At 31.6% G+C, this 57,629-nt stretch carries 63 protein-coding genes, 1 tRNA gene and 2 riboswitches; of the genes, 20 read left to right on the top strand and 44 right to left on the bottom strand.

Annotated features, from left to right (window positions below):
• The 12 genes from QZ357_RS00320 to QZ357_RS00265 all read left to right on the top strand — a co-directional run.
• A partial coding sequence (locus QZ357_RS00320) for a UDP-N-acetylmuramoyl-L-alanyl-D-glutamate--2,6-diaminopimelate ligase (RefSeq protein ID WP_290770589.1) occupies positions 1-1,145 on the top strand: 1,145 nt, incomplete at its 5' end.
• A gap of 12 nt (positions 1,146-1,157) precedes the next feature.
• Positions 1,158-1,712 (top strand): hypothetical protein, encoded by a 555-nt coding sequence (locus QZ357_RS00315; protein ID WP_290770587.1) that lies wholly within the window; start codon positions 1,158-1,160, stop codon positions 1,710-1,712.
• Positions 1,713-1,726: 14 nt separating this feature from the next.
• Positions 1,727-1,966, top strand: coding sequence for a hypothetical protein (locus tag QZ357_RS00310; protein ID WP_290770586.1), 240 nt, complete (start codon positions 1,727-1,729; stop codon positions 1,964-1,966).
• On the top strand, positions 1,956-3,029 hold the full coding sequence (serC, locus tag QZ357_RS00305; RefSeq protein ID WP_290770581.1) for a 3-phosphoserine/phosphohydroxythreonine transaminase: 1,074 nt from the start codon (positions 1,956-1,958) through the stop codon (positions 3,027-3,029). Before QZ357_RS00310 ends, serC begins: the two co-directional genes overlap by 11 nt.
• A 13-nt stretch (positions 3,030-3,042) precedes the next feature.
• Positions 3,043-4,209, top strand: coding sequence for a phosphoglycerate dehydrogenase (locus tag QZ357_RS00300; protein WP_290770578.1), 1,167 nt, complete (start codon positions 3,043-3,045; stop codon positions 4,207-4,209).
• The gene (locus tag QZ357_RS00295) at positions 4,202-5,437 is read left to right on the top strand and encodes an NAD(P)/FAD-dependent oxidoreductase (protein ID WP_290770575.1); all 1,236 of its coding nucleotides are present in this window, start codon (positions 4,202-4,204) and stop codon (positions 5,435-5,437) included. Before QZ357_RS00300 ends, QZ357_RS00295 begins: the two co-directional genes overlap by 8 nt.
• 133 nt (positions 5,438-5,570) lie before the next feature.
• Positions 5,571-6,002: a hypothetical protein gene (locus QZ357_RS00290; protein ID WP_290770573.1), complete on the top strand. Its 432-nt coding sequence runs from the start codon at positions 5,571-5,573 to the stop codon at positions 6,000-6,002.
• A 70-nt stretch (positions 6,003-6,072) separates the two neighbouring features.
• Positions 6,073-6,726, top strand: coding sequence for a (d)CMP kinase (gene cmk / locus QZ357_RS00285; protein ID WP_290770571.1), 654 nt, complete (start codon positions 6,073-6,075; stop codon positions 6,724-6,726).
• 3 nt (positions 6,727-6,729) lie between these two features.
• Positions 6,730-7,323 carry a 1-acyl-sn-glycerol-3-phosphate acyltransferase gene (locus QZ357_RS00280; protein ID WP_290770569.1) on the top strand — a complete coding sequence of 198 codons (594 nt, stop codon included), beginning with the start codon at positions 6,730-6,732 and terminating at the stop codon, positions 7,321-7,323.
• 1 nt (position 7,324) lies between these two features.
• Positions 7,325-9,322, top strand: a complete 1,998-nt coding sequence (locus tag QZ357_RS00275) for a bifunctional 4-hydroxy-3-methylbut-2-enyl diphosphate reductase/30S ribosomal protein S1 (RefSeq protein ID WP_290770567.1) — start codon at positions 7,325-7,327, stop codon at positions 9,320-9,322.
• Positions 9,323-9,404: 82 nt separating this feature from the next.
• The gene (hxlA, locus tag QZ357_RS00270) at positions 9,405-10,034 is read left to right on the top strand and encodes a 3-hexulose-6-phosphate synthase (RefSeq protein ID WP_290770566.1); all 630 of its coding nucleotides are present in this window, start codon (positions 9,405-9,407) and stop codon (positions 10,032-10,034) included.
• Between the two features lie 46 nt (positions 10,035-10,080).
• Positions 10,081-10,965 (top strand): tyrosine-type recombinase/integrase, encoded by an 885-nt coding sequence (locus QZ357_RS00265; protein WP_290770565.1) that lies wholly within the window; start codon positions 10,081-10,083, stop codon positions 10,963-10,965.
• Positions 10,966-11,229: 264 nt separating this feature from the next.
• Here the strand turns inward: QZ357_RS00265 and QZ357_RS00260 are convergent, their stop codons facing one another.
• From QZ357_RS00260 to QZ357_RS00240, 5 genes are all read right to left on the bottom strand, one after another.
• A complete protein-coding gene (locus tag QZ357_RS00260; RefSeq protein ID WP_290770563.1) occupies positions 11,230-12,396 on the bottom strand; it encodes an iron-containing alcohol dehydrogenase in 1,167 nt (388 codons plus the stop codon).
• Between the two features lie 33 nt (positions 12,397-12,429).
• Positions 12,430-12,897 carry a flavodoxin gene (locus tag QZ357_RS00255; protein WP_290770561.1) on the bottom strand — a complete coding sequence of 156 codons (468 nt, stop codon included), beginning with the start codon at positions 12,895-12,897 and terminating at the stop codon, positions 12,430-12,432.
• 139 nt (positions 12,898-13,036) lie between these two features.
• Positions 13,037-15,181 carry a Tex family protein gene (locus QZ357_RS00250; RefSeq protein WP_290770559.1) on the bottom strand — a complete coding sequence of 715 codons (2,145 nt, stop codon included), beginning with the start codon at positions 15,179-15,181 and terminating at the stop codon, positions 13,037-13,039.
• Positions 15,182-15,233: 52 nt separating this feature from the next.
• Complete coding sequence (locus QZ357_RS00245; RefSeq protein WP_290770558.1) at positions 15,234-15,575, bottom strand: branched-chain amino acid transporter permease; 342 nt, start codon at positions 15,573-15,575, stop codon at positions 15,234-15,236.
• Positions 15,568-16,272 (bottom strand): AzlC family ABC transporter permease, encoded by a 705-nt coding sequence (locus tag QZ357_RS00240; RefSeq protein ID WP_290770556.1) that lies wholly within the window; start codon positions 16,270-16,272, stop codon positions 15,568-15,570. Before QZ357_RS00240 ends, QZ357_RS00245 begins: the two co-directional genes overlap by 8 nt.
• A 105-nt stretch (positions 16,273-16,377) precedes the next feature.
• Between QZ357_RS00240 and QZ357_RS00235 the strand changes: the two genes are divergently transcribed.
• Positions 16,378-17,439, top strand: a complete 1,062-nt coding sequence (locus tag QZ357_RS00235; RefSeq protein WP_290770554.1) for a tyrosine-type recombinase/integrase — start codon at positions 16,378-16,380, stop codon at positions 17,437-17,439.
• 175 nt (positions 17,440-17,614) lie between these two features.
• Here the strand turns inward: QZ357_RS00235 and QZ357_RS00230 are convergent, their stop codons facing one another.
• A complete protein-coding gene (locus QZ357_RS00230; protein WP_138268971.1) occupies positions 17,615-17,953 on the bottom strand; it encodes a LysM peptidoglycan-binding domain-containing protein in 339 nt (112 codons plus the stop codon).
• 173 nt (positions 17,954-18,126) lie between these two features.
• Here QZ357_RS00230 and lexA point away from each other — a divergent pair, with 173 nt between their 5' ends.
• Positions 18,127-18,768, top strand: a complete 642-nt coding sequence (lexA, locus tag QZ357_RS00225) for a transcriptional repressor LexA (protein ID WP_290770552.1) — start codon at positions 18,127-18,129, stop codon at positions 18,766-18,768.
• A 27-nt stretch (positions 18,769-18,795) separates the two neighbouring features.
• Here lexA and spoVAE read toward each other — a convergent pair whose 3' ends face one another.
• From spoVAE to QZ357_RS00160, 13 genes are all read right to left on the bottom strand, one after another.
• On the bottom strand, positions 18,796-19,152 hold the full coding sequence (gene spoVAE, locus QZ357_RS00220) for a stage V sporulation protein AE (RefSeq protein ID WP_290770550.1): 357 nt from the start codon (positions 19,150-19,152) through the stop codon (positions 18,796-18,798).
• Between the two features lie 10 nt (positions 19,153-19,162).
• Entirely contained in the window at positions 19,163-20,179 is a 1,017-nt protein-coding gene (spoVAD, locus tag QZ357_RS00215) for a stage V sporulation protein AD (protein ID WP_290770549.1), read from the bottom strand.
• A gap of 2 nt (positions 20,180-20,181) precedes the next feature.
• Complete coding sequence (spoVAC, locus tag QZ357_RS00210) at positions 20,182-20,628, bottom strand: stage V sporulation protein AC (RefSeq protein WP_290770547.1); 447 nt, start codon at positions 20,626-20,628, stop codon at positions 20,182-20,184.
• Between the two features lie 64 nt (positions 20,629-20,692).
• Entirely contained in the window at positions 20,693-21,445 is a 753-nt protein-coding gene (locus tag QZ357_RS00205) for a sigma-70 family RNA polymerase sigma factor (protein ID WP_290770545.1), read from the bottom strand.
• The gene (gene spoIIAB, locus QZ357_RS00200; protein WP_290770543.1) at positions 21,438-21,902 is read right to left on the bottom strand and encodes an anti-sigma F factor; all 465 of its coding nucleotides are present in this window, start codon (positions 21,900-21,902) and stop codon (positions 21,438-21,440) included. The genes QZ357_RS00205 and spoIIAB overlap by 8 nt, the downstream gene beginning before the upstream one ends.
• On the bottom strand, positions 21,889-22,233 hold the full coding sequence (locus tag QZ357_RS00195; protein ID WP_290770541.1) for an anti-sigma factor antagonist: 345 nt from the start codon (positions 22,231-22,233) through the stop codon (positions 21,889-21,891). The genes spoIIAB and QZ357_RS00195 overlap by 14 nt, the downstream gene beginning before the upstream one ends.
• 181 nt (positions 22,234-22,414) lie before the next feature.
• Positions 22,415-22,588, bottom strand: a complete 174-nt coding sequence (locus QZ357_RS00190) for an alpha/beta-type small acid-soluble spore protein (RefSeq protein ID WP_290770539.1) — start codon at positions 22,586-22,588, stop codon at positions 22,415-22,417.
• 79 nt (positions 22,589-22,667) lie between these two features.
• Positions 22,668-23,153 carry a MerR family transcriptional regulator gene (locus QZ357_RS00185; RefSeq protein ID WP_290770538.1) on the bottom strand — a complete coding sequence of 162 codons (486 nt, stop codon included), beginning with the start codon at positions 23,151-23,153 and terminating at the stop codon, positions 22,668-22,670.
• 91 nt (positions 23,154-23,244) lie between these two features.
• Complete coding sequence (gene thiI / locus QZ357_RS00180; protein WP_290770536.1) at positions 23,245-24,399, bottom strand: tRNA uracil 4-sulfurtransferase ThiI; 1,155 nt, start codon at positions 24,397-24,399, stop codon at positions 23,245-23,247.
• 7 nt (positions 24,400-24,406) lie between these two features.
• Positions 24,407-25,576: a cysteine desulfurase family protein gene (locus QZ357_RS00175; RefSeq protein ID WP_290770535.1), complete on the bottom strand. Its 1,170-nt coding sequence runs from the start codon at positions 25,574-25,576 to the stop codon at positions 24,407-24,409.
• The gene (locus QZ357_RS00170) at positions 25,577-26,638 is read right to left on the bottom strand and encodes an alanine/ornithine racemase family PLP-dependent enzyme (RefSeq protein WP_290770533.1); all 1,062 of its coding nucleotides are present in this window, start codon (positions 26,636-26,638) and stop codon (positions 25,577-25,579) included.
• A gap of 14 nt (positions 26,639-26,652) precedes the next feature.
• Entirely contained in the window at positions 26,653-28,008 is a 1,356-nt protein-coding gene (locus tag QZ357_RS00165; protein WP_290770532.1) for a PFL family protein, read from the bottom strand.
• Positions 28,009-28,019: 11 nt separating this feature from the next.
• On the bottom strand, positions 28,020-28,289 hold the full coding sequence (locus tag QZ357_RS00160) for an ACT domain-containing protein (protein ID WP_290770530.1): 270 nt from the start codon (positions 28,287-28,289) through the stop codon (positions 28,020-28,022).
• 114 nt (positions 28,290-28,403) lie between these two features.
• Here QZ357_RS00160 and QZ357_RS00155 point away from each other — a divergent pair, with 114 nt between their 5' ends.
• A complete protein-coding gene (locus tag QZ357_RS00155; protein WP_290770529.1) occupies positions 28,404-29,078 on the top strand; it encodes an MBL fold metallo-hydrolase in 675 nt (224 codons plus the stop codon).
• Between the two features lie 42 nt (positions 29,079-29,120).
• On the opposite strand, the gene QZ357_RS00150 is transcribed toward QZ357_RS00155, so the two are convergent.
• From QZ357_RS00150 to QZ357_RS00135, 4 genes are all read right to left on the bottom strand, one after another.
• Positions 29,121-29,852: a GntR family transcriptional regulator gene (locus QZ357_RS00150; protein WP_290770527.1), complete on the bottom strand. Its 732-nt coding sequence runs from the start codon at positions 29,850-29,852 to the stop codon at positions 29,121-29,123.
• A gap of 90 nt (positions 29,853-29,942) precedes the next feature.
• On the bottom strand, positions 29,943-30,647 hold the full coding sequence (locus tag QZ357_RS00145) for an ion transporter (protein WP_290770525.1): 705 nt from the start codon (positions 30,645-30,647) through the stop codon (positions 29,943-29,945).
• Between the two features lie 234 nt (positions 30,648-30,881).
• Positions 30,882-30,957: transfer RNA gene (locus QZ357_RS00140), tRNA-Asn, on the bottom strand.
• 205 nt (positions 30,958-31,162) lie between these two features.
• On the bottom strand, positions 31,163-32,500 hold the full coding sequence (locus QZ357_RS00135) for an MATE family efflux transporter (protein WP_290770524.1): 1,338 nt from the start codon (positions 32,498-32,500) through the stop codon (positions 31,163-31,165).
• A gap of 108 nt (positions 32,501-32,608) precedes the next feature.
• Between QZ357_RS00135 and QZ357_RS00130 the strand changes: the two genes are divergently transcribed.
• Entirely contained in the window at positions 32,609-33,373 is a 765-nt protein-coding gene (locus QZ357_RS00130; protein WP_290770522.1) for a MerR family transcriptional regulator, read from the top strand.
• Here QZ357_RS00130 and bcp read toward each other — a convergent pair.
• The 8 genes from bcp to QZ357_RS00090 all read right to left on the bottom strand — a co-directional run bounded on the left by bcp (position 33,370) and on the right by QZ357_RS00090 (position 39,208).
• A complete protein-coding gene (bcp, locus tag QZ357_RS00125; protein ID WP_290770520.1) occupies positions 33,370-33,843 on the bottom strand; it encodes a thioredoxin-dependent thiol peroxidase in 474 nt (157 codons plus the stop codon). The two genes, QZ357_RS00130 and bcp, sit on opposite strands and share 4 nt — an antisense overlap.
• Positions 33,844-33,858: 15 nt before the next feature.
• A complete protein-coding gene (gene yaaA / locus QZ357_RS00120) occupies positions 33,859-34,599 on the bottom strand; it encodes a peroxide stress protein YaaA (protein ID WP_290770519.1) in 741 nt (246 codons plus the stop codon).
• A gap of 279 nt (positions 34,600-34,878) precedes the next feature.
• The gene (gene thiD, locus QZ357_RS00115) at positions 34,879-35,658 is read right to left on the bottom strand and encodes a bifunctional hydroxymethylpyrimidine kinase/phosphomethylpyrimidine kinase (protein WP_290770517.1); all 780 of its coding nucleotides are present in this window, start codon (positions 35,656-35,658) and stop codon (positions 34,879-34,881) included.
• Between the two features lies 1 nt (position 35,659).
• Complete coding sequence (gene thiE, locus QZ357_RS00110) at positions 35,660-36,307, bottom strand: thiamine phosphate synthase (protein WP_290770514.1); 648 nt, start codon at positions 36,305-36,307, stop codon at positions 35,660-35,662.
• A complete protein-coding gene (gene thiM, locus QZ357_RS00105) occupies positions 36,294-37,118 on the bottom strand; it encodes a hydroxyethylthiazole kinase (RefSeq protein ID WP_290770512.1) in 825 nt (274 codons plus the stop codon). Before thiM ends, thiE begins: the two co-directional genes overlap by 14 nt.
• 110 nt (positions 37,119-37,228) lie before the next feature.
• Positions 37,229-37,330: riboswitch (TPP riboswitch) on the bottom strand.
• Between the two features lie 78 nt (positions 37,331-37,408).
• A complete protein-coding gene (locus tag QZ357_RS00100) occupies positions 37,409-38,101 on the bottom strand; it encodes a GTP pyrophosphokinase family protein (protein WP_290770511.1) in 693 nt (230 codons plus the stop codon).
• 25 nt (positions 38,102-38,126) lie between these two features.
• The gene (locus tag QZ357_RS00095) at positions 38,127-38,306 is read right to left on the bottom strand and encodes a hypothetical protein (protein WP_290770510.1); all 180 of its coding nucleotides are present in this window, start codon (positions 38,304-38,306) and stop codon (positions 38,127-38,129) included.
• Positions 38,307-38,452: 146 nt separating this feature from the next.
• Positions 38,453-39,208, bottom strand: coding sequence for an SHOCT domain-containing protein (locus tag QZ357_RS00090; RefSeq protein ID WP_290770508.1), 756 nt, complete (start codon positions 39,206-39,208; stop codon positions 38,453-38,455).
• 382 nt (positions 39,209-39,590) lie between these two features.
• Between QZ357_RS00090 and QZ357_RS00085 the strand changes: the two genes are divergently transcribed.
• On the top strand, positions 39,591-40,154 hold the full coding sequence (locus QZ357_RS00085) for a glycerol-3-phosphate responsive antiterminator (RefSeq protein WP_290770506.1): 564 nt from the start codon (positions 39,591-39,593) through the stop codon (positions 40,152-40,154).
• Positions 40,155-40,271: 117 nt separating this feature from the next.
• Positions 40,272-41,801, top strand: coding sequence for a cardiolipin synthase (cls, locus tag QZ357_RS00080; RefSeq protein ID WP_290770505.1), 1,530 nt, complete (start codon positions 40,272-40,274; stop codon positions 41,799-41,801).
• A gap of 51 nt (positions 41,802-41,852) precedes the next feature.
• Here cls and QZ357_RS00075 read toward each other — a convergent pair whose 3' ends face one another.
• The 13 genes from QZ357_RS00075 to QZ357_RS00015 all read right to left on the bottom strand — a co-directional run bounded on the left by QZ357_RS00075 (position 41,853) and on the right by QZ357_RS00015 (position 54,705).
• Positions 41,853-43,196, bottom strand: coding sequence for an NCS2 family permease (locus QZ357_RS00075; RefSeq protein ID WP_290770503.1), 1,344 nt, complete (start codon positions 43,194-43,196; stop codon positions 41,853-41,855).
• Positions 43,197-43,355: 159 nt separating this feature from the next.
• The gene (locus QZ357_RS00070) at positions 43,356-43,919 is read right to left on the bottom strand and encodes a DUF2284 domain-containing protein (RefSeq protein ID WP_290770501.1); all 564 of its coding nucleotides are present in this window, start codon (positions 43,917-43,919) and stop codon (positions 43,356-43,358) included.
• A gap of 22 nt (positions 43,920-43,941) precedes the next feature.
• Positions 43,942-44,661 carry an SDR family oxidoreductase gene (locus QZ357_RS00065; protein ID WP_290770500.1) on the bottom strand — a complete coding sequence of 240 codons (720 nt, stop codon included), beginning with the start codon at positions 44,659-44,661 and terminating at the stop codon, positions 43,942-43,944.
• A gap of 28 nt (positions 44,662-44,689) precedes the next feature.
• Positions 44,690-45,097, bottom strand: a complete 408-nt coding sequence (locus QZ357_RS00060) for a C-GCAxxG-C-C family protein (RefSeq protein WP_290770499.1) — start codon at positions 45,095-45,097, stop codon at positions 44,690-44,692.
• Positions 45,098-45,516: 419 nt separating this feature from the next.
• On the bottom strand, positions 45,517-46,182 hold the full coding sequence (locus QZ357_RS00055; RefSeq protein ID WP_290770498.1) for an HAD family phosphatase: 666 nt from the start codon (positions 46,180-46,182) through the stop codon (positions 45,517-45,519).
• A gap of 108 nt (positions 46,183-46,290) precedes the next feature.
• On the bottom strand, positions 46,291-47,202 hold the full coding sequence (locus tag QZ357_RS00050) for a DMT family transporter (protein ID WP_290770497.1): 912 nt from the start codon (positions 47,200-47,202) through the stop codon (positions 46,291-46,293).
• Between the two features lie 5 nt (positions 47,203-47,207).
• The gene (locus QZ357_RS00045; RefSeq protein WP_290770496.1) at positions 47,208-48,029 is read right to left on the bottom strand and encodes a Nif3-like dinuclear metal center hexameric protein; all 822 of its coding nucleotides are present in this window, start codon (positions 48,027-48,029) and stop codon (positions 47,208-47,210) included.
• Entirely contained in the window at positions 47,998-48,720 is a 723-nt protein-coding gene (locus QZ357_RS00040; protein WP_290770495.1) for a class I SAM-dependent methyltransferase, read from the bottom strand. Before QZ357_RS00040 ends, QZ357_RS00045 begins: the two co-directional genes overlap by 32 nt.
• 124 nt (positions 48,721-48,844) lie before the next feature.
• Positions 48,845-50,215, bottom strand: coding sequence for an MATE family efflux transporter (locus QZ357_RS00035; RefSeq protein ID WP_290770494.1), 1,371 nt, complete (start codon positions 50,213-50,215; stop codon positions 48,845-48,847).
• On the bottom strand, positions 50,208-50,807 hold the full coding sequence (locus QZ357_RS00030; protein ID WP_290770493.1) for an AAA family ATPase: 600 nt from the start codon (positions 50,805-50,807) through the stop codon (positions 50,208-50,210). Before QZ357_RS00030 ends, QZ357_RS00035 begins: the two co-directional genes overlap by 8 nt.
• 149 nt (positions 50,808-50,956) lie before the next feature.
• A complete protein-coding gene (locus QZ357_RS00025) occupies positions 50,957-52,387 on the bottom strand; it encodes a sodium:alanine symporter family protein (RefSeq protein ID WP_290770491.1) in 1,431 nt (476 codons plus the stop codon).
• Positions 52,388-52,481: 94 nt separating this feature from the next.
• A riboswitch (glycine riboswitch) is annotated at positions 52,482-52,570 on the bottom strand.
• 175 nt (positions 52,571-52,745) lie between these two features.
• Positions 52,746-53,747: an asparaginase gene (locus QZ357_RS00020; RefSeq protein ID WP_290770489.1), complete on the bottom strand. Its 1,002-nt coding sequence runs from the start codon at positions 53,745-53,747 to the stop codon at positions 52,746-52,748.
• 22 nt (positions 53,748-53,769) lie between these two features.
• Positions 53,770-54,705 carry a DUF1848 domain-containing protein gene (locus QZ357_RS00015; protein WP_290770487.1) on the bottom strand — a complete coding sequence of 312 codons (936 nt, stop codon included), beginning with the start codon at positions 54,703-54,705 and terminating at the stop codon, positions 53,770-53,772.
• A gap of 220 nt (positions 54,706-54,925) precedes the next feature.
• On the opposite strand from QZ357_RS00015, the gene QZ357_RS00010 reads away from it, so the two are divergent.
• On the top strand, positions 54,926-56,386 hold the full coding sequence (locus QZ357_RS00010) for an aminoacyl-histidine dipeptidase (protein ID WP_290770485.1): 1,461 nt from the start codon (positions 54,926-54,928) through the stop codon (positions 56,384-56,386).
• Positions 56,387-56,480: 94 nt separating this feature from the next.
• A partial coding sequence (locus QZ357_RS00005) for an OPT family oligopeptide transporter (RefSeq protein ID WP_290770483.1) occupies positions 56,481-57,629 on the top strand: 1,149 nt, incomplete at its 3' end.

Genomic DNA, 57,629 nt, shown 5'->3' with positions numbered 1-57,629 from the left:
AAAAAATAAAGTTAATAGGTATAAGTGGAACGAACGGGAAAACGTCTTTTTGTGATATAGCAAATACTCTTTTTTCAAATTTAGGATATAAAACGGATTATATAGGTACTCTAGGGAGAAAGAATACAAAACTTGAGGGTCAAGTTATAAGAACGACTCCAGAAATAACAGAACTTACAAAAGATTTTGACGAAATGGCAAGTAGTAAAACCGATTATTGTTTTCTTGAAGTTTCGTCTCACGGGTTGGTTCTTGACAGAGTAAGTTATCTTAATTTTTATATTGGTGTTTTTTCAAACTTATCAATGGATCATTTGGATTTTCATAAAACTATGGAAGAATATTATCAAGCAAAAAAGAAACTTTATTATATGGTTGATAATTTCAGCATCATTAATACAGATGACGAATACGGAAGCAGACTTTACACAGAACTTAAAAACGATAAAAAAGAAGTTATATCATTCGGAATAAACGATAAATGTGACTATCGTATAGAAGTAAAAGAACTATCACTGGATAAATCTTCTTTTGAGCTTATAAACGGTAAAAGAAAATATTATTTTGAAATAAATTCAATAGGTAAATTTAATATTTATAATGTAGTTCCTGCCATTATCATAGCGCTTAAAGAGGGGATAGATTATAACAAGATAAAAGATGCAATATTAAATTATCACGGTACAAACGGCAGGATAGAAAAAGTCGGTGAAGATATATTTATTGACTATGCTCATACACCGGATGCGATGGAAAATGTGCTTAAACTTATAAGAGAAGTAAGTGATAAGAAAATAACCCTGGTGTTCGGATGCGGAGGAAACCGTGATCATGGAAAAAGACCTATTATGGGTAGTGTTGCTCAAAAATATGCAGACAATATAATTTTAACTATGGATAATCCTAGAAAAGAAAGAAATGAAGATATAATAAAGGATATATTAAATGGTATTGAAGATAAAAGTAAAGTTAAAATTATTTATGACAGAAAAGAAGCTATAGATACGGCAGTTAAAAATAAGTTAAAAAATAAAGAAGAAATACTTTTGATTCTTGGTAAAGGACACGAAACATACCAGGAAATCGGAGACAAGAAATATTACTTTTCGGATAGAGAAGAAATAAAAAAATCATTACAATTTTAAAAGAGTTTTTATATGGAAAATAAGAATATTTATATAGTGCTTACAAGCACAAGGACATTTTTAGCGAGAATAATACGTTTTGTTGTCGGAAAACCTTATAATCATGTATCGATATCTCTTGATATCGGACTGGATGAGATGTATTGTTTCGGAAGAAGGCGACCAAAAAATCCCCTTATTGCAGGGTTTATAAAAGAAGATTGGGAAACAGGTTTTTATGCAACATTTCAAGATATTCCATGTTTGGTATATGAGTGCAGTGTGGACGAAAGAATTTATAATAATATAAAAGAAATTATAGATGAATTTTATAAAGATAGATACAATTATAAATTCAATATTCTCGGGCTTATAGGTAACGGAATAGGTTTTGATATAAAAAGAGAAAAGCATTATTATTGTGCCGAGTTCTTATCTTATTTATTTGAAGAAAGCGGTCTTTATTCATTTAACGATGCCCATACCAGAAGACGCCCTATGGATTTTGAAGGATTCATGAACAGTAAGTTGATATACGAAGGATATATAAATGATTATAAGAAAATAGCAGAACATGTAATAATGTAATTAAGGATTTAAATATGAAATTGATTTTAGCAGTTCTTGCCGGTTTGATTTTTATAGTTTTTGTTTTTCTATATGCAAGAGGATTTTATTTAAAATATATGAAAAGATTTGATAACACCGCGAGGCATTACGGATACAGAAACTTTAAACATCTTGAGCATGAAGGCAAGAAAGAAGAAAAAAGATTACTCAGGGAAATTGAAAGAAAAAATAAATTAAAAAGAGAGGAATGGTTAAGAAGACATGGCAGATAAACTGAACTTTTCCGCATCTTCTCCGGTTATACCCAAAGATGTGATATCCAGAATAACTTCAAATATAAACAATTTTTATTCAAATGGATTTTCTGCTTTGGAACTTAACTATAAAAATCCTGTTTTTATAGATCTTATGAATGATACAGTTTCTTTATTTAAGGAACTCCTTGATTTAAATGATGATATGGAAGTGTTATTCATTAACGGAGGTGCCAGTATACACTTTGCGATGGTTCCCCTTAATTTTGCTTCCAAAAATGAAACTGTAACCATGATAAACAGTGATTTATGGACAAATAATGCTGTTATTGAGGCTGAAAAATATACAAATGTAAATCAGATTAATCTGATGAATAACCACGGACCTCTTCCTAAAATAACAAAAAAAGATATAGACGAAAATTCTAAATATTTGTTCATGTGTACAAATAATACATCTTCCGGATCCAAATTCAATAAAGACAAAATACCGAAGATAGGAGATATACCTCTTATTGCGGATATGACATCGAACCTTTTAAGTGAAAGTTATAATATAAATGAGTTTGCTCTTTCTTTTGCAAGCTGTGCAAAAAATATGGGTACAAGCGGTATGAGTGTAGTTATAATAAAGCGAAATATGCTTGAAAAAGAAACTGATAAAAATATTATGAAAATACTGTCATATAAGGACTATTTTTACTCCGACAATTCCTTTACGACACCGAATACTTTTTCTTTGTATATAATATACGAAATGCTGAAGTATTTAAAAGAGTTCGGCGGTGTAAAGGAAATGGAAAAAGTAAATATAGAAAAATCTAATTTGCTTTATGATTTTATAGATGAGAGTGAATTTTACGGTAATGATATTGTAAAAGAAGACAGATCCGTCACTTCGTTGGTATTTAATGTTAAAAATACTGATGATTTTATAGAATGTGCAAAAAAAAGTGATATAATAAATATCAGTAAATCAATAAAAAATGCCGTACGAGTAGGGTTATACAACGGAGTGACTCTATGTGATGTAAAAAAATTAATTGACTTTATGTATAAATATGAAAAGACAAACAATTAAGGAGAGATAAATTATGTACAAAATTAAAACATTTAACAAAATTGCAAAAGAAGGACTTAATTTACTTGGTGAAAATGTAAAAGTTGAAGACAATGATAATTATGACGGTATTATACTTAGAAGTTATAACTTAAATGATGAAAATATATCTGACAGTTGTAAAGTTATAGCGAGAGCAGGTGCCGGATACAACAATGTTCCTGTAGAGCAGTGTACCGAAAAAGGTGTTGTTGTAATGAACACTCCAGGAGCAAATGCCAATGCCGTAAAAGAACTTGTATTATGTGCATTTTTACTTGCTGCAAGAAATGTTACAAAAGGTGCCAACTGGATTCAAACATTGGATAAAAATGATGATGTGGCAAAAATAGTTGAAAAAGAAAAATCAAACTTTAAAGGTAACGAGCTTTTAGGCAAAAAAGTAGGGGTAATAGGTTTGGGAGCGATTGGAGTATTGGTTGCGAATGCACTGGATGCTCTCGGTATGGAAGTTTACGGTTATGACCCTTATTTATCTGTTGAGCATGCTTGGAGTATAAATAAAAATATAAACAGAAGTTATGATTTAGAAAGAATATTCCAAAGATGTGATTTTGTAACTATCCATGTACCTTTAATGGACTCTACAAAAGATACTGTAAATAAAGAACTTCTTTCAAAAGCAAAAGATAATATCAAAATAATAAACCTTGCCAGGGGTGGACTTGTAAATGACGATGCTATATTGGAAGCTGTTGAAAGTGGAAAAGTAGCCTGTTATGTAACGGATTTCCCTAATGAAAAACTTTTGGGAAATGAAAATATAATTTGTATTCCTCATCTTGGAGCTTCAACACCGGAATCAGAAACAAACTGTGCTGTTATGGCGGCAAGACAGGTAAGAGAATATTTGGAAAACGGTAATATTAAAAACAGTGTAAACTTTCCTGAATGTGATTTGGGACAAATGGCTTCTAAGGCAAGAATATGTATAATCCATAAAAATATCCCTAATATGGTAGGACAATTTTCATCGTTACTTGCCAGCAATGATGTCAATATTGCAAATATGATTAATAAAAGCAAGGGTGAAAATGCTTATACTATGATTGATATTGACAGTGATGTCAGTGAATATACCGAAAATACATTGAAAGAAGTAAAAGGAATAATTTCCGTAAGAGTTTTACATAATGACTAAAAAAGATGTAATAATCATAGGAGGGGGAGCTAGCGGCTTGATGGCAGCTATCTCCTCTTTAGAATGCGGTAAAAAAGTTACGATTATTGAGAAAAACGAAAAAGCCGGTAAAAAGATTTATATTACAGGTAAAGGCAGATGTAATCTTACAAACAATAAAGATATTTATGAATTTTTTGATTACATAGTGAAAAATAAAGAGTTTTTGTACAGTGCTCTTTATACATTTGACAATAAAGCGCTTTTAAATATGCTTAATAAAAACGGGCTTAAAACAAAAACGGAAAGAGGCGACAGGGTTTTCCCCGAAAGTGACAAGGCAAGCGATGTTACCAAAACTTTGCTTAATATAATAAAAGGGTATAAAAATTGTGAGATTTTGTATAATACCGAAGTAAAGGATATGTTGATTGATAATGGCTGTGTAAAAGGTATTGTTATCAAAGGTGGGGAAAAGTTATATGCGGATAATGTTATTCTTGCCACAGGAGGAAAGAGTTATCCGGCGACGGGAAGTGACGGTTATGGGTTTATTATGGCAAAAAAATTGGGACATACCATAGAAAAGCCTGTTCCGGCTTTGGTACAATTGTTGTCTTCTGACAAATGGGTTCATGAGTTGATGGGACTGACATTAAAAAATGTCAATGTAGAATTGATAGAAGGAAAGAAAACAAAAAGAAGTATATTCGGTGAACTTCTTTTTACTCATAAAGGAGTGTCAGGTCCTACGGTACTTTTTTTAAGCAATTTCATAAATATGGATAAAACATATGATACCAAGATAAAAATTGATTTAAAGCCTGCTCTTGAAATTAAGACTTTGGAAAAAAGACTTCTTAAAGATTTTGAGTCAAACAACAATAAAATGGTTAAAAATTCTCTTGATTTGCTGTTGCCTAAATCGTTGGCTTTAAAAGTAATCGAATTGAGCGACATAGATAAAGAAAAACAAATAAATCAGATTACAAAAGAAGAAAGAAAGATTATATTAAAGCTTATCAAAAATCTAGAGATAAATATTACAGGTTTGGGAGACTTTAAAGAAGCGATAATTACAAACGGAGGGGTAAATGTTAAAGAAATAAACCCTTCGACAATGGAATCAAAAATTATCAAAAATTTATTTTTTGCCGGAGAAATCATAGACGTTCATGGAGTAACCGGAGGATATAATTTGCAGATTGCCTTTTCCACCGGGTATTTGGCCGGACAAAATTTACACTAAGAACACATATTATTTGTGTTCTTTTTTTATATATACTTTATATTATCATCAAATAAAAGAAATGGATTGTATACGTAATAAGTATTTTTTTTATATTAAGGCATAGAATATAAGTAGGAAACAGGTGGTAAATATGGTATATAAATTTGAAAAATTTATTGTAAGTGTTATAGTGATTTTAAGTATTGTTTGTATAGGTCTTAATATTATGAACAGAAACGAGATTATATCCACTGTAAGCAATAACACTTCAAACGAAACAAAACTGGTAAATTCAAGCAATTATATAAAAGCAGGCGTAGTAAAAATGTCTTTAAGTTCTCCCAAAAACGTTAAAATTTTAGTAAACGGTGAAGAAAACTTCAATTATACTTTAAAAGATAATATAATGACATTGGCTGTAAAGAATAAAGATGTTGTGGAAATTGATTTAAGAAGGTACAAAGAAGAGGAGCTAAACGTATTGATACTGAAAGTATCTGAGAATATAAAAAATCCTTTAAACGGTAAAAAATATACGTTTACAAAGGGAATCAATAAACTTTTTGATGTTAAAATAGAGTAAAAATGCTTGTTAAAAAGATAAACTTATTATATAATAAATTGTAATATTTATAATTATTTTGAGGTATTGAATGGATAATATAATAAATATAGCTATTGACGGTCCTGCCGGGTCAGGAAAGAGTACTGTAGCAAAAATCATAGCAAAAAAATTAGATATAACGTATCTCGATACAGGGTCTATGTATAGAGCTTTCACATATTATGCTATTGAAAATAATGTAAAGCCGGAAGATGAAGAAGGTATAAATCATCTTTTAAACAATATAGATTTAGTGCTTGATAAAGATGATGTATTTCTTAATGATCAAAATATTACAAAAGAAATAAGATATGAAAATATAGATAAAAACGTATCTTTATATGCCGCTATAAAACAAGTAAGAGAAAAAATGGTATTCATACAGCGTGAAATATCAAAAGGGAAAAGCGTTATAATGGATGGCAGAGACATAGGAAGCGTTGTTTTACCTGATGCAGAATTTAAGTTTTATCTGGATGCGTCTGCTGAAGAAAGAGCAAAAAGAAGATACCTTCAAAATATTGAAAGAGGAAAGGAAGTTCCCTACGAAGATATTTTGGAAGATATCAAGCGAAGAGATGAAAATGACAAAAACAGAGAAGTTGATCCTTTGATAATTTGTGATGATGCTTTGGTTTTGGATACTTCTGATATGAATATTGAAAATGTTGTTGAATTTATTATAAATAAAGTTAGTAGGTAATATATGTTATATGATATTTTAAGACCTGTAATAAAGGTTTTATTAAAAATTGTATATAATGTCAAAGTCACAGGGCTCGAAAATCTTCCCGGTAATGAAGAAGCTTACATAATATCGGGAAATCATATCCATATTTGGGATCCTGTTTTAATGGCTGTGCAAATTAAAGGTAGACATCTCCATTTTATGGCAAAGGATGTCTTATTTAAATCCAAATTTTTAAATTGGTTTCTACATAAAGTATACGCAATACCGGTAAAAAGAGAAGATAATGATATTGTAGCAATAAAAACCGCTATTAAAGTACTTAAAAATAAAGAAGTTTTAGGCCTTTTTCCTGAAGGAACAAGAAATAAAACGGATAAAGATATGCTTGAACCCAAAGGTGGATTGGTTTTACTTGCAACAAGAATGAAGGTTCCTGTTGTTCCCGTAGGAATAAGAGGAGAATATAAATTCAGAAAGCCTCTTGTGATAAATTACGGCAAACCGATTTATTTGGATAAATATTACGGTAAAAAGCTCAGCGGTGAAGATTTCATAGAAATATGCAAAAAAGAAATTTATCCTGAAATTATAAGATTAAAGGAATTATAAAATGAATATAATAAAAGCAAAAAGTGCAGGATATTGCTTTGGCGTTAACAATGCCGTAAATATGGCATATGAGGCAAGCCAAAACAAAAAAAAAGTGTATACGCTGGGACCTTTAATACATAATGCGTTTGTTACGAATGAACTTAAAGAAAAAGGCGTGGATATAATAGATGATTTAGATAAAATTGATGAGGGCACGGTAATTATCCGTTCTCACGGAGTCGGTAAGTATATTTACGATAAAATAAAAGCAAAAAATTTAAAACTGATCGACGCAACCTGTCCTTATGTAAAATCTATTCAAAATAAGGTTGAAAAATATCATAATAAAGGTTATACTATAATAATTGTAGGAGATAAATCTCATCCTGAAGTAATAGGTGTAAACGGCTGGTGTGAAAACGAAGCCCATGTCATTTTTTCAAAGGAAGAAGCCGAGCTTTTTAATACGGACAATAACGTTTGTATTGTTGCTCAGACTACAATAATAGAATCTCTTTTTAATGATATAGTAAATATTATTGAAGAAAATTGCGCAAATGTTGTAGTATTCAATACGATATGCAATGCAACAAGCGTAAGGCAAGAAGAAGCCAGTTTGATAGCATCGGAAGTGGAAGCTATGGTAGTTGTTGGTGATACTCATAGCTCAAATACAAAGAAATTGGTTGAAATAAGTAAATCAAAATGTAAAAATGTTTTCTTTGTTGAAAATGCTTCGGATTTGGACGATGCTATAAAAGAATATAAGAATATTGGACTAACGGCTGGAGCATCTACACCAACCCAGTTAATAGAGGAGGTAATGAATACTATGGATAACAACATGGTGGATAGTTTTGAAAAAAACATCGCAGAATCAATGAAAGAATTTAGAGAAGGGGATATAATAGAAGGTGAAATCGTTGCTGTTGACCATAACGAAGTAACAATGAATATCGGTTACAAATCTGACGGAATTGTAAAAAAAGCTGATTATTTATATGACCTAATGGAAGATTTAACTACAAAAGCTGCTAAAGGTGATAAAGTTAAAGTTATGGTTATGAAAATGAATGACGGAACAGGTAACGTTTCTTTGTCAAAAATAAAAGTTGACGAATTAAGCGCTTTGGATGAAGCAAAAGAAAAATTCGATTCAAAAGAAACTGTTAACGCTAAAATCACAAAAGTGGTTAAAGGCGGATTAATAGTTGACTTAGGATTCGTTAAAGCTTTTATGCCTGCTTCTTATTATGATGTAAGATTCATAAAAGATTTTGACAGTTTACTAGGAAAAGAAGTAGAATGCAGAATTGTGGAATTTGATAAAAACAAAAACAAAATTATTGTTTCTAGAAAAGTTCTATTGGAAGAAGCTTACAAAGAAAGAAAAGCAAAAGAAAAAGAATTAAAAGATGCTGCTATCTCAGCTCTTGAAATAGGTAAAGTTGTTGAAGCTCCTATTAAAAACATAACAAACTTCGGTATGTTTATTGATTTAAACGGAGTTGATGGTTTTATTCATATTTCAGACATAGCTTGGAAAAGAGTAAACAACATCAATGACTTATATAAAGTTGAAGATACTGTAAAAGCAGTAGTAACAGAACTTGATAAAGATAATTACAAAGTTAAATTAAGTCTTAAAGATTTAACAAAGGAACCATGGCAAGAATTTATTGAAAATTATTCAGTAGGTCAAACAGTTCCTGCAAAAATAAAAAATACTACTAATTTTGGTGCATTTGCAGAAATTATTCCTGATGTTGAAGGTTTAATTCATATTTCTCAGTTATCACATGACAGAGTAAATAAAGTTGAAGATGCAGTAAAAACCGGTGATGAAGTAACTGTTAAAATTATTGAAATCAATAAAGACAAAAGAAAAGTTTCTTTAAGTATTAAAGAAACTATGGATCCACCAAAAAGAAAGATTGAAAGAAATAAATTATATCACAAAGAAGACAGCAACGTTACATTAGGTGATATTTTCGGAGATCTTTTAAAATCTGAATAGTATTTAATGTTTCCCCGTATCTTTTTTGATGCGGGGATTTTTATTAAAATTGTCAATTTAATTTAAATAAGGAGATTTGATAATGAAAAAATTACAAATAGCTTTTGACGATAACAAATTGGAAGAATGTATTGAAATAGGCAATATGGTCTATGATTATATAGATATTATTGAATTCGGTACTCCTATGGTGTATAAATATGGTGCGGAGGGTGTGAAAGAATTAAAGAAGCATTTCCCCAATAAGAAAGTTCTTGCAGATTTTAAGATTATGGATGGCGGTGCACTGGAAACTCAAATTGCTTTAAAGGCAGGATCAGATATAGTTACAGTGCTAGCTCTTGCCGATAATATCACCATTGAAGATTCTTTAAAAGAAGTAAAAAAAGAAAATAAAGAATTGCTGGTTGATTTGATAGGAGTAGAAGATTTAGAAGCTAGAGTAAACTATTTAGATAATTTGGGTGTTGATTATATATGTGTGCATACAGGTGTTGATGTGCAAAAAACAGGGGAAAGTCCTTTAGATACACTTAAAAAAGTGAACCAAATGGTAAAGAACACTAAAATCAGTGTTGCCGGGGGGATTAACATTAATACTGCAGAAGATATAAGTAAAGCCGGAGCGGATGTTGTTATTGTCGGTAGCGGTCTTGTAAAAGCAGAAAACCCTCTGTATACTGCAAAACAAATAAGAGAATTAATAAAATAACGAAAGATATATTCACTAAATAAATATTTAGTGAAGTAGTTGTAAAATGGAAAATAAACTTATAAATGAATTTTTGAAAAATAATAATATGTCAACTTCATCAAATAAAGGATATGCTTATGATTTAAATACTTTTCTTTCCTTTATGAAGAAAAGAAATCATATTGATAATTTAGACGTTAAATACGAAAAAGATTTTTATTTAAGTCTTAATAATATTGATATGTATGCTTATGTTGATTACCTTAGAAAAGAACTCAATAATTCTGATAAAACCATTGCAAGAAAAATATCTTCAATTAAGAATTTTTATAAGTTTGTAAATAATAAATTCAGCAGTACAAATGAAATAGTTAGTTTTAAATTCAGATATGATAATTCAAGTTTAAAAAATGAAACGCTAAATAATGAGCAGATAAGAGATTTAATAGATTATGTAAAAAATATTGAACCGGAAAAGAATCAAATAATAATTTTTCTTATGTTATTCAATGGACTTACGGTCAAAGAAGTTCAAAATATAAAAACCGGGGATATTTTTGATAATAATATCATAATAAACAAAAACAGTGAAAATGAGAGAGTTATTAAAATAAATGACGCTCTCAGAGCCATTTTAAGCCGTTTTTTATTTTCGAACGACCAATTATACCTGTTAAACAGTCCTTCAAATCCTGAAAAACCAATATCCACAAGACGTATTCAGGAAATCGTTAAAAACGCTCTTAAGAGAATCGGAATAGAAGAAAAAGGGATAAGCAGTAATATATTAAGAAATACTTCAGTTAAAATGTTGAAAGAATATAACAATGCAGGTTTTAATGAAATAAAATCCTTTCTTGGACTTAAAACAGATAAACAGATTGAAAGATATTTAAAGGATGAAAAAGAAGAAATTGATATGAATAAAAATCCTTTTAGTAAATTTTAATTAATAAAGTTAAAAGGGGTAATTGTAAAATATTTCAGAATGTTATAAATATAATTATATTTATGTCATATAAGACGCCAAAACATTGATAATCAAAGGATTTGAGGAGATGTATAAAAATATGTTAAATATAGTATAAAATACAGTCAATTCTATGTTAAAGTTGTCTTTAGTGGAAAGTTGATTGAAAACTATTTATGTTCCCTTTAAAATATTATTTTTTATATAATAAAAAAAACGATTCAATTAAGAACCGTTTTTTTATTACAAACTTTCTTTAAGTATTTTAACGATTTCGTCATGTTCAAGCTTTTTGTAACCGCCTTCCATAACAAATGTACTTTTTACAATATCTTCAATCATATCTTCTTTAACGCCCAAATCCGTTATATTCATAACAAGACCGATTTCTTTCATCCATTCTTCCATCTTGTCAAGACCTTCTTTTGCAATTTCTTCGTCTGTTTTGTTTTCAGGATTTACTCCCCAAACGTTTATTGCAAATCTTTTAAATTTATCTAAACCGTATGGACAAATATAACGGTAATATGCCATTGAAACTGCAGATAAAGTCATTCCGTGTGTAGCATCGGTATAAGCCCCTACTGCCTGACCTATCATATGAACCATCCAGTCCGTAGTCTTTCCTTTTGCAATAAGAGTATTTAATGCCCATGTAGCAATCCACATTATATTACTTCTTGCCTCGTAATCTTTTGGATTTTTTACGGCAATTCTAGAGCTGTGAATTAAAGATTTAAGAAGACCTTCGCTTATATAATCCGAAGTATTGTCATCATTACCGGAAAAATATTGTTCCGTAATATGGTTCATAATATCGTAAAAACCTGCTATCATTTGATATTGAGGAAGCGTGTATGTAAATTCCGGATTTAAAATTGAGAATTTAGGGAATACATTTTCACCAAATACATGACCTATTTTTAGTTTTTGTTCATGATTTGTAATTACTGCTCCCCCATTCATTTCAGAACCTGTTCCTACCATTGTAAGTACACATCCTACCGGAATAATTTTATTATCTACATCTTCCATTCTTAAATAATATTTATCCCATGGATCTTCATTGCAGTAAGTCGAAACTGAAACAGCTTTTGCATAGTCGCATACAGATCCTCCCCCTACCGCAAGAATTAAATCTACATTGTTTTCTTTTGCTATTTTACATCCTTCATAAAGTTTTTCAACCGTTGGATTTGGCATTACTCCGGGATCTTCAAAAATGTTTTTGTCATTTGCTTTTAAGATTTCGATTACCTTATCATATATGCCGTTTTTCTTTATTGAACCACCGCCATAGCTAAGCATAATATTTTTACCATAATTTTTTAACTCTTCGTTTAAATAATTTAATGAGTCTTTACCAAAGTATAATTTGGTAGGATTAGAGTATGAAAAATTTCCTAACATTTTATTTTATTCTCCTTATTATAAATTTATTTCTTAAATAAAGCTTTCAAAAGCTTCCTTTGTGACATTTCCGTTTAAAAGTTTTCCTTCTTTTATGACAGTTTCGGAAGATACGCTTTTTTCCAAATCTTTTGCAATACCGCTTAAACCGCTTCCTCCTGATGTGGCAAACAATACAATTGTTTTGCCTTTAAAATCATAACTTTCAAGAAATGTATTGATAATTGTAGGTGCGGTATACCACCAAATAGGAAAACCCAAAAATATTACGTCATAATTTTCAATATGAGGATTATTGTCAATAATTTCGGGTCTGTATGATTTGTCATTCATTTCAACAGAACTTCTGGAATTTTTATTTGTCCAGTCCAAGTCCTTATTTGTGTAAATTTCTTTAGGTTCTATTTCATAAATATCGCAATTTAAAGTTTCAGCAAGCATTTCCGCTTTTCTTTTTGTTGTACCCGTTGCAGAAAAATAAGCAACCAATAAATTTTTCATGTTTTTTTGCCTCCTTGTTTTCTTTCTGATTTTAGTCTATCACCTGGAGCTTACTCCATGTCAATACTTTATTTGTATTTTTTTAATAAATTTTTCTAACAAAATAAAAAGACCTAAGTTAATTTAGGTCTTTTTATTACTACATAATCATCGAAAGGGAAATTCTTCCTTTCTTTTTATCTACGTCGGTAACGGTTACTTCAACTATATCCCCTGTTTTAAGTTTATCGCTAGGGTGTTTTATAAATGAATTTGATATTTGAGATATATGAACAAGTCCGTCTTGATGAACTCCTATATCTACAAAGGCTCCAAAATCAACAACATTTCTTACCGTACCCATAAGTTTCATACCTACAATTAAATCTTCCATTTCCATTACATCGCTTCTTAAAATAGGTTTTGGAAGTTCATCCCTTGGGTCTCTTCCGGGTTTGATTAATTCTTTTAGTATGTCTTTAAGTGTTGGTATACCCACTTCACATTCATTTGAAATATTGTTAAGTCCGATTTTTTCGGCTTCTTCCGTTATTGATTTTATGTTTTCTGTGTTAATGTCTTTTAGAGTATGTCCTGTAAGTTCAAGAACTTTCTTTGCCGCTTTGTATGATTCAGGGTGAACTCCTGAGTTATCAAGAGGATTTGAACTTTCCGCAACTCTTAAGAAACCTGCACATTGCTCATATGATTTCTTACCAAGTTTCGGAACTTTTAAAAGCTCGCTTCTTTTTGTATACATTCCGTTTTCTTCTCTGTATGCTACGATATTTTTTGCAACGGCACTGCTTACTCCCGCAACATATTCAAGCAATGATACAGAGGCTGTGTTAAGGTCTACGCCAACGCTGTTTACGGCACTTTCGACAACACCTGTTAATGCTTCATTTAATTTAGCCTTTGGCATATCGTGTTGATACTGTCCAACTCCTATGCTTTTTGGGTCTATTTTTACAAGTTCCGCAAGAGGGTCTTGAAGTCTTCTTGCTATTGAAACGGCACTTCTTAAGGCAACATCATAATCAGGGAATTCTTTTGCCGCAAGTTTTGAAGCTGAATAAACAGACGCTCCGGCTTCACTCACAACAACATATTGAACCTTTGTGCCTTTTATTGTATCGGCAACAAATTTTTCTGATTCTCTTGACGCTGTTCCGTTACCTATTGAAATAACTTCAACGTTATGTTTACTTATTAAATCTTTAATTATCTTTTCGCTTTCTTCGATTTTGTTATGTGGTGGTGTTGGGTAGATTACGGTTGTGTCAAGGACTTTTCCCGTTCCGTCCACTACCGCGATTTTACAGCCTGTTCTGTAAGCAGGGTCAAGCCCGAGAGTTACTTTGTTTTTTACGGGTGGCTGCATTAAAAGCTGTTTTAGGTTTGTAGAAAAAGTCTTTATTGCACTTTCATTTGCGCTTTCCGTCAAATCACTTCTTATTTCTCTTTCAATAGATGGGAAAATTAGTCTGTCGAAAGCATCAATACAAGTTTCTTTTAAATATTCATATGCACTGCTTTTTGTATTTTTTATAACGTATTTATGGATTATACTTAAAGCTTCGTCTTTATTAAGCTCTATATTGACCTTTAAGAATCCTTCTTTTTCTCCTCTGTTTAAAGCTAAAACTTTGTGTCCTTGAAGTCTTTTTATATTTTCGGAAAATTCATAATATGTACTGTATACACTGTCTTCATCTTTAGTGTTTTTGCTTATTATTTTACCTTTGTTTCTGATTAAATTTTTAAGTTCTTTTCTTATGTTTGCATTGTCTGAAATGTTTTCAGCGATTATGTCAAGCGCACCTTTAAGGGCTTCTTCCTCATCCTTTACGCCTTTTTCTTCGCTTATATAAGCTTTTGCTATTTCTTTTATATCCTCTAAATTTACTTCTTGTGAAAGGATAATATCGCTTAATGGCTCAAGACCTTTTTCCTTTGCAATTGATGCTCTTGTTTTCCTTTTTGGCTTATAAGGCCTGTATAAATCTTCAACTTCAGATAATGTATTTGCGTTATTTATTTCTTCTTCAAGTTCTTTTGTAAGTTTATCAAGTTTTTTAATAGAACTAATTACTTCTTCTTTTCTTTCTTTTAAGTTTCTTAAATATCCAAGTCTTTGTGTAACTTCTCTTAAAAGCTGGTCATCCATTGAACCTGTAAGTTCTTTACGGTATCTTGCTATAAAAGGAACAGTATCCCCCTTATCAAGCATTTCAATTACATTTTCAATGTGTTTTGGTTTTCTGTCAAATTCTTTTGATAATATATTTATTATTTCTTGCATGTTTTACCTCTTTTATATAATCTGCTTCACTAAATAATTATTTCGTGAAGTTTTAAACGAATATATATTGTACCATTATCATATATACCACTGTTGAACCGAATATACTTATAAAATTATTTCTTTTCCATACATGTAGCCCTATTGCAAGTATTACACAGAATATTTCAGGTATTCCATAAGGATAAGAAATAAGAGAAGTATCTTTTAAGCAGTATATAAGTAACATTGCCATCATTGCCGGCGGAAGAACTTTACCAAGATATAAAACCGTATCATTTGGTTTTTTGTTTTTTCCTGAAAAAAGTACAAAAGGAACAGCTCTTGTAAAGAACGTAATTCCACTCATTATTGCAATTGCCATCAATCCTTGAAAGAGAGTATATTTATTCATTTATTATCCCCTCCTTTTCAAGTTTTTTCCTATCTCCCATTAAAAGAACCATTATTGCTATGATTGCAGGTATCATCATATTATCAGGTCCAAAAATAAATAAAGTTACTAAAGCACAGATACCTCCTATAAAAATCGGTACTTTTGATTTAAGGTTAAACCATTGTTCTGTGCAAAGAACGCAAAATAGTGCTATCATGGCAAAAGATACACCTTCTGTGTTTATATTTATAAGCGAACCTATGGTTGCACCAAGAATTGAACCTATAATCCAGTAAGAATGGTCTAAGATAGATATGTAAAAATAGTAGTTTTCTACATCGTCTTTTACACTTTCAGGAACGGTTGAAGAAGTTAATAGCGCATATGTTTCATCAGTTAAACCAAAAATCATATATACTTTCTTAAAAAAACTTATATCTTTGAATTTTTCTATTAAAGAAAGTCCATAAACCATATGTCTAAAATGAACAAAAAGTGTCATAAGTGCAACACTTATCATACTCATTCCTGTTTGAAACATCATAACAGCCAAATATTGAAGTGTTCCTGCGTATATAACAAGAGACATTCCCCCTGCCCATATAAAATTAAGCCCGATACTTTGCATCATAAGTCCGAACGCAAGCCCTATTGACAAATATCCAAGAAGTACAGGCATGGTTACTTTAAAAGCTTCCTTAAATGTCTTACTCATTCAATACTCCTTTGTAAACTAAACTTTTATTATTATAGCATACAAAGCTTTGAATTTTCAAAATATTGTAATATAATTGTTTATATAATTATTTTGGAGGCTAAAATGGCTGATTACAGTAAAGAAATGTCAAATAAATTAAACATTAAACTGAGAAAACAAATTGAATGTCTTCCTTCCTTTGTAAATACATTTTTCAGAGGAATTTCCGCAAATACCTCCATAAAAACAAGAATAGCTTATGCGATGGATTTGAAAATATTCTTTGAATATTTAATAGAAAATCATCCTAAATTTACACATTATAAAGATATAAAGGATATAAGTTTAAGGGATCTTGATTATATTAAGGCAGTTGATCTTGAAGATTTCAGCGAATATCTGTCTTATTACACAAAAGGTCATTATAAAAACGATGAAACAAAGGTAAGTTTATCCAATTCAAACAGAGGAAAAATGAGAAAACTTTCCACCCTTCGTTCTTTTTATAAATACTATTTTAAAAAAGAACTTATAAAAACAAACCCTACTGTTCTTGTGGATTTACCAAAAAATTATGAAAAACCGATTGTAAGGTTAGAACCTCATGAGGTTGCCAATTTACTCGATGAGATAGAAAGCGGTAAAAACCTTACTCCTTCACAACTGAAATACCACAATAAAACGAAAGTAAGAGATCTTGCAATTGTTACTTTGCTTGTTGGAACAGGAATTCGTATAAGTGAATGCGTCGGAATGAATATAAACGATGTGGATTTTGACAATAACAGTTTCGTCGTAACGAGAAAAGGCGGAAATAAAACAATATTATATTTACCTGAAGAGGTAAGAAATGCTCTTTTGCGTTACTTAAAAGAGAGAAAAGAGAAAGATGATAACGAAGAAGAAGCTTTGTTTTTATCCCTACAAAACAAAAGAATGACACAAAGCTCCATACAAAAAATGTTAAAGAAATACACTCAAATCGTTGTACCCCTTAAAAACATTTCTCCTCATAAGTTAAGAAGTACTTACGGTACAAACTTATATAAAGAAACCGGAGATATTTACCTGGTAGCAGATGTTCTCGGACATAAAGACGTAAACACAACAAAAAAACATTATGCAGCAATCGAAGAAGAAAGAAGAAAAATTGCAGCTAGAGTTACAAAACTAAGAGAAGATTAATATAATTAATTATAAATATACTAAAAAAAGACTGACAGTCAGTCTTTTTTTAGAGTTTACAATATGTTTATATTATCCCTAAAGAGGGTCGGGAGCTAATATATATCGAGCATATATTCATATTAAAAATCAAATATTAGATAATTTGTTCGATTGCTATGTTAAAAAAATAAAATTAATAAGTTGGAAGTTTAATTGTCTGTCCGACATTTAAAGAATATCCTTTATCAAAATTATTTAATTTCTCAATATTATATATAGTTTCTCTTACATCTGTTTTTTCATCAGTAATGTTTTGTGCTATATCCCATATAGTATCGTCTGCTTGAACGGTATAAACTTTATAATGTACGTCATATAAGTTTTTAGCTTTAATATTATTCATAAAAGAAGGAATCATAGCAATTATAAACATAATCATAACAGTACAAATGATTCTTTTTCTTAATCTTGCTTTTCTTCTTCTTATCATTCTCATTCTTCTTTGTTTGTTTAAATTATTTCTTTGATTCATTTTTTTGTCCCCCTATTAATATAAAAGAACTTTTGTTCGTTTTCTATGGTCGTATTATACCAAACAGTTGTTCTATTTGTCAATATTTTTAGAACAAATTTTTGAAAAATATAGAACATAAGTTTGACAAGGGCATGAATTTATGTATAATATACTTATAGGAGGTTTATGTTATGTACAATGATTTAACAAAAATACAAATAAAAATATTGGATTTTATAAAAGCGGAGTTAAAAGATAAGGGATATCCTCCATCAGTAAGGGAGATAGGCTCAAATGTAGGTTTAACATCAACCTCATCGGTTCATAACCAATTAAACAATCTTGAAAAAAAAGGATACATAAAAAGAGGTATATCAAAACAAAGAGCCATTGAAGTAATAGGGTTTTCACCGTATCAAAACAATGAAGAGAAAATAGACGAAGTCAGTATAGTCGACGATATAATAAATGTACCAATCATAGGCAACGTTGCTGCGGGTACACCGATACTTGCGGAAGAAAATGTTGAGGACACATATCCCCTTCCAAGTGCATTTATAGGAAAAAACGAATGTTTTATGCTGAATGTAAAAGGTGACAGTATGATAAGTGCGGGTATCTTAGACGGTGATATGGTTATAGTAAAGAAACAAGATACCGCAAATGATCATGATTTGGTGGTTGCTTTGATTGAAGATGAAGCAACTGTAAAAACTTTTTTCAAAGAAAAAAACAGAATAAGGCTTCAACCCGAAAATCCGGCTTATGATCCCATATATTCAACGGATTGTAAAATTGTCGGAAAAGTAATAGGAGTTATAAGAATGATGTAATAAAAAAGAGAAGAAATTTTCTTCTCTTTATTTTTTTGTTTTTGGTGAAAATATAACGGCAAATATATATCCGAATACAATAGCCGCCGTAATTCCTCCTGCAGTGGCAGTAAGAGGTCCTGTCAGAACTCCCAACAACCCGTCTTGACTTACGGCATACACGGTACCTTTTACGAGGCTGTAACCAAAACCCGTAAGAGGAACTGTGGCACCTGCCCCTCCAAATCTGACTATTGGCTCATATAATCCAAGTGCCGTCAATATAACTCCGGCAACGATATATATTACCAAAATCTGCCCGGATACAAGCTTTGTGTTATCCATTATAATTTGAGCTATAAGGCACAATATCCCGCCGGTTATAAAAACATATAAGTAATCCATTTTTGTCTCCTTAAATCAAATTTTCTATGGTTACGGCATGTGCTATACATGGAATATTTTCTTTTTGCCCGGTTGATACAGGACTTAACAATGCACCCGTAGCGACAAGTAAAATCTTATTTACTTCTTTTTTCTTTAATTTATCGAATAAATAACTTCCAAATACGCTTGCACTGCATCCGACACCGCTTCCTCCGCACATAACATCCTGATTTACTATGTCGTAAATCAAAAGTCCGCAGTCCTTATATTTATTTTCTATATTTATTCCCTTTTCTTTTAAAAAGTCTTTTGTTATTTTATAACCAACATCACCTAAGTCTCCCGTTACAACCAAATCATAATCATCTATGCTCTGATCGGTATCCTCAAAATGAGTCATTATTGTGTCACATGCCGCTATAGCCATTGCACTTCCCATATCATTTGGGTCACTCTGTCCGAAATCCATCACTTTTCCTACTGTCATATGTGTTACACAAGGACTCTTACAACTCTCCTTTTCCATTAATAAAGCGCAGCTTCCCGTAACTGTTCGTTGTGCACTGGGAGGAGATTGGGTACCAAGTTCCAAAGGAAACCTGTACTGTCTTTCTGCGGTGGAGAAGTGACTTGTAGCACTTATTATTCCTTTATTTATGAAATCACCGTCAAGCATTACAGAGGCTATCTGAATGGCTTCTACAAAGGTAGAACATGCATTGTATATACCCCAGTAAGGAATTTTCAAATCTCTGGCGGTTAAATTTGTTGTGATGATTTGATTTAACAAATCTCCGCCGATATAAAGATCCACCTCTTCCCTTTGAAGATTATTACTGTCTATTAAAGAAAGTATGTTGTTAAGACACATCATGTGTTCCGCTTTTTCAAAAGAATTCTCTCCAAGCAAATCGTCTTTCATTATTTCATGAAAATAGCTTTTTAAAGGACCTTCTCCTTCAACAGGTCCTACAATAACTCTCGTATCAGAAATATTTATGTTTGCATCAAATTTATAAGTTTGTTTTCCTATTTTTTTACTCATGTTTACCTCGTTAAAATAAAATATATTAACCCAACCAATGAACTTGAAGTTATACCGAATACTATGACCGGTCCTGCAATTTTAAACATATTGGCCGCCATACCAAAAATATATCCTTCTTTTTGAAACTCCATGGCACTGGATACTATACTGTTTGCAAATCCCGTTATCGGAACTATAGACCCTGCACCGGCTTTCTTTCCTATATTGTCATATAATCCAAGTCCGGTAAGAAAAGATCCTATAAATACCATAACTATCGATGTCATATTTGATGCTTCCAACATAGAAAACCCCTTGGATGAAAAGAAGTCATTTACAAATTGACCTATCATGCATATTATGCCTCCTACAATAAAGGACATAATCAAATGAGACTTATTTGCCTTTGGTTTATTTTTTTTTACAATCTCTTCATATTGCTTTATATTTTCTTTGTTCGTTTCCATCAATAAACTCCTAAGTAAAAATTTATTATTATTTTTCCCCAAAAATAGAAAAACTTTCAAAAAATTAATTTTCGAAAGTTTTTTTTATATTATTTATTATTTTTTTCTCCAGTCTTGACACTTGTACTTGAGATAACTTAAGTATATCGGCTACCTCTTTTTGTGTTTTGTTTTTAAAATATCTCAAAACGATTATTTGTCTGTCTCTTTTTTCAAGGTTCATAATTGCATTTTTCAAGTCCAATTTTTCAACAATGATTTCATTATTGTCTTTTTCGTCCTTTATTTTGTCCATCAACAAAACGGATGATTTATCGTTTTGGTGTATCTCCTTACTTAACGACTCCGGTTGCTTGCACGCTTCCAAAGCCATAATCAAATCTTCTTTTGATACATCTATTTTTTCACTTAAATAATCAATATCGGGCTCAGCTCCGTTTTTCTTTATATATTCCTCTCTTATACTTTTTGATTTTAAATATATATTTTTTAAATTTCTTCCTACTTTTATTATTCCTTCGTCTCTGAAATACCGCTTGTATTCACCGTTTATAACATATACCGCATAAGTGGAAAATTTAGTATTAAATTCAAAATTAAATCTTTTTATTGATTTTATAAGTCCTATTGCACCTATTTGAAATAAATCATCATAAGGAATATTAAAAGACAAATACCTTTTTAATATAGAATTTATAAGAGGAGTATTGATTATTACCAACTCTTCCAGTGAATTTTTATCTCCGTCTTGAGCTTTGATTATGAGTTCTTTTATTTCATCTGAAAAATAATCAATTTTAGCAGAGGTATTACTCATTATATGTATTACCCTTAGAACTTAAAATTTTTTTTGTCATAACCAGAGTTGTACCTTTTCCTTCTTCTGAACATACATTTAATTCATCCATAAAGCTTTCCATTATAGTAAACCCAAGCCCCGAACGTTCAAGTTCAGGTTTTGATGTAAAAAGAGGTTCTTTGGCTCGTTGAATATCTTTTATTCCAACACCGTCATCAATGATTTTTATGGTCACTTCTCTGTCTCTTATAAATGCTTCCAATGTGATGATATTGTTTTTTTCGTTGTTATATCCGTGTATTATGGAATTTGTAACCCCTTCGGAAACACTGGTCTTTATATCGTTAAGCTCGTCCATTGTCGGGTTTAAAGGGAGTATGAAACTGGAAATTATAAGCCTTGCCAAAGATTCATTTTCCGATATGCTTTTGAATTTTACATTTAAATAATTATCTATGTTGTTACCTGTTTTCATATTTTTCTATTCCTTCCTCCAAAGTGTTAAATAAATCAAAAATCGAGAGTATTCCCGACATTCTTAGAATTTTTATTATTTGCCTGTTTTTTGTCACGATTCCGCATTTTCCCTTGTCATTATGTACTTTTTTATACCTTCCCATAAACAATCCTATGCCCGCAGAATCCATAAAGGATATATTGCTCAAATCAAAAATCAGATTTTTAATTTCTTTTTTACATAATGCATAATCTATATTTTCACGTATTTCCATTGTTCCATGATCATCCAAATCTCCTGAAATATTAACAATTAAGATATTATTGTCTATATTAATTTCAAAATTCATTATTTAACCTCTCTATATTATTTTTGCCTACATTATATTACCAATAACGATATGTAGAATTTTGAAAAAATTAGAGTTATGACAGGTTTAATTTAATCTTGAGAATCATATGTAAAAAAAAAAATAAAAAAAGGAAGCAAAATTTTTTGCTTCCTTTTATATCATACAAATGATATCTTACTTATTTCATAGAATTTTCGTAAGATTCAACCATTCTTTTAACCATTTCACCACCGATTGAACCGGCTTCTTTGCTTGTTAAGTTACCATTATATCCATCTTGAAGATTAATGCTAAGTTCACTAGCAACTTGTTTCTTAAATTGGTCTAAACCTTTTTTAGCTTCTTTATTCATTTGTTTCACCTCCATTTATAAGTGTTATAATTCTATTATGGACGGATTAAACAAAAATACACAGGTACATTTTTCCAATTTATTCGAATCTAAACAAGCTGCGTTTTTTCGCTTGTTTCAGCGCATTGTATTTTTCTTTCAACACTGATACTTCATAAGTTCTCTCTTTTAATTTCATTTTCAGTCTCGCATTTTCTGCAATAAGTTCATCCCTTTGTTTGAAAGTATCCTGTTGCTTTAAACTCTCAATTTCCTCCCTTAAAGAGTTAATTGTTTTAATAAGACAAGTAATATTATTTTCTTCTTTAACAGGATTTTCTTCTTCTATTTCTTCAAAAATAATTTTTTCTTTGCCTTCTGTCAGGGTTTCTTTAATTTCTTTATTCTTTTTTCCTTCGCCCTTTAAAGCTTCGATATATCTGAAAATATCTATTTCTTTTGTCGTATAGTACCTTCTGTTGTTGCTGCTTCTGGGTATTTTCAGTTCGAATTCATCTTCATAAAATCTGAGTAAATAAGGCTTACAATTTAAAATATTGGATGCTTGTGTAATAGTATATTTCAAAACTTTACTCCTTAAACTGTTGTTTTTATATATATTACTTCAAATAATTTAAAAAATAAGCCTTATTTTGTCGTTTATTCAGTTTTAATTTTTATAATTTTAAAATTTCTATATTATTTACAGCTTCTTCAACCAGTTCATCAATATCAAGCTTTGCTTCTTCTTCCAAAACACGTGAAAGTTTTGGTTTTATTATAGGATGTTTAGGTACGAATATAGTACAACAATCTTCATATGGTCTTATTGAAATATCGTATGCCCCTATTTTTCTTGATATATCGACTATTTCCGTTTTATCAAAAGCAATTAAAGGACGGAGTATAGGAAGAGAAGAGCATGCATTTGTACAAGATATGCCTTCTATGGTCTGCGATGCCACCTGTCCTAAACTTTCGCCGGTAATTAACGCTTTTAAACCAAATTTGTCTTTTAACATATTTGATATTTTTATCATAAATCTTCTGAGAATTACTGTAAGGTATTCTCCCTCACAATTTTGAATAATAGCTTCCTGTATTTTTGTAAGACTAATATTCACAAGAGTTATTCCCATATTATAGTCGCTTAGAACTTCTGCCAAATCTTTAACCTTTTCTTTTGCGTCCATACTTGTAAAAGGATAACTGTGAAAATGCAGCCCCACAATTTTCATTCCCCGTTTATTCATTAAATAACCTGCAACCGGAGAATCGAGTCCGCCTGAAAGAAGAAGTCCGCCCACTCCGCTGCTGTTTACGGGAAGTCCTGCATTACATTTAATGTCGCCCGCATATACATAAGCATTTTCTCTGATTTCCACCTTTAAAACAGCATCCGGATTTTTAACGTCAACTTTAAGATGTTCTGTGTTTATAAGCACGTAAGCACCAACGTCTTTACTTATTTCAGGCGATTTCAACGGATACTTTTTATCGCTTCGTTTTGTTTCCACTTTGAAAGTTTTATAATCATTTTCTTTCATTATTTTAAGTGCTGTTTCCTTTATTTTATCCATGTCTTTTTCGACTTCGTAGCACTTGGTCAAATAAACGATTCCGAATACCTTTTTTAGTCTGTTTATTATATCTTCTTCATTTTCTTCTTTGTATCCGCTTACGATAATCCTGCTTTGTATCGTATGTACCTTTATGTTTTCGAATTTTCTAAGAGAAAGTCGTATATTTTTCGCAAGCAAATCTATAAAGTACTTTCTGTTAAGACCTTTTAAACTTATTTCTCCATACTTTACAATTATCATTTTTTTCATATATTTTCTACCTACTCATTTTATTTAAAAGATTCAATCTGTCTAAATTTTCTTTTAATTTTTTAACGAAAAAATCTATTTCTTCTTTGGTGTTAAACTCGCTGAAGCTTATTCTTATAGTTCCTTCAATTAAACTATCATCAACATCTATAGCTTTCAAGATACTGTTTACTCCAGTATTTCTTGAAGAACACGCACTTGAAACCGAAACAAATATATTATCTTCTTCAAGCATATGGAGCAAAACTTCACCCTTTATGTTTTCAAAGCTTATACTCAGAATATGATAAGAAATATCAGCTTTTTCATAAGGTGTGTTTATATGATAATTTTTTATGTTCTCATCGATTTTTTTTATCATATATAAATATAATTCTTTGTATTTTCTTTTGTTATTTTCAAAATTTACTTTATTTACTTCTATTGCGCGGTTAAATCCCGCTATCAGAGGAGTATTTATTGTTCCACTTCTATAACCTTCTTGTTGTCCTCCTCCGTGAATTAAAGGTACTAGAGTTATATTATCTTTTAAAATCAGTGCACCTATACCTTTCGGTCCATGAAATTTATGGGCACTTAGAGAAATCATATCTGCGTCTTTTAAATGTAAATCAATTTTCCCAACGGCTTGTGTTGCATCTATATGAACAAGAATATCTTCATTTCTGTTTTTTATTTCTTTTATTATTTTTTCTAAGTTTTGAACCACTCCGAATTCATTGTTAACGTATATTAAACTTATGATTTTTGTATTTTTATTTATACTTTGAAGCAATTTATTTAGATTTATTTCACCATTTTCATATACCGGAATAAAATTTACTTCAACCCCTTGTTCTTTGTAATATTTAAAAACATTTGTAACACAAGGATGTTCAATATTGCTCGTAATAATATTTATGTTTTGTGGGTTTTTGTACTTATCTATAGTTCCTTTTAAAGCCAGATTAACGGATTCAGTTGCACCTGAAGTAAAAATCACTCTCCTGTTTTGTTCAAGATTTAAAAAGTCAAGAAGATTCTCTTTTGTCTTTTTGATTATCTTGCCGGCTTCAAATCCTTTTTTGTGTATTGCTGAAGGATTTGCGTATTCTTCCAAGAGATATTTTTTTATTTCTTCCTGTGCTTCCTCATAACAAACTGTAGTTGCTGCATTGTCAAAATAAATATCGTTCATTTATCTTACAAACTCCTTCACCACATACTTTGAAGTAAATGCTCTGAGAACAGAGGTATAATACATATAAAGCTCAAACGTATCACCGATTTTATAATTTCTGCTGCTATCCGTAATATCAATGATCAAATGGTCACTGCTTCCTCCCAATATTTTTGTGTTTTCGTCTAGAGGAAACATATCAAGATCTATATCTTGTTTACCGACAGACAAAATTGCTCTTTTTCTTATTCCCTCGTCTTTAAATTCAGGTTTTGAATTAAGAGCCGAAAAACCTCTTTTTCCTATTGGAACGGAAGGTTTATCTTTTATTTCTATTATTTCAGCCTTTAATGTAAAGGCATCTTTATACATTCCGTCTATATGAGTGCGGTATGTACAGTCTCTTCCGAAATAAATGGTATCTCCTACTCGGATATTTGTTATTCCTTCCACCGGATTATTTTCTCTAAATAACGTATAACTGGTAGAGTTGCCCCCCGATACAATATTAAGTTTCATATCCAATTCTTTTTCAAGTGCGGAGTTGATACTTACCAAATGGCTTAAATTCTTTTTATCCGGCAAAACACCGCCGTAACAAGTCAAATTTGTTGCAATACCTTTTATTTCTATATTTGAAAGTTTTTTGATTTTTTTTGCATTGTTTATAATATCATCTTTCTCAAAATAGCCTTCTCTTAAATCCCCCACATCAAACATCAAAAGTATGCCGTGTTTTTTCTTTTGATGTTTTGCGGCTTCATTTAAAGCTTTTATTGTGTCATATTCACTGTTTAAAGATATATCGCTGTATTTTACGACATCTTCTGCCTGAGATATACTGGGAAGTCTTATAAGCCATTTCTCCGTATCCATATCTTTTATGTTTTCAAGATTTTCTATTCTCGAATCTGCAAATTTATTTATACCGGCATCCATTAAAGTATTAACTATTTTTTCGTTGCAAGAATGTAACTTTGTTACTGCTGTTACGTCAACGTTGTATTTACCAAGAGTGTTTTTTACCGTTAATGCATTTTCGTATATTTTATTTAAATCAATCTTTAATGTTGGTTTCATACTTGTTCCTTATATTAATTTTTAAATGAATGTACAGGAGCAGGAATTCTTCCCCCTCTTTGGATGAACTGTTCACTGCTGAAACTGTTCACTTCCATAATAGGCGCACTTCCGAACAAACCGCCCCAATCTACTTTATCTCCCACTTCTTTACCGTACACAGGTACAACCCTTACGGCGGTGGTTTTATTGTTTATCACACCTATTGCCGCTTCATCGGCAATCATTGCCGAAATGGTATCTTCCGGAGTACTCCACGGAATAGCTATCATATCAAGCCCTACAGAGCAAACACTGGTCATAGCTTCAAGTTTATCAAATTTCAAACATCCGTCTTCAACAGAAGCAATCATTCTGTTATCTTCGCTTACCGGAATAAAAGCTCCGCTTAAGCCTCCTACATGACTTGATGCCATGATACCGCCTTTTTTAACGGCATCCGTAAGCATTGCGAGAGCCGCTGTGCTTCCGTGTGCACCGCATCTTTCAAGTCCCATTACTTCCAATATTTCGGCAACACTGTCTCCTATTGCAGGAGTAGGAGCCAAAGATAAATCCAATATTCCGAAAGGAACATTAAGCCTCTTACTTACTTCATGCCCTATCAAAGATCCCGCTCTCGTTATTTTAAAAGCAGTTCTTTTTATTGTTTCGGCTATTTCGTCCACACTTGCGCCTTTCATTCCCTCAAGTGCGGTTTTAACAACCCCCGGTCCGCTTACTCCGACGTTTATTACTTTTTCGGCTTCGCCTACACCATGAAAAGCTCCTGCCATAAAAGGATTATCTTCAACGGCATTTGCAAAAACGACAAATTTTGCACAACCGAATGAATTATTATCTTTAGTTAAATATGCGGTTTTCTTAATAAGAGGTCCCATCTTCTTTACGGCGTTAAAGTTTATACCTGATTTGGTACTTCCGAGATTAACGCTTGAACACATATTGTCCGTTTCGGTAAGTGCATATGGAATGGATTCAAGAAAGCTTACATCACTTTCGGTGCAACCTTTTTGAACAAGCGCTGAATATCCGCCAATTATATCAACACCGACTTCTTTTGCCGCATTGTCAAGAGCCTTTGCATATTCAACCCACTCGTCAACGTTATTTGCACATGCCAAAGCTATCGGGGTTACCGAGATTCGTTTGTTTACTATCGGAATTCCGTATTCGTCAGCAACAGTATCTGCTGTCTTGACCAAGTCCTTTGCAATAAATGTAATTTTATCATATATTTTTTTTGTTGCTTTCTTGTAATCTCTGTCAAAACAATCCAGCAAAGAAATACCGAGAGTTGTGGTTCTTATATCAAGATTTTCAACTTCAAGCATTTTTATCGTATCAAGCACGTCTTTATGTATTATCATAGCTAATCTCCTTAAATTTTATGCATTGTGTCAAAGATTTCTTCTTTTTGAACTCTTATTGACAAACCTACGTTTTCGGCCGTTTTGTCAAGCTCTGCTTTTAATTGTTTGAATGTTGTTTTTTCCTCGTCTATCGTTACCAACATCAACATTGTAAAATAATCCTGCATTACTGTTTGTGAAATATCATCAATATTAACTTCACATTCACTTAAAACTTTAGAAACGTTATAAATAATACCTGTTTTATCTTTTCCTATTACGGTGATTATTGCCTTCATATTTTCCTCCGAAATTAATCTATTTTTTATTACAAACTTAAATAATATATTACCATATTTGCCTTTATAATAAAAGTAGTGTTTGTTATAATTTAATTCTTAGGAGGTGAATTTATGAAAGTAAGATATTTATATAACAGTGGTTTTATCATAGAATCGGAAAAATATATTTTCATAATAGACAGCATGTACAAAACAGAAATTGAAAACAGAAAAAACAAAAAAATTATTTGCCTTGCAACTCATTCCCATCATGATCATTTTAATGACTTTATATTAAAAGAAGGGTTTTGTATATTAAGCGACGATATAAAGATAAAGAATAAAAAAGATAATATTATGTTCGTTAAAGAATATGATGAAATCAATATAGAAGACATAAAAATAAAAACTTTTTCTTCAACCGATTTAGGAGTAAGTTATCTTATAGAAACAGATAAAAAATTAATATTTCACAGCGGAGATTTGAATTGGTGGTACTGGGAAAACGACAGCGAAGAGACGAAAGAAAAAGAAGGTAACGATTATAAGAGAGAAATACTAAAGTTAAAAGAATATTTAAAAGGAAGAACTTTGGATATAGCTTTTATTCCTGTAGACAGAAGGCTTAAAGAAAATTCAATTCTTGCAATTGATTTCTTTTTAAAGAACATAAAAACAAAAAATGTTTTCCCTATGCATTTTATGGATAATTACGAGTATATAAATGATTTGGAAAAAATAATAAAAAAATACAAAGATGTCAATATAAACATAATCAATAAGAGAAATCAAAAATTTGATTTGTAGTGCATATAACAAAAAATAAAAAGAACCTTAACGGGTTCTTTTTTAATCAAATTCATATCTAAGTTTAACTTTATCCCCTCTGAAAACAACTTTTGAATATTCATATGCACTTTTAAAAGAATCATACATCACATCCTCCAAAACCAGTAAAGGGTATCCTTTTTCCGTTTCAAAAATTGAACTCACTTCTTCCGTCGATGTCATCGACTCAAGAGTTTCGAGGACCTTTGACGGTTTGATATTGTACTTTTCTTCTATAATTACGCAAAGCTGCTTATTTTCAAGTTCATCGGACTGCCAAATGTCTTTAAACTTTTCATAAGGAAGATAAGAATAATGAAGACTCAAAGGTTCGTTATCAACCAAGCGAAGTCTTTTAATAAAGATAACTTTTTCACCTTCTTTTATATTTAAATTGGAAGCTATGTTTACGCTTGCTTTTAACAGCTGCTTATCCAAAAGCCTTGTTTGCGTTTCATAACCCATCTTTTCAAGCTGCTCTCTAAAGCCCATATAAGCAAGAGAAGAAGTCATTATTTTGGGTTGTGCTACAAAAGTTCCCTTACCGGCTACCCTATACAAAACACCTTCTTTAACCAATTGATTGCAGGCATTTCTTACTGTTATTCGACTTAAATCGTATTCTTCCATAAGCTCTGCTTCCGAAGGGATTTTCGTATCCGTTAACCATAGTCCTTTTTCGATATTCCCCCTTATTATTTCTTCCAGTTGAAGATATAAAGGTTTAGGGTTATTTCTGTTTATACCATTCATAAATATAACCTTTCCGAACGTTTTCCGTTATATTAGAATATTAACACAAAAATAAAATCAATGCAAAATTTTATACTTAATATACATAAATCAATTTTTCTTATCCATCACTTCGCTTATAAATGATGCCGTTATAATGCCTGAAGGAAGAGCAATAATCGCTATACCGAAAAACGAAGATACTATACTTACTATTTTCCCAGCCTGGGTAATGGGATATATATCTCCGTATCCAACGGTTGTAAGAGCCGATGTTGCCCAGTAGAAAGCATCAAAAAAATTATTAAAATTTCCGGGTTCCACATTAAACATTATAAGAGATGAAATCAAAGTATAGCCCAATGCTATTAACAGTATCGATGTCAAAATTTCTCTTTCTTTTTTTATAGCCCTTATTATAATATCAAAATTTTTTGAGTATCGTAAACTTTTAAACAAACGAAATGTCTTAAATATTCTAATCAATCTAAATAAGGCAAAGGAATTGTTAAATAAAGTTATTATAGGGATAATGGATATAAAATCTATAATCATAAAAGGAGTAAAAGGATAAATAAAAAAAGATGACTTACCCAAACGAAGTTTATAATCTGCAGTTATAAGTCTAAACACATAATCCACAAGAAATATAATACATGTTACAAAATCAATTATATAAAAAATAATATTACTTCTCTTAAAACAAAGAGGAATAATGCTTATTATAATGACGCTCAAAATAAAAATATCGTATATTCTGCTTAAATGATCATTTTCTTCAGGTATATCTATTATCTCAAAAATTCTTTTTCTCAAGCTTCTATCCCCTTTTGGTTTAATACTTTTATTATTTGTCATTATTTGTTAAGTGATACAAGTTTGTACCCTAAAATAATAATTTAATTTATTTATGTATACTTCCCATAAAAGCGATGAGATTTGATAAAAAGATATATTTAATTACAATATATAAGATTTACAATTCAACCAAAAATAAAAAAACTCCATAAGGAGTTTCTTATATTTTAACAGTTATTTTAGATAAAAAAATGGCTCCCCAGGTAGGACTTGAACCTACGACCTTTCGGTTAACAGCCGACTGCTCCACCGATTGAGCTACTGAGGAACGCTTATTACTTTATCTATTATACATGAGATTTATAATATGTCAACCATTTTTTTATTTTTTTTCAAAATTTTCCAATTAAAATTTTTGACACCAAAATCTCAACTTTATAATCAATTATTTCCTGAAATTCATAAAAAAATACATTGATTAAAAAAATAATTTAAACTCTAAAAAAGGTTAAAACAATGTTTAACCTTTTAAATTAATTTTCACCTATATAATTATATTTGTCTTTTTGTTTTACTATACACACAAAAGATATTACAAGTGCTAATATTTCGGCAGTGGGTATTGCTATCCACAATCCGTCAGTCCCCATAAACAAAGGTAAAATCAATATTGCTCCGGCTATAAAAACAAAAGTTCTCATAAAAGAAATAAGAGCTGATATCTTACCGTTTGACAGTGCCGTAAACATCGATGAAGCAAATATATTAAAGCCTGAAAACAAAAATGTAACTGAGAACAACAAATATGCCCTTAATGCCAATGAATGGGCTTCGTGAGTTACAGGAATAAAGATTGTAACAACATCTTTTGCAAATACCAAAGAAAGCAAAAATATACTTACCGTAGAAACGGCAATAATCTTTAAACTGTTCTTAAACACAACTTGAAGCTGAGTATCGTTATTACTCCCGTAATTATAACTTATAACAGGGGCAACACCACTTGAAAAACCCATATACATTGAGTTAAACAAAAACTGAGCATATAATAGCAACGAAATCGCCGCAACTCCCTGTTCACCGATAAGTTTCATCAGCGATACATTAAACATCCAGTTGGTTATGCACATTGAAATATGCCCTACCATTTCAGAAGCTCCGTTTGTCATACAATTGATAAGAACCGAAGGGTTTTTGTCTATCGCAGAAAAATGCAGTCCTTTTTTATTTACGATAAAAAATATCAGTCCCGCACAAGACGGTATCGAATATCCTATTATAGTTCCCAAAGCTGCTCCTGATATACCCATATCCATCGGAACCATAAACAAATAATCCAAAAATATATTACTGATTCCCGCAAGTATGGTAAAAAATAATCCAAGGGTAGGCTTCCCTGCAGTAACAAACAAACTGCTGAATACCAGCTGAAACATTAAAAAAGGAACGAAAAGCAGATATATCTTCAAATAATCAAAACAATATTCAAAGAGTACATTATTTGCACCGAGAAAATATATTATGTTATCCAAAAACAATAAAGATAATATTCCCATTACGATGCTTATGCAAAAGACAGCCAAAACAATCAAAGACAAATCACCGTTTGCTTCAGCATCTTTTTTCTCTCCGATTTTTTTACCTATAATCGCACTCCCGCCTGTACCGAACATTATGCCAACCCCAAAGAAAAGATTCAAAAGAGGTTCTATTATATTTATCGCACTAAGTCCGTTTATTCCAACTATCCTTGAGACAAAAACTCCGTCTACAATTGTATATAAAGCCATAAACAACATCATTACTATTGTCGGTATACTGAATTTTATAAGGGATTTAAGGTTAAATTCCTTCGCTATACTGTTATTCATTTTATCCTCCTTTATCTTAATGCTATCTTAATACCTTTTACATTATAAACCTTAAAGTAACTTGAATGTCAAGGGTAATTTTAATATAATAATAAAAGAGGTGAAAAAATGAAAGAAACTTACAATATAGGAACAATATCAAAGATACTTAACATCCCCAAATCGACACTCAGATACTGGGAAAAAGAAGGGATAATCAATCTGAAAAGAAATGCCGTTAATGAATACAGAGAATTTTCGGTTTCTTCGATATTTGAAATTTTAGATATATTTTTTTACAGAAAATTAAACATTTCCATAAAGGAACTAAAAAAAATAGAAACCCAAAATCTATATGAAATAGGAAATGTATTTAGAAACAATAAAAAAAACATTCAAAAAGAAATAAAAAATTTAAAAGAAACAATACGCATGATCGATGATAGGCTGGAGCAAATTGATATTTTTAACGAAATCAAGAACAGTCCCTATCAAATAAAGAATAAAATAGAAAATGTAAATTATGTTGTGGAATTTGAGTTTACCAATAAGGAAATACTGGAAAAATATACATCTCATCCTGGACACTTTGTATATTTTATAGATAACAACTCTAAAAATTTTAATTACGGATTTATAACAAAAAGCATAAAAGAAAAAGACACCGTATTATGGGAAAACGACGGTGACGGAAAAAAACAATATGCAAGATTTCTTTTAAAACAAGACTATTATAAATTAACAACAGATATCAAAAAACACCAAAATGAATTAAATAAGATGGGTTTTGATACCGGGAAAACAATAGCCAGATATCTTTTAACGGATTACGAAAAAGGAAAATATGATTATTACGAAGCTTACATGGAAATAGAAAAGAAAAAGGACATTTAAAGTCCTTTTTCAAATATTCCTAAATCCACAAGAACATCTTCCGCATTCGTAGCCGCTTTTACTTTTCCGTAAGCTTTTTCGATATTGCTCGATTCATCGATAACATATGTGGTTCTTACCACTCCCATGCTCTTCTTTCCGTACATATTTTTTTCTTTCCATACATCATAGGCTTTTATGGCTTCAAGATCAGGATCAGATAATAAAATAAAAGGCAAATCGTGCTTATTTATAAAATTACTGTGTGACTTTTCACTGTCCTTGCTTATGCCAATTACCACAATATCATTTTCTTTGTATTTATCATAATTATCCCTAAAATTGCATGCTTGCTTTGTACATCCCGGTGTATTATCTCTCGGATAAAAATACAATACTACCTTCTTTCCTTTAAAATCTTCCAAAGAAACCGTGTTTCCGTCTTTATCTTTTAAATTAAAATCCGGTGCTTTTACTCCTGTTTCCAACATATTTTCTTTTCCTCCTTATACTTTCATAAATATAAAATTATTATCATATGAATTTTCTTTTATATATTTATATCCTTCATATACAAAATCCTTTAAATCCTGTGCTTTATCTATATTGTTTTTTACAATATACTTAACCATTTCTCCTCTCAGTGCTTTTGCCTCGGTTGCGATAGTTCTGATTTTTCCCTTACGAACTGTTTTAAAATCAACGGTTATAAATTTATTTTTATCTTTTAAATAAGGTTTTATTACTTTTGCATATTCATTAGACGCTAAATTTATAACAATATCGTCCTCTTTATAAAGTTCTTTATATATCTTATCTGACCAATATTTATATAAATTTTTACCGTTAATATCAAGTTTACACTGCATTTCAAGCCTGTAAGGACAAATGCCGTCATAAGGTTTTAAAATTCCGTAAAGCCCGCTTAAAATTCTCACTGTGTCATTAATAAAAGAAAAATCGGAGTCTTTGAATTCTTCCGCTTTTATATGAGTATACTGAAGACCGCAGTAAGAAAGAATTGCAGGTATTTCATGCTTAAAATCAAAAAAATCGTTATAATATATAAAAGTATCCATTGCTATTTTAGGATTAACTTTCATTATGGTTTCTATTTCATCCAAAGATAGTTTCTTTATTTTCTTTGCCAAGAATTCTGCTTCCTTATAAAAAACGGGAACAGAAAGAGTTTTATTCTCATCAAAAACAACTCTCATTTTTTTTGCCGGTGATATTATTACTTTCAATTTACAAACCTCAAAATTTTGTAGCAAAGTAAACAACATATTTTTTATAAAATCTCACTTTAAAATAACGGTTAATTATCTGTAGTTTCTGTGTATTTTAAAGAGTAATTCTGATTACGGTTATATTATGAAGTTACTTTTAACCTATATTAACATTTTCTTTGTCAAATACATATACAAAAAAACATAAAATAAAAAATTTTACTATTATTTTACACCATATTGTTGAGTCAAATATTAAAAAAAGAGGATTTCTCCTCTTACAAATCAAAATATATTTTACAAATCATACATATGATTCAAAGGTCCGCATCCCTTTCCAAAATCGAGTCCGTCTTTTAACGCTCCGGTAATATAATCTTTTGCATTTTTTATGCTTTCGGCTTTTGAAAAACCCATGGCAAGATTGCAGGCTATGGCAGACGAAAGAGTACATCCGGTTCCGTGAGTATTATTTGTATCTATTCTCTCTCCTTTAAACCAAAAGATATCATCATTGTCATAAAGCAAATCATTTGCATTGTCATCATAATGACCTCCTTTGATAAGTACTGCTCCAGGTATTTTATATGATATTGTTTTTGCGGCAGTTATCATAGAATCTTCGTCAGTTATTTTCACACCAGATAGTACTTCCGCTTCCGGAATATTCGGCGTTATAATACTTCCCAGTGGCAATAATTTTTCTGTCAATGCATCTTTTGCTTCATCGCTTATAAGACTGCTTCCGCTTGTTGAAACCATAACAGGATCTACAACAATATTTGAAGCTTTGTACTCTTTAAGTTTGCTTGCAATTGCATCAATTATATCAAGGCTTGAAACCATACCTATTTTAACTGCATCGGGTACTATATCTGTAAATATACAGTCCAGCTGTTTTTTTACAAAATCACCTGATGCATCCATAACTCCGTATACACCGGTTGTGTTTTGTGCGGTAAGAGCTGTTATAGCACTCATTGCATATAATTTATGCGCTGTTATTGTTTTTATATCAGCCTGAATGCCGGCGCCTCCGCTGGAGTCAGAGCCCGCAATAGTTAAAACTTTTTTCATATCAATAATCTCCCTTTACCATTTCTTTGGATAAATTGAGAAGCTCCTTTGTATCTTTCTCTATATTTTTACTCGCAAATATGGCAGATACCACAGCAGCTCCGTCTACTCCGCTGTTTTTTAATTTTAGTATATTACCTTTATTTATTCCTCCGATTGCAACCGTCGGAATGCTTACATTATCACAAATTTCTTTTAACGTTTCAAAAGAAACATCATTTGCGTCAAGTTTTGTAGATGTAGAAAAAACCGCACCTATCCCCAAATAATCCGCGCCCTTTTCTTCTGCAAGCTTTGCTTCTTCCAAATTATGTACAGAAACACCGAGTATTTTATCTTTTCCTATTAACTCTCTTACATTTTCGGCTTTCATATCACTTTGACCCACATGAACTCCGTCAGCATCCGCTTTTAGCATTATATCTACGTTATCGTTTATTATAAAAGGAATGTTATTTTCCTTTGCCAGCTTTTTTATTTCTACGGCTTCTTTAAAAAAGTCTTCATCATTCAAATCTTTTTCCCTTAATTGTAAAAAAGTAATCCCGCCTTTTATGGCTTTTTTCACCTGTTCATACAAACTTTCTTCATCACTCCATGCTCTGTCCGTAACCGCATACAAAAGCATATCATTTTTATCTACATTCATATTTGGCTCCTTTTTCAAGTTCCGTAGAATTCAAATTAAAAATACAATCTATAAGATAATTCCTAAAGGAAGCATTGCCTCCTCCTGTTTCTTTCATCTTTTTATACGCCATCTGCCCTGCATATCCCATAGTACAAACACTTGCAAGACAAGCTTCCAGCATATTATCTTTATTTGCAGCCAAATAAGCACAAGTGATTGCCGAAAGCATACACCCGGTACCCGTAATGGATGACATCACACTGTGTCCGTTTCTTATGATATAACTTTTTTTACCATCTGTTACTATATCTATCTGACCTGTGACAATTACTATTGCTTCAATTTCCCTCGAAAAATCTTCTAGAAAATCGATAACTTCATTTAAATTTGTTTCATCCACTTTATCACTGATATCTGCATCAACACCTTTTGTTGTTCCTTTGCCGATAGCCAAAGTCTTTATCTCTGAAATATTACCTTTTACGGCCGTGAAATTGATGTTTTTCAATAATTCCTTTGCGGTATCTGTTCGAAGCTTTGAAGCCCCTACCCCTACCGGATCAAGGATAACAGGATGAGAAAGTTCATTTGCTCTTTTTCCTGCCAAAAACATCGAAGGAATTGTATTTTGATTTAATGTACCGATGTTAATATTAAGACCGGAACAAATACTTGTAATCTCTTCCACCTCTTCCTTGTCATCCGACATTATTGGAGAAGCTCCCAAAGCCAATAGTATATTTGCACAATCATTAACGGTAACGTAATTTGTTATATTATGAATCAAAGGTGCCTGTTCCCGTACGTTTTTAAGCATGTCTTTTAACATTATTTAATCCTCCTATAATTAATCATATAATAAATACCAAACTTAATAAATTTGTCAAATATTTTTTTATATTAATAAAAAAACGAGAACCTATTTGGATTCTCGTTAATATACTTAAATTACTTCAGTTCCTACGTTGGCATTACCCAAATCAGGTTAAAGGGTCGAAATATTGTATTTCCTCTCAGCAAAAAGCTCCCCCGAATATATTATATTGTATCTTTATGCTATCATAACTTAAATTTTATGTCAATATAATAAATATTATTAAAAAAATGTATTTAAACATCTTATAACTCTTCATCTTTTGAATGTATTTTTTCTTTGATTTCCTGCATTTTTACATCAGTATAAGAAATCAACGTTGCACATTCCTTTAATTCACTCATTATTTTTTCCTCATCGACAACATTTTTCTTGTATTTAAGTTGATGTTCCAAACTTGCCCAAAAGTCCATTGCAATTGTTCTTATTTGAATTTCAACCCTTAGATTTTGTTTTCTGTCAGAAAAAAACACAGGAATCTCAACTATCATATGATAACTTCTGTATCCGTTCTCTTTCGGTTCTTTTATATAGTCTTTAACTTTTATAACGGTTATGTCATCCTGTTTGGCAACCATCTTCGCAAGAGCATAAATATCATCTATAAAAGAACATACTATTCTTATCCCTGCTATATCGTTTAAGTGATCCATCGCAGACTGAATTGATACTTCATACCCTTCTTTTTCAAGCTTCTTAGCTATACTCTCAGGTTTTTTCAATCTTGATTTTATAAACTCTATAGGACTGTTAATACGCTTTATAGCCAATTCTTCGTTTAAAACTTCAAGTTTGGTTTTTACCTCTTTAATTGCACAGCTGTACATCATCATGGCTTCTTTATATTCTCCGGATTGCTCCAGAAAATAATTTTTTGTATCACTCGGAACATTTACCGTACTTATAAATGTCCTGTTGAGATCTTTTTCCATATTCATTGTAAATTCCTTTTAATATGTAAGTTTATTTCCATTCATATCCGCAGTTAAGACAAATGTAGTCGGGTCTTGTTTTATCATCCTCACAGCACCCTCCGTAAAAACTTTCACTTAAGCCTCTGTCTTCACATGCCTCAAAATACATCAGTCCGTACATCATTTCTTCGATATTTCTGCTTTTACATTTTGGACAAACTTTTTCCATATATATCTCCTTACATCTATGTATTTTAACACAGTTTTACAATCTATTGAATAAATTTAATAGATTCTTAATCTTTTTAATTAAAAATACATTTATTTGTAATATAAAGATAAAATTTACAAAAAAAGAGAGATCACTCTCTCTTTTTATAATCCAAGCAAATCTTTTTTCTTTGCTTCAAATTCTTCTTCCGTAATTGCCCCCATATCCAACAGTTCTTTTAATTGTTTTAATTGCTCTAATTGATTATTATTTGATTGTTGTATATTGGGTTCATTATCAACTTTTTTTGCTATAATTTCTAATCTTGAAATTAATGCCCTTGAATCTTCTAATGCTTTTCTATAATCAGAACTTTTTGTTTTTACTGGTTTTTTTATAAATGGAACTAATACCATAGGATTATCATTATCATTTAAAGTTATTCTGACAATAATATTTTCCACCATTTTTTTAGACTTTTTTTTACCTGTCAATCCACCTATAATAGCACCATCTCCACCAAAGGCTAAACCTCCGATAACAGCACTGGCAACTCCTCCGGAACTTACAACGCCATTGTCCTCAATTAATTCATATGTTAATAAATCTGCAAAATCATACCAAATATCAGTTCCAACTTTTGTTTTTCCATCAGGTATAAGTAATGAGGTACCGCCGGTAGCTAAAGCCACAGTAGCTTTTAAAACTTTTTTCCCTTTAGTGTCAGCTATTTTTCCTTTTACTGCTCCTTTAATTTTAAAACGATTATTTTCTTCGTCTATGGTTATAACTCCATAAGTTTTTATATTAGGATTATTTTTTTCAGCTATAGATTGTTCATCAATAGATAGTTCTTTTTTTATTCCATCTTTTACATTTTGAGTTAAGTCATTCATTGTTTTTTTTAATTTTTCCTTCATAATCTTCCTCCTGTTTTATTAAAATACTATATATGTGGTCCTATTTATTGTATCCCCATTAATCTATACTTTTTGTAACTCTCATGGTATAATGTTTTATATTACAATATATTTACTTCTATAAAATATTTTATTGTATTTCTATTTAATCACGTTACATGATCTATATGGATATTAATTGTTTTATAATGTTACAAAAAGTATAGATTAATTGACAATTTTAGATAATGTAAAAATAATATATTTCGATAGCCAATATTATAAATAAAAGGATTTGAAATAAGACTTTGAAAAATTACTTTTTACTTGCATAAATATATTAGGTTTATTTTTTCTTCGTATAATGATATAATATATCGAGCATTTAACAAAGGAGTAATATATGAACACAGTTTTTTTTGATGCACTTAAGAAAAATCCAATAATAGCTTCCGTAAGAAACGAAGAAGAAGTCGACAGAGCGGTAAAAAGTCGGGCAGAAGCAATATTTATAATACATATAGACATGAACCATCTTATTGAACAGGTAAAAAAAATAAAAAAATCAGGCAAGCTTGTTTTTATACACGTAGACTTGATACCCGGGTTTTCATCTTCTCCGCTGGCACTTGAATATATTTATAAACTTACAAAACCGGACGGAATATTAACAACAAAAAAATCTATAATAAACAAGGCAAAGTCTCTTGATCTGATAAGTATTTTAAGAGTTTTTGTAATCGACTCACCTACAATAGCATCTTCTTCAAAGCTGATAAAAGAAGTAAAACCCGATTTGGTGGAAATCCTTCCCGGGATTGCTCCAAAAGCAATAAAACTTATCAAAGAAAAAATAAATATCCCTGTCATATCGGGAGGAATGATAGAGACAAAAGAAGAAGTTATTGCATGTATAAAAAGCGGGGCTATAGGAGTATCGTCTTCAAGCGAAAATTTAATAAAATAATTGACGTATCAAAAAATTTATTTTATACTTTTATTGCATAAAGGTAATTCATAAGCGAATTTATAAGAAAATAAAATATCTTATAACATTTCGCTTTTTTTATTATAAGGAGAGTAAATGAAAGAAAAGGGCCTTAATATAAATAAAATTTACACCATACTCAGAATATTGTTCATTGCATTTTTATTCATTATGCAAATTGCATGTATGATTCTGCTTACATATATGCTCAAAAAACATGCTTTTATCGCTTACACCTTTATAGAAGTACTAAGCATAATGGTGCTTATACATCTTATGGCGGATGAAAGAAACTCGGCATATAAAATGCTTTGGATGGGTATAGTTCTGTTATTACCTATAGTCGGACATATAATGTATGATTTATGGGGAAAGTCCCATTCTCATATAAGAAAACACACTAAAATACAGGACGAAATAGATAAAGTAAACAATAATCAAATAATGGACGGAAAAGTAATCTCTCAAATAAAACATGAAGATTTGGAAAGACTGTCTTTATATTTAACAAATTATTCTTATCCGCCTTATAAAAACAACAATTTGAAATTCTGTTTCTCAGGAGAGGAAGCTTATAAAAATATACTGGAAGACATAAAAAAAGCAAAGAAATTTATTTTTATAAGTGTTTATACCCTTGCAAAAGGCAGATTGTTCGATGAAATATTTGAAGTTTTGGAACAAAAAGCAAAAGAAGGAATAGAGATAAAAATAATATATGACGATGTAGGTTCTATTCTAAAAATACCGCACAATGTAAAAGTTCATCTCGAAGAACTCGGAATAGAAGTTACTGTTTTTAACGCGATACATAAAAACGCATCAAAACAATATTACAATTACCGTTCCCATCAAAAAATTGTTGTTGTAGACGGAAACACGGCATATACGGGTGGATTTAACATTAAAGACGAGTTTATAAACCATAAATCGTCATACGGATATTACAAAGATTGTGCCATCAGAATAAAGGGAGATGCCGTTTGGAGCTTTACCCTTATATTTATAGGAATGTGGAATACAACCGGTCATAAAATCGAGGAAGTTGAAAAATACAAACCTAATCATAATATAAAAAATGACATTCTATGCCAGCCATTTGCCGACGGACCTTCAAATTATGTACAATTTGCAGAAGATATGTATAAATATCTTATTAACACAGCAAAACGAACCTTATATATTACTACCCCCTATTTAAATCCTGACGATGAAATGATAGATATGCTTTCACTGGCAGGTAAAAGTGGCGTTGACATAAGGATTGTAACTCCCAAAATTTTCGATAAGAAGACATCAAAGTTATTAAGCGAATTTAATTTCGGAAGACTTCTAAAAAATGGGGTTAGAATTTACGAATACGAAAAAGGATTTATTCATAGCAAAATTATATTAAACGATTTTGCAAATATTATCGGCACCGTAAACATGAATTTCAGAAGTTTTTATATTCACTACGAATGCGGAGCATTTATCGGAGATAAAGATTTTACCGATAAACTAAAAAAAGAAGTTATGAATGTAATAAACGAAAGCACGGAAATCACTTACGACGAATGGGTGCACCGTTCAAAGAAGACCAAAATATTCCAGTATGTTGTGAATATATTTAAATCACAGTTGTAATAAAAAAACAGATACAAAAATTTGTATCTGTTTTTTATTATATATTTTTTATTAAAGTATTACCAAATATATCAAGAATATCACAAGAAGTACCCATGTGATTGCATTAATTTCTTTTGCTTTTCCTGTAAATACTTTAGAAATCGCATAGAATATAAATCCAACGGCAATACCGTTTGAAATAGAATATGTCAATACCATTGTAATAACTGTAATAAATGCGGCAACAGCAGTAGCTATATCTTCCCACTCTATTTCTTTAAGTTGTTGAGCCATCAATACACCAACAATGATAAGAGGTGCACTTGTAACAGGAGAAAGGAATAATTCTCCAACAGGAATTGAGTTAACAACAGTTAAAAGAGGCATAAATAATACAGATAAGAAGAATAATACACCGGTTGTACAAGCAGTTAAACCTGTTCTTCCTCCTGCTGCAACACCAGAACCTGATTCAACGAATGAAGTAACTGTAGAAGTACCTAAAACAGCACCAACACATGTACCTATAGAGTCAGAAAGTAACGCTTTTTCAACATTTTCCATTTCACCGTTTTCATCAACCAAACCGATTTTGTTACCAACGGCAACAAGAGTTCCCGCAGTATCGAAAAAGTCTATGAAAAGGAAAGTAAATATTACCATAATAAACGATGGTTTTGAGAATAAAGAAGATAATCCGTCAAAACAAGCACCGAAAGTAGGCATAGCAAAATCAAAAGAAAGTATTCCCTGTGGTAAAGCAGGCATTCCGCTTACTCCGAATAATCCCGCAACAACACCTACAACAGCTGTTATTATCATTCCGTAGAATACTGCTGCATTTACTTTTTTACAAAGAAGAGCAACGGTTACAATTAAACCGAAACATGCAAGTAAAACCGTAGGATTTGTCAAATCTCCCATAGCAATGTATGTAGAAGGGTCAGCAACAACTATGCCTGCGTTTTTAAGACCTATAAATGCTATAAAAAATCCAATACCGGCCCCGATTGCAAGCTTCATGTTTTTAGGAATTGAATTGATAATGGCTTTTCTTATTCCGGTAACAGAAACAATTAAGAAAATAATACCAGAAATCAATACAGCGGCCAAAGCTTCTTGCCATGTATATTTAAAAGTCATACATACAGTATAGGTAAAGAAAGCATTAACACCCATACCAGGAGCTAAACCTACAGGATAATTTGCAACAAGCCCCATAATAATACTTGCTATTCCTGAAGAAATAGCTGTAGCCAAAAATACAGATTGGAAATTCATACCTGTTTCACCAAGCATTCCAGGGTTTACACCTAAGATGTAAGCCATTGTAAGAAATGTTGTTAAACCGGCAATGATTTCAGTTTTTACATTGGTACCTTTGCCTTTAAGTTTAAAAATTTTCTCGAACATTATGTTCCTCCCCAATAAATAATAATGAATGAATAATAATTATAGCATGATTATTTCACCCAGACAATACAAAAATTTCACTATAACGACAAATCTTTCTTTATTACGTCAATTATAAGCAAAAAAAACAAAAAGAAGGTATAAAAATACCTCCTTTTATTATTCAATCATAATCATACCGTAAAAATTAATCCCAGAATCTCTCCAGTCTTTTCCACCTTTTTCATGAGGAAGTACTTTAAATCCATCCGTTTTCCCCCATGCCTTAACGCCGTGTTCCTCATAACCGTTGTTTATAACGGTTTGAATAACATCGATTCCGCTTCCGTCCATTTGAGGAATTACTTTATCCGCATGTTTGCAATTTGGGAAAGAACACTCTTCACCGTATTCGTCTCTGCAAATCTCACACTTTTTAGCTCCGTACCCCAAAGCTTTGTAATAACCTCTTTTGCCGAGATAATCCAGCATTTTCCTCAATGTTTTATTTACATCATAGGGATCAAGACATTGTATAAGCAATATGTTTTTATAAATATCAAGATTTGCTTGAGTTTCTTTATATGTAGGTGCAATCGAAGGACAACACTGACGTTTATTATAATTTTTGCATCCGTATTTACACTTATTTAAAGTCCACGGAGCGGTAACAACGCTTTTGGAGTCAATCATTTTAGCACTTGTCGCTCCGAATTCAATCGCTTTTTTTACAAAATCTTCCATAATCATTTCCTTTTAAATTTACTTACATTTCATCAGGTCTTTTGGTGTAACGTCGTATTATTACATCATCAATTACCGAATTGTTTCTGTGAGAAAGAAGAAAAACAATAATTTCCGCTATTTCTTCAGGTTTACAAGACATATTTTCTTTAAGATCTCCTCTGGCTATTTTTGCCATAGGTGTTTCAACAGCCGAAGGATATAGATTATGTACTCTTATGTCATCGTCAAAAAGTTCTATGTTAAGTACTTCGTTTAATGCTTTTTGAGCGAATTTAGTCGAACAATACGCTCCTTGATGTATGTGAGGATAAACTCCGGAAGAAGACACTATCGAAATTATATCCGAAGAATCTGACTCTTTAAGCATTTCATAACAAGCCTGCGTCATTGCTAAATTTGAATACACGTTTATTTCATACAACTTCATGAATTCGTCTTTCTCAACCTCAAGAAGAGGTTTTCTTAAAGCAACGCCCGCACTGTTGATTAAAACATCCAATTTACCGAATTTTTCTTTACAATACTCGGCAACTTTTCCGCACACATCTCTGTCACATAAATCTCCAGCATAATAAGAAACATTTTCCCCAAGTTCCGAAGAAAGTTCTTTTAATGCCTTTTCATTTATATCTGCCATCAATACTTTTGCACCTGCATCTACCAAAGCTTTAACGATGAAACGACCTATTCCTCCGGTTGCTCCGGTGATAATAACGACTTTATCTTGTAATTCTTTCATAAAAACTCCTTAAACTGGATTATATTAATTATTCAAGACCCATTTTTTTCGCAACCATATCTGCCGCAATACCGATAAGTTCTGAACATGTTGTTCCCCCGGAATGTCTTTGTTCCAAAAGGTCAGGACATCTGGTGTAGTTGTTTTTTTCTTTAAACTCTTCAACAAGTTCTTTTATGGTATCGTAACTTACCTTTTTACTTTCTTGATCCGTAGGAACATCCCATTTTCCCAAATAACCTGAAACAATAGCCATACCCGAAACAGTTCCGCAAACTTCACCGGCATAGCCAAGTCCCCCGCCTAAGTTTGCCACAAGTTTTGCAAGTTCCTGTTTTTCAATTCCTATTTCGTCGCAGAACGCCAATACAACAGACTGACAGCAATTGTATTTTTCATCATGCAGTTTTACTGCTCTTTCACCGTATTTACCCATTTTTTATCTCCTTTTTTATTTCTTTATTTTATGTTCTACTTAAGTTTTATACTTTTATAGTATATGAAGTAAATAACACATACAATTATATAATTATTTTATGGGATAATATATATCCCAAACAAACATTATTTAAAATAGAAAAAATAAGAATCCACCCTTGAAAAAGAATACAATTATTTACAAAATATCATATAAACAACTTTTAAACGGTATATCTATCCCATATTTTCTAATTCATATAATCTTTGTTTTAAACCGTTAATGTATTTTTCATTATCTCATTTTTATTAACATAATTATGTTATCATGTTTTTTTTAATTTGTAAACATATTTTTAAAGTATACCCCGAAAACATCATAATGTTTACTGTCGTTTTCTGTTTAAAATTACATATAGAAATAAAAAAACATTACAACTAATATATGTAATGTTTTAAATCCGTGAAATCAGAAATCACCTTATCCACCATACCGGTATCATAAAAATAATCTTTATCTTTTTCACCTGCTATAACAACAATTTTACCGAATCCACCGTTATAAGCCGATTTTACACCTGAAATGGCATCTTCAAATACTACGCAATCTCCAGGATTTATTCCTATATTATCTGCGGCTTTTAAATAGATATCCGGACTCGGTTTCCCCGGCAGAGTGCCATTATCGTATACAACCTTATTATAATCAAACCATTTTCCAAGATTAAATCTTTCAAAATAAAAATCGATATTATCCTTATTGGACGCAGTAGCGATATTTACTTTGATATTTTCTTTTTTTAAGTAGTTTAAAAATTCTCCAAGTCCCTTTACCAAACAAAAATTATTCATATCTTTTAGGCAAAGATCTCTGTATACGGCTTCTTTTTCATCTGACATTTTCATAAGAGTATCTTTACTTAGCTTTCTTCCCGTAAAGTGTTCTATTATAAAAGAACTGTTTCTGCCATGAACGAATTCTTTGAATTCTTCCTTTGTTATTTTTCTTTTACATAAATTTTTTAAATATATATCCCATGCTTTTTCATGTTTATCAGAATCAAAAAACATGGTACCGTTAAAATCAAATATTACCCCGTTCATCTGCTTTCCTCCGTTTTTTACATTATAACATAATAAAATCCCAGGAAAAAACCCTGAGATTACTTATGATTGATTAATTTATGTAATTTAAAATAAAAATAAATTACATTAAGACCTATTTTCAAAATAATTAACTCCGAAAACTCCGATTAAAATAGCAAAGCAACCTATCATCTGCAAAATCCCAAAACTTTCGCCTAAAAGGAAAACTCCTATAATAACCGATACAACAGTGGTAAAGTTTGAAAAAGCCGAAGCAGACGCTATACTTAAGTGGGAAACTGTATAAGTATTACCGAAAAATCCGACAACGGAACCGATACAGCCCAAAAACAAAACACTCAAAAGTACGCTAAAATCTTTAAAAGACAAAATGTATCCGCCAAAACCTTTATTGTTTACAACAGAGATGATACCGAAAATCACACATGCAAACCACATCATAAAAAAAGTTATTTCGGTGACGCTGAACTCATCCGATAAAGACTTTGCCAAAATTCCATACATGGAAGAAGCAAAAACAGCTAAAAACAAAAATAAAAAACCTGTAAAATCAAATCCCATATCAGAAGAATATGCTCCGAACACAACCGTAATTGCACCCAAAACCGAAACCAACACGAAAACCCACTGTTTAAAAGCAGGTTTTTCTTTTAGCATAAAAACCCCAAGTATGCACATTACAACCGGTATGGTTGCTATCATAGTTCCTGATAAAGAAGAACTCGTTAATTTTACACCGTAGGTTTCACATATAAAATACAATATAGGCTGGCATAAAGCCAAAGGTATAAGTTTTTTTACATTTTTACCTTTATAATCAACTCTGAATACTTTAAGAAAGTACAGCAAAGTCATAAACAACGCCGCAAACAAAAATCTGACGGCAGGCAAATCCAAAGGTGACATAACCTCCAATGCTTTGGAGGTAAAAGCAAATGTCATTCCAAATACGGAAGAATATATCACACCTGCAAAGTAAGCAGGAATCTTCTCTTTGTCAAACAGCGATTTTAACATTTTCCCTAAACGAAATATGCAAAGCTTTCAACATTTTTTTCTTCGGATTTTATAAACTCTATTTCATGAAATTTCAATCTTAATAATTCATACATGATATCAAGGAAACAAATTTCAGCATTATAATGTCCGACACCTATCAAAACAATTCCGTTATCTACAAAGTTTTGCATCTCATGATACTTTGTATCCGAAGTAATAAAAACTTTTGCGTTTTTGTCTTTTACTTTATCCAACAAGTCAGAACCGTTTCCTGTACATAAAGCGACTTTGCTCAATATTCCAAGGGTATTGTAATTGTTGGTTACTTTTAAAACATTTGTATTGTATGCTCTCTTTACCTTTTTTAAAAGTCCGTCAATATTCATAGGCATTCTTGAATCGAGATATCCAACAGCTCCGAGACCGAATAAGTTCGTATCGTCTTCACATTTTTCGCTGACCACTCTCTCAAGAGGTTTAATATCACTAAGTCCGAGTTTTTTTGCCATAAACATATTAAGACCTATAGTCGATACATCCATAGGAGTATGGGCAGAATAAACATTAATGTTGTTTTTTATCAGTTTGAAAATCATATCCCCTTTTATACTGGATTGTTCTATATTCATTGTTTTATTAAAAAACAGAGGATGATGAGATATAATCATATCGCAATGTTCTCTTATCGCCTCGTCTATAACCTCGTTGGTAATATCCAAAGTGAGAAGAACTCTTCTTACCTCGTCTTTCCTGTTCCCGAGTTGGAATCCCGAGTTATCCCACTCATACTGAAAACTCTCGTTCGCAAATACATTAATGTACTTTATTATATCTTTTACTTTCATATTCACTTCTTATCCTTTCCAGAATATTTATGTACTCTGCCGCTTTTTCTTTTGCCTTAACTGCATTAATTGTGTTTTGAGAGCCGCAGTTCTCAATTATTTTTTTATTTACATTTATTTTATAATCCAAATATTCACAGAAATGTTTATTTCCGTTTTTATATAAGTCATAACCTATATCGAAAAACACATCGTCGTATTTATTATTGTCTTTTTTGGTAGTTACTTTTAATACATTGTAAAAATGATGTCTGTCTTTTACCAAGTCTTCTTTTACTATAGAAAATCCATTACAATACAAATAGCGCCTTACAAGATCTACACTGTTCATAGGCTGAAGTACCAAGTAATCAAAACTTTTGGATTTATTTATGTCAAAATCCAAAATACTTATAATAAGCTCTCCGCCCATTCCGCATATGCTGAGAACATCAATATCTTCGACACTTACGTTTTTAAGTCCGTCACTCAAAATCAGCTTAGCTCTGTCTGATATATTATATTGCATAAAATTTTCTTTTGCGTTTAAAAGAGGTCCTTCGTTTACATCCGTAACTACTGCTTTTTCAATCTTACCGTCATTTAACAAACGTATAGGAAGATATCCATGATCCGAGCCCACATCAACCAGACAGTGTGTTTTTCCTATCATATCGTATACAGATTTTAATCTAACATCCAAATTAATCATAATTATTACCTTAAATTACAAATTCAGTATAACATAAAACAGTATGTTTTAAAACATAAAATGAATCAAAGTTTGATTATTACATAAATACCTGTTTTAGGATACATATATACTTTTATTTACTCTATAAGTCTTTAATTTCCTTATTATACAATCTGATAAGAAAATAAATACAAAGAAATACCGCGGCAATTTCGGCTATAGGAAACGCCCACCATATAACATTGAGTCCTCCGATTTTAGAAAGAATAAATGCAACGGGGAGTAGCACCACAAGTTGTCTTACCACAGAAACGGTAAGGCTTGCAAAACCATGGCCGAGAGCTTGACATACTGAAAGTGTACATATACTGAATCCCGCAAATATAAAACTTATACCTATAATCCTTAGAGCATTGACTCCTATTTCCATCATTGTAGGAGAAGCATTAAATATGGATAACAATTCTTTTGGGAATATCATCAATATCAAAAATCCTATAATCATAATACAAACCGCGTAAAGTATACTCAATTGAACTGTTTTTACTATACGTTCTTTTTTTCTCGCCCCGAAATTGTATGAAATTATCGGAACCATACCGTTATTAAGACCAAATACAGGCATGAATATAAAACTTTGCAGTTTGAAGTACACTCCGAATACCGCAGTTGCGGTAGAAGAAAAAGTTATTAATATTTTATTCATTCCGAAAGTCATAACAGAAGCAAGAGATGACATTATAATAGAAGGAACACCTACGGAATAAATCTTCTTTATTATGGAAAGAGAAGGTCTGAAACCTACTAAACTTACATCAATTTCATGATTTTTATAGTGGTTGAAAATAAAACCCGTAATAGCAGCTATAATCTGTCCGGTTACGGTAGCAACCGCCGCACCGGCAACACCCATAGCGGGGAAACCGAATAAACCGAATATCATAATAGGGTCTAAAATGATGTTTATTATTGCTCCCAAACCTTGGGTATACATATTGTAGATTGTTTTACCCGTAGACTGTAGGAGTCTTTCAAAAGTAATTTGAAAAAACACCCCGAAAGAAAAAATACAACATATAGAAAGATACACCGTTCCGTCATTAACAATTTCAGTTATGTCTGTTTGAGAAAGGAAGAACAACCTTGAAGCGAAAATACCGAATATCAAAAATACTATATAACTCAAAAAAGCAAGAAATATGGCATTCTTTGCTGTTTTGTTTGCTGTTTCCGTCTTCTTTTCTCCAAGACACTTGGATAAGAATGCGTTTATCCCTACCCCTGTTCCTACAGCAACCGCTATCATAAGATTTTGAATGGGAAAAGCAAGAGAAACTGCCGTAAGAGCATTTTCGCTTAATTTTGCGACAAACATACTGTCAACAATATTATAAAGTGCCTGTATAAGCATAGAAATCATCATAGGAAGCGACATTGAAATAAGCAGTTTGTTTACGGGCATAACACCCATCTTGTTTTCTTTTCGTTTTTCCAATTTCATATTATTATCCATCAAGCTCTCTCTCCTTTATTTCCACCAATGATTTAATCAACTCTGCAGAAGAATCGAGTCCTATACTGCTATTTATAATCAAATCATAATTTTTCATACTATTCCACTTTTCATCTGTAACATAATTATAGTATTTTGCTCTAGATTTATCTATTTTTAAGATATAATGCTCAATATTTTTACAATTTATGTTATATTTATTTTTAGCTCTTTCAATTCTTTCTTCCAAAGGAGCAGTTACAAATATTTTTATACAATTTTCATAATCCCTAAGAACATAATCAGCACATAGTCCGACTATAACACAAGAGCCTTTGTCAGCTACTTTCTTTATAACGTCATTTTCAGATATCAACAATTGATCCTCTATAGGTAAATTGTCATAACTGAAACTGACATCAGAGAAGAAACTCAAAGGTCGTCTTGTATCCGCATTACGTATGTAATCAGCCGCCAAGCCCGTTTCTTTTACAATGAGATTTATAAGTTCTTCGTCATAAAAAGGAATATTTAAAAGCTCTGACACCTTTTTAGCTATAAGACGCCCACCCGAACCATATTCTCTTCCTATTGTTACAATAATTTTCTTCATATATATTAATCCTCCATGTCGGTAAACAACAAAAATAAGCAATAAAATATTGCTTTAAATAATTTTATGACAAATTATATTTTTTGTCAATAAAAGACAAAATCAAAAAAGAATCTCCATATTTGGAAATTCTTTTTATAACTTAAAATCTAATCAGCCTCAGTAGAGGTTTTCTCTTTTAGCTTATTAAAATATTTTTTTGTTTCATTTACAACAACACCGCTGAGAGCAAAAAGAGCTATCATATTAGGTACAGCCATGAGTCCGTTAAAAATATCGGCTATGGTCCAAACAGCTTTAACCGTCATATAAGGACCGATAAAAATAGCTAAGATGTATATCCATCTGAATACAAGCAGAGCTTTTTGGTTTCCGCCGTTTAAGTATTCAAGGCATCTTTCCGAATAATAATCCCATCCCAGTATCGTGGTAAATGCAAAAAATACCAAACATATCATCAATATAAAAGATGAAACCTGAGGTGCAAAAGGAAGTCCATGACTGAAAGCATAGTTGGTTATACCAACACCTTCAAGACCTTCAATCTGCCATGCTCCCGTTAAGACTATTGAAAGACCTGTCATTGTACATATAACTATAGTATCTATAAATGTACCCGTCATAGAAACCAATCCTTGTCTTACAGGTTCTTTTGTTTTGGCAGCCGCAGCAGCTATCGGTGCAGAACCGAGTCCGGCTTCGTTTGAAAAAATCCCCCTTGCAACACCTTTTTGCATTGCCACTATCATACTTCCGATTATACCTCCCGTAACCGCAGAAGGATTGAATGCTCCTTGAATTATAACCTTAAAAGCATTTGGAATCTCAGAAAGGTTGCATACCATAAGGATTAGACAAACTGCAAAATACAAAACAGCCATAAAAGGAACTATAACCTGTGATACATTTGCTATACGCTTGATACCTCCTATCAAAACCAAAGCTACGCAAACAGTAAGGATAAGAGAAGCTATCACTACAGTCCATGAATAAGTTCCTATTCCGGGAATCGAAACAGTCCAGTTCATACCGGGATCAAAAAAGTTATTTACGGCAGAAGCTATACCGTTTACCTGAGTAAAAGTACCTATACTGAAAAGACCTACACATATACCAAAAAATGCAAATATTTTTGCAAGCCATTTCCATTTATCACCCATACCCCGTTCAATATAGTAAAAAGGTCCACCCAAAGCATGGTTGTCTTTGTCGACAACACGATACTTAACCGCCAAAAGTCCTTCAGCGTATTTTGTCGCCATTCCGAAAAATGCGGCTATTTCCATCCAAAACAAAGCCCCCGGGCCGCCTTCAGCTATTGCGGTTGCAACTCCGACTATATTACCTGTACCTATTGTGGCAGAAAGAGCGGTACAAAGAGCACCGAAGGATGTCACTTCTCCTTCTCCGCCTTCCTCGTTTTTAACCATGTACTTAAGAGCCAAAGGCAATTTACGGATTTGAGTAAAACCAAGTCTTAACGTAAGAAGTATACCTCCTGCCAAAATAAGAACGATAAGAGGCGTTCCCCATACAAAATCATTGATTTTAACAAGAATATCATTTAAATTACTCCACATAAAAACACCTTTCCAATAAGAACAAAAGATAAAAAGAGCCGAATAAAACATTCGGCTCATAAATAATAACATTATTTGATATATTAAAATAATTTTATTATACTCTGTCCTTTTGCCTGAGAGATTAGTGTATAAACACCTTGCACCTTCGGCACTCAATAGAGATTCTCCAGAGCCACATCCGTTTATAGTCCTTATTCGAAAACGAACACCTGAGAGTTTTACTCCTTCGGTAAGGGCGAACCTACTTTCCTACAAACTTCTTTTGTTCTAAATTATTATTTTATTAAATTTTCGATTTAAATTATATATTAAAATTCTGAAAATTTCAAATACTTTTTACATTTTTTTCATATCTTTAATGACATCTTAAAATATCATTGTTTATTCTTTTATAAAATAATTGTTTTATTTCTTTAGGATTTCGACTGATGGATAAAATCCACATTAATTTTACGCATATGGCCTCGGTAGTCATATCGTAACTTTCAAGAACTCCGTAATTTTCCAAAACAGTATTCCCCACTTCATAAAGCTTCGCATCACTTCCTTCAAGCATTACCTGAGTAGACAAAACCACAGTCTTACCCTTTTTTGTTACAATATTTAATTTATCAAAAAAATTTCTTTTATCATGAAAAGGAAGCCCACCTACACCGTAGCCTTCAATTACAATACCGTCATAGTTATCCGATATATATTCAAGTATATCCGGCTCCATCCCCGGAATCAATTTCAGTAAAAACACTTTTGAATTTAAAGTATTATAAAATTTCGTATTTGCAATTTCATGATTATTATCCACGTATCTTACAATATCTTCATTATCTATAAAAGCCGATACGGGATAATTTATGCTTTCAAAAGCACTGTAGCTCTTTGTTCTTATTTTTCTGGCTCTTGTACCTGCTATTGCCCTACCGTCAAAAACAACATACACTCCTTTTGTATTTTCACAAACAGCAAATCGTAGACTGTCCGTAATATTTTTTTTCGCATCCGATATTTCTGCATTTATGGGTTTTTGAGCCCCCGTTATTATTATCGGTTTTGACGGGTTTTGAATCAAATAAGAAAGAGCGCAGGAAGTATAAGACATGGTATCGGTTCCGTGTGTTATTACAAATCCGTCATACTGTTCATATTTTTTTTGTATCATTTTTGCAATTTCAATCCAATGTTCGGGCTGAATATTGGTACTGTCAATATTAAAAGGCTGTTTAACGCTTAAATCACAGATTTTTCTTATTTCGGGTATATAAGATATAATCTCTTCGGCGGTGATGTTGGGTTTTAATCCGTTTTGTGTTTTTATGCAGGCTATTGTTCCGCCGGTTGCAATCATCAATATTTTCTTCATTTCAAATCCACTTTCTTTTTATTTAATCGAATATGCTCAGTTGTCCGTCTTTAAGAGAACTTACTTTTCTTTCTACTATTTTATCTTCCTCTTTTAAAACATCACAAAGTAGCTTGGAATTTTTATTATACATTATACACTTCTTCTCTACCGTATCCTTATTATAATTTGCATAACAATAAGCGCAGTAATTGGTACATGTATCGTACGCCCCGATATCTATGCTTTGGATACATCCGCATTCTTTTCTTTGATTATAGTCTTTGCCGCATTTTATTTTATATCCGCATATATTTTCTATCAAATTAATATCAATACACTGTCCGTGTTCTATGCCGTATCCTGACAAATTGTACTTTTCGGCACAAGTTTCAATATACAGCCCCTTCCTTTTTGCCGTTTTGGCAAACCTACTTGCAACAAGCTCGATTTCTTCTTTATTTAATTCCCGAATCCCGTGTTTGTTTACGTTAGGCAAGATTTTTTTGTACATATCTATAAAACTTATAATAACTTTGTCAGTATATCCGCTTAATTCTGTTGAAATTTCATCAAAAGATTTTAAATGATAATCTAAAGTATATTTGCGGCTTAAAAATATGGGATCGTACCTCCAGATTACTTTGTCCCGTCCTATTTGTAAAGAAAGTTCTTTAAAGGTTTCTATAATATCTTTTTTGGGCGGTAAATTATATTCAATATCATTATCGTAACAAGTAAGGGTAAACTGAAAATAATATTTATAATCATTTAAATATTTTAATTTATTTAAAATATTTTTAGGGTTTTTACTCCAAAAAACAATACAGTCAACGACATCACAAGATAAGTTTACCTTACTTATCTGATGTTTGTTTATCGGATTTCTTACGTATACATAACCTTCTTTTATTCTGTTTACAAACCAATCCCCATAAAAAGCAGGGATATCGGTTCGTCTGCTGGCACTGATTATCATAAATGAATTCACCTCAAAGTATTCTTAGTTTTATATTTGACTCGCTAAAACAATATTAATATAGATTATATAATTATATACAATAAAATCAATTTAAGTAAAAAAATAAGTTTATGATTTTACCAATATTTTATTAATATTGTATTCTGTGTTCTTTTCTTATATAATATGTAATAAGCAAATTCAATCAAAAATGATTATACGAGAAAGAGGTAAAATTATGAATTATAAAATCAAAGGTTACGAACCGGAAAAGTTATTTAATTTCTTCGAAGAAATAAGTGCTATTCCACGTGGTTCAAGCAATGAAAAAGAAATAAGCGATTACATAGTGAATTTTGCAAAAAAACGTAATTTATGGGTTTATCAAGATGAACTGTATAATGTAATTATAAAAAAAGAAGCAAGTAAAGAAGCAAAAAACAAAAAGCCTATAATGCTTCAAGGACATTTGGATATGGTTTGTGAAAAACTTTCCGATTCAAATCACGATTTTACAAAAGACGGAATAGATTTAATTGTAAAAGACGGTATTTTAACGGCAAACAAGACAACCCTTGGAGGCGACAACGGTGCGGCTGTGGCTCTTATGCTGGCTATACTCGATGATGAAAGTATTTCTCATCCAAAACTTGAATGTGTGTTTACAACACAGGAAGAAACAGGACTGGGCGGAGCTCATTTCCTTGATAAATCACTAATAGACGCCAGAACAATGATAAACTTGGACTCTGAAGAAGAAGGAATCGCTACGGTAAGCTGTGCTGGAGGAATGAGATTCTCTCTTATAAAATCAATACAAAAAGAGAAAAAAGACGGTGTAGCCCTTTCGATTTCGATAGATGGTCTGCTTGGCGGACACTCAGGAATGGACATAAATCAGGAAAGACAAAACGCAAATATTCTTTTGGCAAGACTATTAAATCAGGCAATCGTTGATTCGGACGCATATCTATCTGAGTTTAACGGCGGTAGCAAAGACAATGCGATACCAAGAAGCAGCAGTGCCGTTCTTTTATTCGAAAATGAAGAAGAAGCAAAAACAGCCGAGGATAAATTAAAAAATACGGCAGAAGAGCTAAAAAAAGAAATAATACCTTTTGAAAAAGACTTTGTTATTTCAATAAAAAGCGAAAAAGCATGCTTAAATGTAATGAACAAAAAAGACTCAAAAGATTTAATAAGCGCAGTATACATGGCTCCAAACGGAGTTCTTAACAGAAACTTAAAGCAAGACGGTTTTGTTGTTACATCATCAAACCTCGGAGTTGTAAAAACAGAAGACGAAGAAATACGTATAGTATTCGCACCGAGAAGTTCTGTAAAATCATTACAGGAAGATACGACCGCACGTTTAACTCTTTTGGGAGAAACTTTTGGATTTAAGTGCGAAATCGCGGGAGAATATCCGGGATGGAGTTTTGCTGAACATTCACCTATAAGAGATATATTTATCGAAAGCTACAAAAATCTGTTTAATGATGATTTGAAAATAGAAGCAATTCATGCGGGACTTGAGTGCGGACTTTTCTCTGACGCAATAGAAGGATTGGATGCAATAGCGGTTGGACCTACAATAAAAGGATGTCATACTCCTGACGAATACATTCCGCTTGATTCTTTTGAACGTTTCTATACATTATTATGTGATGTACTAAAAAGAGAAGCTTTAGACAAATAATGACAAAATACAATAATTGTTTACAATTAAAAGACAATCGTGTATAATTGATACGATTGTCTTTTAAAATATAAAAATCAGAAAGGGGTAAATTATGTCTGACAAAGATAAAAACTTTAAACCGTATATACCGGCTGATAAAGTTGCACCGGAGTTTACTGTAACATCAATTCTTATCGGTATTATTCTAGCAATTGTATTCGGTGCCGCAAATGCGTATCTTGGACTTCGTGTCGGTATGACAATCTCTGCATCTATCCCTGCAGCAGTTATCTCTATGGGGATTATCAGAGTAATTTTACGTCGTGATTCAATTCTCGAAAACAACTTCGTACAAACAATAGGTTCTGCGGGAGAATCAGTAGCGGCGGGAGCAATATTTACACTTCCGGCATTGTTCTTATGGGCAAACGAAGGTGTTATATCATCTCCTAGTATTTTAACTATTTTCCTAATCGCTTTGGTAGGTGGTGTTCTTGGGGTTATTTTCATGGTACCACTTCGTCAAGCGCTTATAGTTGAAGAACACGGAACACTTCCGTTCCCAGAAGGAACAGCTTGTGCAGAAGTTCTTCTAGCTGGTGAAGAAGGAGGAAGCAAAGCAGGCGTTGTATTTGCAGGTCTTGGAATTTCGGCTCTATACAAATTTATAGCTGACGGAATGAAAATCTTCCCTAGCGAAATAGGATATGATATAAAAGGATATGCAGGTTCTTCTATAGGAATACAGGTTCTTCCGGCTTTGGTTGGTGTAGGTTACATATGCGGACCTAAAATCTCAAGCTACATGCTTGCAGGTGGTACTTTAAGTTGGTTTGTACTAATGCCTGTTATTGCACTTTTCGGTGCAAACGCAACTATATTCCCGGGAGATACCGTAATATCATCTCTTGCTCCAAGCGATTTATGGGGTACATATATCAAGTATATCGGTGCAGGTGCCGTTGCTACCGGAGGTATCATAAGTTTGATTAAGAGTCTTCCTCTTATAATAAAAACTTTCTCTCAAGCAATGAAGAGCATGAGCAAAAAAACTTCTAGCGAAAAAGCAATTCGTACAGAACTTGATTTGCCTATGCCTATATTAATGCTTGCATTATTAATCATTGCCGTTGCAATATGGTTACTTCCTATGTTCCCTGTTAACTTTATAGGAGCTCTTATAATAGTTATATTCGGGTTCTTCTTTGCAACAGTTTCATCTCGTATGGTTGGACTTATAGGTTCTTCAAACAACCCTGTA

This window comes from Anaerofustis sp. (assembly GCF_019420015.1).
Lineage (GTDB): Bacteria > Bacillota > Clostridia > Eubacteriales > Anaerofustaceae > Anaerofustis.
This window is presented reverse-complemented; position numbering and strand designations above follow the sequence as displayed.

Excerpts from the sequence above, each read along its gene's own strand:
- thiI (WP_290770536.1), bottom strand. The coding sequence starts at position 24,399 with ATGAAAAAAATGATAATTGTAAAGTATGGAGAAATAAGTTTAAAAGGT.
- QZ357_RS00240 (WP_290770556.1), bottom strand. The coding sequence starts at position 16,272 with ATGAGTAAGACATTTAAGGAAGCTTTTAAAGTAACCATGCCTGTACTT.
- QZ357_RS00175 (WP_290770535.1), bottom strand. The coding sequence starts at position 25,576 with ATGAACGATATTTATTTTGACAATGCAGCAACTACAGTTTGTTATGAG.
- QZ357_RS00050 (WP_290770497.1), bottom strand. The coding sequence starts at position 47,202 with ATGTTAAAATCGCTGTTTGACAAAGAGAAGATTCCTGCTTACTTTGCA.
- spoVAD (WP_290770549.1), bottom strand. The coding sequence starts at position 20,179 with ATGAGTAAAAAAATAGGAAAACAAACTTATAAATTTGATGCAAACATA.
- QZ357_RS00090 (WP_290770508.1), bottom strand. The coding sequence starts at position 39,208 with ATGAAGGAAAAATTAAAAAAAACAATGAATGACTTAACTCAAAATGTA.
- QZ357_RS00315 (WP_290770587.1), top strand. The coding sequence starts at position 1,158 with ATGGAAAATAAGAATATTTATATAGTGCTTACAAGCACAAGGACATTT.
- QZ357_RS00150 (WP_290770527.1), bottom strand. The coding sequence starts at position 29,852 with ATGAATGGTATAAACAGAAATAACCCTAAACCTTTATATCTTCAACTG.
- QZ357_RS00095 (WP_290770510.1), bottom strand. The coding sequence starts at position 38,306 with ATGGAAAAAGTTTGTCCAAAATGTAAAAGCAGAAATATCGAAGAAATG.
- bcp (WP_290770520.1), bottom strand. The coding sequence starts at position 33,843 with ATGTTGGAAACAGGAGTAAAAGCACCGGATTTTAATTTAAAAGATAAA.
- QZ357_RS00260 (WP_290770563.1), bottom strand. The coding sequence starts at position 12,396 with ATGTTAGGAAATTTTTCATACTCTAATCCTACCAAATTATACTTTGGT.
- QZ357_RS00065 (WP_290770500.1), bottom strand. The coding sequence starts at position 44,661 with ATGAAAGAATTACAAGATAAAGTCGTTATTATCACCGGAGCAACCGGA.
- QZ357_RS00155 (WP_290770529.1), top strand. The coding sequence starts at position 28,404 with ATGAAAGTAAGATATTTATATAACAGTGGTTTTATCATAGAATCGGAA.
- QZ357_RS00070 (WP_290770501.1), bottom strand. The coding sequence starts at position 43,919 with ATGGAAGATTTTGTAAAAAAAGCGATTGAATTCGGAGCGACAAGTGCT.
- QZ357_RS00205 (WP_290770545.1), bottom strand. The coding sequence starts at position 21,445 with ATGAGTAATACCTCTGCTAAAATTGATTATTTTTCAGATGAAATAAAA.
- QZ357_RS00130 (WP_290770522.1), top strand. The coding sequence starts at position 32,609 with ATGAAAGAAACTTACAATATAGGAACAATATCAAAGATACTTAACATC.
- QZ357_RS00020 (WP_290770489.1), bottom strand. The coding sequence starts at position 53,747 with ATGAAGAAAATATTGATGATTGCAACCGGCGGAACAATAGCCTGCATA.
- QZ357_RS00170 (WP_290770533.1), bottom strand. The coding sequence starts at position 26,638 with ATGAAACCAACATTAAAGATTGATTTAAATAAAATATACGAAAATGCA.
- thiM (WP_290770512.1), bottom strand. The coding sequence starts at position 37,118 with ATGTTAAAAGACATGCTTAAAAACGTACGGGAACAGGCACCTTTGATT.
- QZ357_RS00290 (WP_290770573.1), top strand. The coding sequence starts at position 5,571 with ATGGTATATAAATTTGAAAAATTTATTGTAAGTGTTATAGTGATTTTA.
- QZ357_RS00055 (WP_290770498.1), bottom strand. The coding sequence starts at position 46,182 with ATGAACGGGGTAATATTTGATTTTAACGGTACCATGTTTTTTGATTCT.
- QZ357_RS00255 (WP_290770561.1), bottom strand. The coding sequence starts at position 12,897 with ATGAAAAATTTATTGGTTGCTTATTTTTCTGCAACGGGTACAACAAAA.
- spoVAC (WP_290770547.1), bottom strand. The coding sequence starts at position 20,628 with ATGGAAACGAACAAAGAAAATATAAAGCAATATGAAGAGATTGTAAAA.
- QZ357_RS00010 (WP_290770485.1), top strand. The coding sequence starts at position 54,926 with ATGAATTATAAAATCAAAGGTTACGAACCGGAAAAGTTATTTAATTTC.
- QZ357_RS00265 (WP_290770565.1), top strand. The coding sequence starts at position 10,081 with ATGGAAAATAAACTTATAAATGAATTTTTGAAAAATAATAATATGTCA.
- QZ357_RS00035 (WP_290770494.1), bottom strand. The coding sequence starts at position 50,215 with ATGGATAATAATATGAAATTGGAAAAACGAAAAGAAAACAAGATGGGT.
- QZ357_RS00025 (WP_290770491.1), bottom strand. The coding sequence starts at position 52,387 with ATGTGGAGTAATTTAAATGATATTCTTGTTAAAATCAATGATTTTGTA.
- cls (WP_290770505.1), top strand. The coding sequence starts at position 40,272 with ATGAAAGAAAAGGGCCTTAATATAAATAAAATTTACACCATACTCAGA.
- QZ357_RS00300 (WP_290770578.1), top strand. The coding sequence starts at position 3,043 with ATGTACAAAATTAAAACATTTAACAAAATTGCAAAAGAAGGACTTAAT.
- QZ357_RS00100 (WP_290770511.1), bottom strand. The coding sequence starts at position 38,101 with ATGAATATGGAAAAAGATCTCAACAGGACATTTATAAGTACGGTAAAT.
- thiE (WP_290770514.1), bottom strand. The coding sequence starts at position 36,307 with ATGAATGTAGATAAAAATGATATGCTTTTGTATGCGGTTACGGACAGA.
- QZ357_RS00310 (WP_290770586.1), top strand. The coding sequence starts at position 1,727 with ATGAAATTGATTTTAGCAGTTCTTGCCGGTTTGATTTTTATAGTTTTT.
- lexA (WP_290770552.1), top strand. The coding sequence starts at position 18,127 with ATGTACAATGATTTAACAAAAATACAAATAAAAATATTGGATTTTATA.
- spoVAE (WP_290770550.1), bottom strand. The coding sequence starts at position 19,152 with ATGGATTACTTATATGTTTTTATAACCGGCGGGATATTGTGCCTTATA.
- QZ357_RS00040 (WP_290770495.1), bottom strand. The coding sequence starts at position 48,720 with ATGATTAATTTGGATGTTAGATTAAAATCTGTATACGATATGATAGGA.
- QZ357_RS00190 (WP_290770539.1), bottom strand. The coding sequence starts at position 22,588 with ATGAATAAAGAAGCTAAAAAAGGTTTAGACCAATTTAAGAAACAAGTT.
- QZ357_RS00060 (WP_290770499.1), bottom strand. The coding sequence starts at position 45,097 with ATGGGTAAATACGGTGAAAGAGCAGTAAAACTGCATGATGAAAAATAC.
- QZ357_RS00160 (WP_290770530.1), bottom strand. The coding sequence starts at position 28,289 with ATGAAGGCAATAATCACCGTAATAGGAAAAGATAAAACAGGTATTATT.
- QZ357_RS00085 (WP_290770506.1), top strand. The coding sequence starts at position 39,591 with ATGAACACAGTTTTTTTTGATGCACTTAAGAAAAATCCAATAATAGCT.
- cmk (WP_290770571.1), top strand. The coding sequence starts at position 6,073 with ATGGATAATATAATAAATATAGCTATTGACGGTCCTGCCGGGTCAGGA.
- QZ357_RS00030 (WP_290770493.1), bottom strand. The coding sequence starts at position 50,807 with ATGAAGAAAATTATTGTAACAATAGGAAGAGAATATGGTTCGGGTGGG.
- spoIIAB (WP_290770543.1), bottom strand. The coding sequence starts at position 21,902 with ATGAAAACAGGTAACAACATAGATAATTATTTAAATGTAAAATTCAAA.
- QZ357_RS00245 (WP_290770558.1), bottom strand. The coding sequence starts at position 15,575 with ATGAATAAATATACTCTCTTTCAAGGATTGATGGCAATTGCAATAATG.
- serC (WP_290770581.1), top strand. The coding sequence starts at position 1,956 with ATGGCAGATAAACTGAACTTTTCCGCATCTTCTCCGGTTATACCCAAA.
- QZ357_RS00250 (WP_290770559.1), bottom strand. The coding sequence starts at position 15,181 with ATGCAAGAAATAATAAATATATTATCAAAAGAATTTGACAGAAAACCA.
- hxlA (WP_290770566.1), top strand. The coding sequence starts at position 9,405 with ATGAAAAAATTACAAATAGCTTTTGACGATAACAAATTGGAAGAATGT.
- QZ357_RS00015 (WP_290770487.1), bottom strand. The coding sequence starts at position 54,705 with ATGATAATCAGTGCCAGCAGACGAACCGATATCCCTGCTTTTTATGGG.
- QZ357_RS00045 (WP_290770496.1), bottom strand. The coding sequence starts at position 48,029 with ATGAAAGTAAAAGATATAATAAAGTACATTAATGTATTTGCGAACGAG.
- QZ357_RS00165 (WP_290770532.1), bottom strand. The coding sequence starts at position 28,008 with ATGATAATACATAAAGACGTGCTTGATACGATAAAAATGCTTGAAGTT.
- QZ357_RS00075 (WP_290770503.1), bottom strand. The coding sequence starts at position 43,196 with ATGTTCGAGAAAATTTTTAAACTTAAAGGCAAAGGTACCAATGTAAAA.
- QZ357_RS00295 (WP_290770575.1), top strand. The coding sequence starts at position 4,202 with ATGACTAAAAAAGATGTAATAATCATAGGAGGGGGAGCTAGCGGCTTG.
- QZ357_RS00275 (WP_290770567.1), top strand. The coding sequence starts at position 7,325 with ATGAATATAATAAAAGCAAAAAGTGCAGGATATTGCTTTGGCGTTAAC.
- QZ357_RS00280 (WP_290770569.1), top strand. The coding sequence starts at position 6,730 with ATGTTATATGATATTTTAAGACCTGTAATAAAGGTTTTATTAAAAATT.
- thiD (WP_290770517.1), bottom strand. The coding sequence starts at position 35,658 with ATGAAAAAAGTTTTAACTATTGCGGGCTCTGACTCCAGCGGAGGCGCC.
- QZ357_RS00230 (WP_138268971.1), bottom strand. The coding sequence starts at position 17,953 with ATGAATCAAAGAAATAATTTAAACAAACAAAGAAGAATGAGAATGATA.
- QZ357_RS00195 (WP_290770541.1), bottom strand. The coding sequence starts at position 22,233 with ATGAATTTTGAAATTAATATAGACAATAATATCTTAATTGTTAATATT.
- QZ357_RS00235 (WP_290770554.1), top strand. The coding sequence starts at position 16,378 with ATGGCTGATTACAGTAAAGAAATGTCAAATAAATTAAACATTAAACTG.
- QZ357_RS00135 (WP_290770524.1), bottom strand. The coding sequence starts at position 32,500 with ATGAATAACAGTATAGCGAAGGAATTTAACCTTAAATCCCTTATAAAA.